This window comes from Pseudomonas sp. PI1, from assembly GCF_000812405.1.
In the GTDB taxonomy this organism is placed as follows: Bacteria; Pseudomonadota; Gammaproteobacteria; order Pseudomonadales; family Pseudomonadaceae; genus Pseudomonas; species Pseudomonas citronellolis.
The window spans coordinates 1-54,934 of record NZ_JWMC01000047.1 but is presented as its reverse complement, the minus strand read 5'-3'; the positions used below and the strand labels follow the sequence as shown (position 1 = coordinate 54,934).

Annotated in this window: 53 protein-coding genes (1 of these 53 cut by a window edge); 33 read left to right on the top strand and 20 right to left on the bottom strand. The window is 68.4% G+C overall.

Features of this window, described 5'->3' with window-relative positions:
* From RN02_RS16700 to RN02_RS16665, 8 genes are all read left to right on the top strand, one after another.
* A protein-coding gene (locus RN02_RS16700) for an MFS transporter (protein WP_043315386.1) crosses the window boundary here: on the top strand, nucleotides 1-1,182 show its 3' portion. It extends 162 nt beyond the left edge of the window; 1,182 of the gene's 1,344 nt are visible here — the last part of the coding sequence; the start codon falls outside the window, past its left edge; its stop codon occupies nucleotides 1,180-1,182.
* Nucleotides 1,183-1,219: 37 nt separating this feature from the next.
* On the top strand, nucleotides 1,220-1,663 hold the full coding sequence (locus RN02_RS16695; RefSeq protein ID WP_052267757.1) for a PaaI family thioesterase: 444 nt from the start codon (nucleotides 1,220-1,222) through the stop codon (nucleotides 1,661-1,663).
* A complete protein-coding gene (locus RN02_RS16690) occupies nucleotides 1,660-2,718 on the top strand; it encodes an acyl-CoA dehydrogenase family protein (RefSeq protein ID WP_043315384.1) in 1,059 nt (352 codons plus the stop codon). Before RN02_RS16695 ends, RN02_RS16690 begins: the two co-directional genes overlap by 4 nt.
* Entirely contained in the window at nucleotides 2,718-3,482 is a 765-nt protein-coding gene (locus RN02_RS16685; protein WP_043315383.1) for an enoyl-CoA hydratase/isomerase family protein, read from the top strand. Before RN02_RS16690 ends, RN02_RS16685 begins: the two co-directional genes overlap by 1 nt.
* A gap of 15 nt (nucleotides 3,483-3,497) precedes the next feature.
* Entirely contained in the window at nucleotides 3,498-4,643 is a 1,146-nt protein-coding gene (locus RN02_RS16680) for an acyl-CoA dehydrogenase family protein (RefSeq protein ID WP_043315382.1), read from the top strand.
* A gap of 35 nt (nucleotides 4,644-4,678) precedes the next feature.
* Nucleotides 4,679-5,596, top strand: coding sequence for an SDR family NAD(P)-dependent oxidoreductase (locus RN02_RS16675; RefSeq protein ID WP_043315381.1), 918 nt, complete (start codon nucleotides 4,679-4,681; stop codon nucleotides 5,594-5,596).
* 13 nt (nucleotides 5,597-5,609) lie between these two features.
* A complete protein-coding gene (locus RN02_RS16670) occupies nucleotides 5,610-6,593 on the top strand; it encodes an NADH:ubiquinone reductase (RefSeq protein WP_043315380.1) in 984 nt (327 codons plus the stop codon).
* A 67-nt stretch (nucleotides 6,594-6,660) separates the two neighbouring features.
* Entirely contained in the window at nucleotides 6,661-7,911 is a 1,251-nt protein-coding gene (locus tag RN02_RS16665) for an OprD family porin (protein WP_043315379.1), read from the top strand.
* Between the two features lie 49 nt (nucleotides 7,912-7,960).
* Here the strand turns inward: RN02_RS16665 and RN02_RS16660 are convergent, their stop codons facing one another.
* The 3 genes from RN02_RS16660 to RN02_RS16650 all read right to left on the bottom strand — a co-directional run bounded on the left by RN02_RS16660 (nucleotide 7,961) and on the right by RN02_RS16650 (nucleotide 9,629).
* A complete protein-coding gene (locus tag RN02_RS16660; RefSeq protein WP_009619150.1) occupies nucleotides 7,961-8,224 on the bottom strand; it encodes a DUF4404 family protein in 264 nt (87 codons plus the stop codon).
* 77 nt (nucleotides 8,225-8,301) lie between these two features.
* Nucleotides 8,302-8,883, bottom strand: a complete 582-nt coding sequence (locus RN02_RS16655; RefSeq protein ID WP_043315378.1) for a phosphonate degradation HD-domain oxygenase — start codon at nucleotides 8,881-8,883, stop codon at nucleotides 8,302-8,304.
* On the bottom strand, nucleotides 8,880-9,629 hold the full coding sequence (locus RN02_RS16650) for a phosphatase (RefSeq protein ID WP_043315377.1): 750 nt from the start codon (nucleotides 9,627-9,629) through the stop codon (nucleotides 8,880-8,882). Before RN02_RS16650 ends, RN02_RS16655 begins: the two co-directional genes overlap by 4 nt.
* 1,019 nt (nucleotides 9,630-10,648) lie before the next feature.
* Here RN02_RS16650 and RN02_RS16645 point away from each other — a divergent pair.
* The 3 genes from RN02_RS16645 to rssC all read left to right on the top strand — a co-directional run bounded on the left by RN02_RS16645 (nucleotide 10,649) and on the right by rssC (nucleotide 13,187).
* Entirely contained in the window at nucleotides 10,649-11,353 is a 705-nt protein-coding gene (locus tag RN02_RS16645) for an MlaA family lipoprotein (protein ID WP_043266912.1), read from the top strand.
* Between the two features lie 170 nt (nucleotides 11,354-11,523).
* Nucleotides 11,524-12,708, top strand: coding sequence for a two-component system response regulator RssB (rssB, locus tag RN02_RS16640; protein WP_043266910.1), 1,185 nt, complete (start codon nucleotides 11,524-11,526; stop codon nucleotides 12,706-12,708).
* Entirely contained in the window at nucleotides 12,705-13,187 is a 483-nt protein-coding gene (gene rssC, locus RN02_RS16635) for an anti-sigma factor antagonist RssC (RefSeq protein ID WP_043266908.1), read from the top strand. Before rssB ends, rssC begins: the two co-directional genes overlap by 4 nt.
* A 75-nt stretch (nucleotides 13,188-13,262) precedes the next feature.
* Here the strand turns inward: rssC and tal are convergent, their stop codons facing one another.
* Together tal and dusA are read right to left on the bottom strand one after the other, a co-directional pair.
* Entirely contained in the window at nucleotides 13,263-14,183 is a 921-nt protein-coding gene (gene tal, locus RN02_RS16630; RefSeq protein ID WP_009619159.1) for a transaldolase, read from the bottom strand.
* A 63-nt stretch (nucleotides 14,184-14,246) separates the two neighbouring features.
* Nucleotides 14,247-15,218, bottom strand: coding sequence for a tRNA dihydrouridine(20/20a) synthase DusA (dusA, locus tag RN02_RS16625; protein ID WP_051878354.1), 972 nt, complete (start codon nucleotides 15,216-15,218; stop codon nucleotides 14,247-14,249).
* A 284-nt stretch (nucleotides 15,219-15,502) separates the two neighbouring features.
* Between dusA and RN02_RS16620 the strand changes: the two genes are divergently transcribed.
* Nucleotides 15,503-15,763 (top strand): hypothetical protein, encoded by a 261-nt coding sequence (locus RN02_RS16620; RefSeq protein ID WP_043315376.1) that lies wholly within the window; start codon nucleotides 15,503-15,505, stop codon nucleotides 15,761-15,763.
* A gap of 59 nt (nucleotides 15,764-15,822) precedes the next feature.
* Here the strand turns inward: RN02_RS16620 and RN02_RS33760 are convergent, their stop codons facing one another.
* On the bottom strand, nucleotides 15,823-16,446 hold the full coding sequence (locus RN02_RS33760) for a hypothetical protein (RefSeq protein WP_161796251.1): 624 nt from the start codon (nucleotides 16,444-16,446) through the stop codon (nucleotides 15,823-15,825).
* An 854-nt stretch (nucleotides 16,447-17,300) separates the two neighbouring features.
* Between RN02_RS33760 and RN02_RS16610 the strand changes: the two genes are divergently transcribed.
* Nucleotides 17,301-18,359 (top strand): OmpA family protein, encoded by a 1,059-nt coding sequence (locus RN02_RS16610; protein WP_043315374.1) that lies wholly within the window; start codon nucleotides 17,301-17,303, stop codon nucleotides 18,357-18,359.
* A 334-nt stretch (nucleotides 18,360-18,693) separates the two neighbouring features.
* On the opposite strand, the gene RN02_RS16605 is transcribed toward RN02_RS16610, so the two are convergent.
* Nucleotides 18,694-19,230, bottom strand: coding sequence for a C40 family peptidase (locus RN02_RS16605; protein WP_043315373.1), 537 nt, complete (start codon nucleotides 19,228-19,230; stop codon nucleotides 18,694-18,696).
* A gap of 343 nt (nucleotides 19,231-19,573) precedes the next feature.
* On the opposite strand from RN02_RS16605, the gene RN02_RS16600 reads away from it, so the two are divergent.
* Entirely contained in the window at nucleotides 19,574-20,140 is a 567-nt protein-coding gene (locus RN02_RS16600) for a DUF4124 domain-containing protein (RefSeq protein WP_043266898.1), read from the top strand.
* Nucleotides 20,141-20,147: 7 nt separating this feature from the next.
* Here RN02_RS16600 and RN02_RS33290 read toward each other — a convergent pair whose 3' ends face one another.
* Nucleotides 20,148-20,522: a hypothetical protein gene (locus RN02_RS33290; RefSeq protein WP_152623773.1), complete on the bottom strand. Its 375-nt coding sequence runs from the start codon at nucleotides 20,520-20,522 to the stop codon at nucleotides 20,148-20,150.
* A gap of 11 nt (nucleotides 20,523-20,533) precedes the next feature.
* Nucleotides 20,534-20,821 (bottom strand): colicin Z C-terminal domain-related protein, encoded by a 288-nt coding sequence (locus RN02_RS16595; protein WP_043266896.1) that lies wholly within the window; start codon nucleotides 20,819-20,821, stop codon nucleotides 20,534-20,536.
* 385 nt (nucleotides 20,822-21,206) lie between these two features.
* On the opposite strand from RN02_RS16595, the gene RN02_RS16590 reads away from it, so the two are divergent.
* The gene (locus RN02_RS16590) at nucleotides 21,207-22,829 is read left to right on the top strand and encodes a methyl-accepting chemotaxis protein (protein WP_043315372.1); all 1,623 of its coding nucleotides are present in this window, start codon (nucleotides 21,207-21,209) and stop codon (nucleotides 22,827-22,829) included.
* A gap of 391 nt (nucleotides 22,830-23,220) precedes the next feature.
* Here the strand turns inward: RN02_RS16590 and RN02_RS16585 are convergent, their stop codons facing one another.
* Together RN02_RS16585 and RN02_RS16580 are read right to left on the bottom strand one after the other, a co-directional pair.
* Nucleotides 23,221-23,964, bottom strand: a complete 744-nt coding sequence (locus RN02_RS16585; protein WP_043315371.1) for a TorF family putative porin — start codon at nucleotides 23,962-23,964, stop codon at nucleotides 23,221-23,223.
* Between the two features lie 149 nt (nucleotides 23,965-24,113).
* Nucleotides 24,114-25,871 carry an amidohydrolase gene (locus RN02_RS16580; protein WP_043315370.1) on the bottom strand — a complete coding sequence of 586 codons (1,758 nt, stop codon included), beginning with the start codon at nucleotides 25,869-25,871 and terminating at the stop codon, nucleotides 24,114-24,116.
* Between the two features lie 115 nt (nucleotides 25,872-25,986).
* Between RN02_RS16580 and RN02_RS16575 the strand changes: the two genes are divergently transcribed.
* A complete protein-coding gene (locus RN02_RS16575; protein WP_043315369.1) occupies nucleotides 25,987-26,898 on the top strand; it encodes a LysR family transcriptional regulator in 912 nt (303 codons plus the stop codon).
* On the opposite strand, the gene RN02_RS16570 is transcribed toward RN02_RS16575, so the two are convergent.
* The gene (locus RN02_RS16570; protein WP_043315368.1) at nucleotides 26,895-27,902 is read right to left on the bottom strand and encodes an AraC family transcriptional regulator; all 1,008 of its coding nucleotides are present in this window, start codon (nucleotides 27,900-27,902) and stop codon (nucleotides 26,895-26,897) included. The genes RN02_RS16575 and RN02_RS16570 overlap by 4 nt on opposite strands.
* A 153-nt stretch (nucleotides 27,903-28,055) precedes the next feature.
* Between RN02_RS16570 and RN02_RS16565 the strand changes: the two genes are divergently transcribed.
* The 8 genes from RN02_RS16565 (at nucleotide 28,056) to RN02_RS16530 (ending at nucleotide 35,618) form a co-directional block, all read left to right on the top strand.
* Nucleotides 28,056-29,531 carry a flavin-containing monooxygenase gene (locus tag RN02_RS16565; protein WP_043315367.1) on the top strand — a complete coding sequence of 492 codons (1,476 nt, stop codon included), beginning with the start codon at nucleotides 28,056-28,058 and terminating at the stop codon, nucleotides 29,529-29,531.
* Nucleotides 29,515-30,456, top strand: a complete 942-nt coding sequence (locus RN02_RS16560) for an alpha/beta hydrolase (protein WP_043315366.1) — start codon at nucleotides 29,515-29,517, stop codon at nucleotides 30,454-30,456. Before RN02_RS16565 ends, RN02_RS16560 begins: the two co-directional genes overlap by 17 nt.
* Nucleotides 30,456-31,217 (top strand): SDR family oxidoreductase, encoded by a 762-nt coding sequence (locus RN02_RS16555; RefSeq protein ID WP_043315365.1) that lies wholly within the window; start codon nucleotides 30,456-30,458, stop codon nucleotides 31,215-31,217. Before RN02_RS16560 ends, RN02_RS16555 begins: the two co-directional genes overlap by 1 nt.
* 106 nt (nucleotides 31,218-31,323) lie before the next feature.
* The gene (locus RN02_RS16550; RefSeq protein WP_043315364.1) at nucleotides 31,324-32,223 is read left to right on the top strand and encodes a DMT family transporter; all 900 of its coding nucleotides are present in this window, start codon (nucleotides 31,324-31,326) and stop codon (nucleotides 32,221-32,223) included.
* Nucleotides 32,224-32,458: 235 nt separating this feature from the next.
* The gene (locus RN02_RS16545; RefSeq protein ID WP_009619201.1) at nucleotides 32,459-32,800 is read left to right on the top strand and encodes a ribonuclease E inhibitor RraB; all 342 of its coding nucleotides are present in this window, start codon (nucleotides 32,459-32,461) and stop codon (nucleotides 32,798-32,800) included.
* Between the two features lie 163 nt (nucleotides 32,801-32,963).
* A complete protein-coding gene (locus RN02_RS16540) occupies nucleotides 32,964-33,668 on the top strand; it encodes a type 1 glutamine amidotransferase (protein WP_043315363.1) in 705 nt (234 codons plus the stop codon).
* A gap of 102 nt (nucleotides 33,669-33,770) precedes the next feature.
* Nucleotides 33,771-34,850 (top strand): PAS domain-containing protein, encoded by a 1,080-nt coding sequence (locus RN02_RS16535; protein ID WP_043315361.1) that lies wholly within the window; start codon nucleotides 33,771-33,773, stop codon nucleotides 34,848-34,850.
* A 267-nt stretch (nucleotides 34,851-35,117) separates the two neighbouring features.
* Entirely contained in the window at nucleotides 35,118-35,618 is a 501-nt protein-coding gene (locus RN02_RS16530) for a MurR/RpiR family transcriptional regulator (protein WP_236695194.1), read from the top strand.
* A 7-nt stretch (nucleotides 35,619-35,625) separates the two neighbouring features.
* On the opposite strand, the gene glpD is transcribed toward RN02_RS16530, so the two are convergent.
* Nucleotides 35,626-37,164 carry a glycerol-3-phosphate dehydrogenase gene (gene glpD, locus RN02_RS16525; protein WP_043315359.1) on the bottom strand — a complete coding sequence of 513 codons (1,539 nt, stop codon included), beginning with the start codon at nucleotides 37,162-37,164 and terminating at the stop codon, nucleotides 35,626-35,628.
* Nucleotides 37,165-37,305: 141 nt separating this feature from the next.
* The gene (locus RN02_RS16520; protein WP_043315357.1) at nucleotides 37,306-38,061 is read right to left on the bottom strand and encodes a DeoR/GlpR family transcriptional regulator; all 756 of its coding nucleotides are present in this window, start codon (nucleotides 38,059-38,061) and stop codon (nucleotides 37,306-37,308) included.
* 397 nt (nucleotides 38,062-38,458) lie between these two features.
* Between RN02_RS16520 and RN02_RS16515 the strand changes: the two genes are divergently transcribed.
* From RN02_RS16515 to nudC, 5 genes are all read left to right on the top strand, one after another.
* A complete protein-coding gene (locus tag RN02_RS16515) occupies nucleotides 38,459-40,726 on the top strand; it encodes an Orn/Lys/Arg decarboxylase N-terminal domain-containing protein (protein ID WP_009619217.1) in 2,268 nt (755 codons plus the stop codon).
* 37 nt (nucleotides 40,727-40,763) lie between these two features.
* On the top strand, nucleotides 40,764-42,116 hold the full coding sequence (locus RN02_RS16510; protein WP_043315356.1) for an amino acid permease: 1,353 nt from the start codon (nucleotides 40,764-40,766) through the stop codon (nucleotides 42,114-42,116).
* 137 nt (nucleotides 42,117-42,253) lie between these two features.
* Nucleotides 42,254-43,066, top strand: coding sequence for a crotonase/enoyl-CoA hydratase family protein (locus RN02_RS16505; protein WP_043315355.1), 813 nt, complete (start codon nucleotides 42,254-42,256; stop codon nucleotides 43,064-43,066).
* A 39-nt stretch (nucleotides 43,067-43,105) separates the two neighbouring features.
* The gene (locus RN02_RS16500) at nucleotides 43,106-44,785 is read left to right on the top strand and encodes a hypothetical protein (RefSeq protein ID WP_043315352.1); all 1,680 of its coding nucleotides are present in this window, start codon (nucleotides 43,106-43,108) and stop codon (nucleotides 44,783-44,785) included.
* Nucleotides 44,785-45,627, top strand: coding sequence for an NAD(+) diphosphatase (gene nudC, locus RN02_RS16495; protein WP_043315351.1), 843 nt, complete (start codon nucleotides 44,785-44,787; stop codon nucleotides 45,625-45,627). Before RN02_RS16500 ends, nudC begins: the two co-directional genes overlap by 1 nt.
* 22 nt (nucleotides 45,628-45,649) lie before the next feature.
* Here nudC and RN02_RS16490 read toward each other — a convergent pair whose 3' ends face one another.
* Nucleotides 45,650-46,441, bottom strand: coding sequence for a TSUP family transporter (locus RN02_RS16490; RefSeq protein ID WP_043315350.1), 792 nt, complete (start codon nucleotides 46,439-46,441; stop codon nucleotides 45,650-45,652).
* Nucleotides 46,442-46,541: 100 nt separating this feature from the next.
* Here RN02_RS16490 and RN02_RS16485 point away from each other — a divergent pair, with 100 nt between their 5' ends.
* A complete protein-coding gene (locus RN02_RS16485; RefSeq protein WP_043315348.1) occupies nucleotides 46,542-47,189 on the top strand; it encodes a hypothetical protein in 648 nt (215 codons plus the stop codon).
* A 491-nt stretch (nucleotides 47,190-47,680) separates the two neighbouring features.
* Here the strand turns inward: RN02_RS16485 and RN02_RS16480 are convergent, their stop codons facing one another.
* The 4 genes from RN02_RS16480 to RN02_RS16465 form a co-directional block, all read right to left on the bottom strand.
* Nucleotides 47,681-48,448, bottom strand: coding sequence for an SDR family oxidoreductase (locus RN02_RS16480; RefSeq protein ID WP_043315347.1), 768 nt, complete (start codon nucleotides 48,446-48,448; stop codon nucleotides 47,681-47,683).
* 25 nt (nucleotides 48,449-48,473) lie between these two features.
* Complete coding sequence (locus tag RN02_RS16475; RefSeq protein WP_043315346.1) at nucleotides 48,474-49,544, bottom strand: phosphotransferase family protein; 1,071 nt, start codon at nucleotides 49,542-49,544, stop codon at nucleotides 48,474-48,476.
* Between the two features lie 257 nt (nucleotides 49,545-49,801).
* Nucleotides 49,802-50,113, bottom strand: coding sequence for an SCP2 sterol-binding domain-containing protein (locus RN02_RS16470; protein WP_009619228.1), 312 nt, complete (start codon nucleotides 50,111-50,113; stop codon nucleotides 49,802-49,804).
* Between the two features lie 56 nt (nucleotides 50,114-50,169).
* Complete coding sequence (locus tag RN02_RS16465; RefSeq protein ID WP_043315345.1) at nucleotides 50,170-50,880, bottom strand: histidine phosphatase family protein; 711 nt, start codon at nucleotides 50,878-50,880, stop codon at nucleotides 50,170-50,172.
* A gap of 205 nt (nucleotides 50,881-51,085) precedes the next feature.
* Here RN02_RS16465 and sohB point away from each other — a divergent pair, with 205 nt between their 5' ends.
* Entirely contained in the window at nucleotides 51,086-52,108 is a 1,023-nt protein-coding gene (gene sohB / locus RN02_RS16460; protein ID WP_009619232.1) for a protease SohB, read from the top strand.
* Between the two features lie 55 nt (nucleotides 52,109-52,163).
* Nucleotides 52,164-53,156: a YhdH/YhfP family quinone oxidoreductase gene (locus tag RN02_RS16455; protein WP_043315344.1), complete on the top strand. Its 993-nt coding sequence runs from the start codon at nucleotides 52,164-52,166 to the stop codon at nucleotides 53,154-53,156.
* Nucleotides 53,157-53,178: 22 nt separating this feature from the next.
* On the opposite strand, the gene RN02_RS16450 is transcribed toward RN02_RS16455, so the two are convergent.
* On the bottom strand, nucleotides 53,179-54,030 hold the full coding sequence (locus tag RN02_RS16450) for an alpha/beta hydrolase family protein (RefSeq protein WP_043315343.1): 852 nt from the start codon (nucleotides 54,028-54,030) through the stop codon (nucleotides 53,179-53,181).
* 135 nt (nucleotides 54,031-54,165) lie between these two features.
* On the opposite strand from RN02_RS16450, the gene RN02_RS16445 reads away from it, so the two are divergent.
* On the top strand, nucleotides 54,166-54,744 hold the full coding sequence (locus RN02_RS16445) for a TetR/AcrR family transcriptional regulator (protein ID WP_043315342.1): 579 nt from the start codon (nucleotides 54,166-54,168) through the stop codon (nucleotides 54,742-54,744).
* The last annotated feature ends 190 nt before the right edge of the window (nucleotides 54,745-54,934 follow it).

Genomic DNA, 54,934 nt, shown 5'->3' with positions numbered 1-54,934 from the left:
TTCGAGGCCGGCTCGCTGGGCAGCATCACCCTGGCCGGCATGGCCATCGGCGGCATCTACGGCGGCTGGTGCTGCGACCGCTTCGGCCGGGTGCGGGTGGTGACCTGGACCATCGTGATCTTCTCGCTCGGCACCGCGCTGCTGGGGCTCACCCACAACTACTGGCAGTTCGCGCTGATCCGCTTCCTGTCCTCGCTGGGCCTGGGCTCGCTGTTCGTCGCCTGCAACATCCTGATGTCCGAGTTCGTTACCACCAAGTACCGCACCACCATCCTGGCGACCATGCAGGCTGGCTGGACCGTGGGCTACCTGGTGGCGACCATCCTCGCCGGGCAGATCATCCCCGAATTCGGCTGGCGCACGCTGTTCTTCACCGCCCTGGCGCCGGCGCTGATCTGCCTGGCGCTGCGCCCCTGGGTGCCGGAGTCGCCGTCGTGGCTGGCGGCCCGCGCCCAGCGCCGCCAGCAACCGGCCGGCGTGCGTGCCGCGCCCGCCGCCCGTGGCGGCGTGCAGGGCCTGCTGGCCGATGCGGGCACGCGGCGCATGTTCCTGCTGTGGACGCTGACCTCGTGCTTCCTGCTGTTCGGCTACTACGGCACCAACAACTGGATGCCCTCGTACCTGGAAAGCGAGCTGGGCATGAACTTCAAGTCCATGACCGGCTACATGGTCGGCACCTACACCGCGATGATCCTCGGCAAGGTGGCCGCCGGGGTCGCCTCGGACCGCTTCGGCCGCCGCGCCACCTTCGCCGCCGGCGCCATCGGCAGCGCCATCTTCATGCCGCTGATCGTGTTCTGGCACACGCCGGAGAACATCGTCTGGATTCTCACCCTGTTCGGCTTCATCTACGGCGTGCCGGTGGGCGTGCTGGCCACCTACATGACCGAGAGCTTCTCCACCCGGGTGCGCGGCGCCGCGGTGGGCACCGCCTACAACCTCGGCCGCGTCGGCGCGGCGGTGGCGCCGGCGGCCATCGGCCTCTTGGCCTCGCACATCTCCATCGGCGCCGGCTTCCTGGTGATGGGCATCACCTACGTGATCACCGGCCTGATCCCGGCGCTGTTCATCCCCGACCGCCTGTACGACCCGAACCGCGCATCGAGCGATGCCGATGCCAGCGCCGAGCCGGTCGCCCCGGCGCGCGCCGACGCCGCCGAGCCCCGGCCGCTGAAGGCCTGAGCCCATGACGGAGCCCCTTGCGATGAACGATTCAACCATGGCGGCCAGCCTGGCCGAGCCCGCGACGGTGTTTCCCACCGGCCGCTTCACCTTCCAGGAGTTCATCGGCCTGGAACGCTGGGCCGAGGGCGAGCTGGCGCGCATCCGCCTGCAGCACCGCGCGGAGCTGATGAACTACCTCGGCCACTTCCACGGCGGGGTGCTGATGACCGTGCTCGACGCCGCCATGGCCGGAGCCATCCGCATCTGCTCGCCGGGCTGCTCGATGGTCACCATCGACATGGCCACGCACTTCATGGGCACCGCCCGCGGCGAGCTCAACGCCGTCGGCCGGGTGCTGCGGCGCACGCGCAACCTGTGCTTCTGCACAGCCGAGATCCACAACGAGGACGGCGAACTGGTCGCCAGCGCCTCGGGCAGCTTCAAGTACCGGGCCGCCGAGGCCGGGAGCCGTTCCACCGACACGAGTACGACGACATGACCGACACCGCCGAACTGGCCCGCGAGCGCGAGGAGCGCTTGCGCATGATCCGTGACAGCGCCGCCTCCCTGGTTCCGCCCGACGGCGACCTGGGCCGGGTGCGCCGCCTGCGCTTCAGCGAGCCGGGCGTGGACCGCGCAGCCTGGGCCGAAGTCTGCGCCATGGGCTGGCCGGGCCTGCGCCTGGGAGAAGAGTTGGGCGGCAGCGGCCTGGGCATGGCCGAATACGCCGCGCTGCTGGAGGAACTGGGGCGCGGCCTGCTGCCGGAACCGCTGATCGAAGCGAGCCTGGTGGCGCCGCTGCTGCCGGACGCGGAGCGCGAAGCGCTGCTGGCCGGTGAAAAGCTGGTGTTGCCGGCGGGCATCGCCTACGACGAAGGCGCCACGCTGCCGCAACTGCGCGACGGCAAGCTGCATGGCGAGGTCGGCCATGTCGCCCTGGGCGCCGCCGCCGACGCCTGGCTGGTGGTCTGCGACGGCGGCTTGGCGCTGGTGGAGCGCGGCGCCGAAGGACTGCACCTGAGCCAGGAGCCGACCCAGGACGGCGGCCACCTGGCGCGTCTGCGTTTCGACGCCACTCCGGCCAGCGTGCTGGCGGCACCGCCCGCCGCGCTGGACGAAGCAGCGCTGGCCTGCGCCGCCTACCTGGTGGGGCTGATGGATGCCGCCTTCGAGCGCACCCGCGACTACCTCGGCGTGCGCAGCCAGTTCGGCCGCGCCATCGGCAGCTTCCAGGCCCTGCAGCACCGCATGGTCGACCTGAAGATCCAGATCGAGCTGGCGCGCGCCGTGGTCGCCCGGGCCGCCGACGCCATCGACGCCCGGGCGCCGCTGGCCGAGGTCCGGCGCCTGGTGTCCACCGCCAAGGTGCGCGCTGCCGAGGCCGCGCTGCTGGTCACCCGCCAGGCGATCCAACTGCATGGCGGCATCGGCTTCACCGACGAGGCCGACATCGGCCTGTTCCTGCGCCGCGCCATGGTGCTGCTCAACGCCCAGGGTTCGCTGGCCTTCCACAAGGCGCGCTACATCGCGCTGTTGCAGCGGGAGGTGGCCTGATGAGCGGGATGCTGCTGCAAGAGACGCACGGCAGCGTGCGCCTGCTGCGCTTCAACAACCCGGCGCGGCGCAACGCGCTGGCCCCGGCGCTGCGCCAGGAACTGCTGCAGGCCCTGCGCGAGGCTGACGCCGATCCGCAGGTGCGCAGCGTGGTGATCACCGGCAGCGCGGAGGTGTTCTGCGCCGGCGGCGACCTCAGCGACATGAACGTCGACGGGCTCGGCGCCGGCCGCGCGCGCATGCACAACAACGCCGCCCTGGTGCGGCAGATGGTGCGCATGGGCAAGCCGCTGATCGCCGCTATAGAAGGTTGGGCGGTGGGCGCCGGGCTGTCCGTGGCGCTGGCCTGCGACAGCCTGGTGTGCGGCGGCACGGCGCGCTTCGCCGCCGGCTTCGGCAAGGTCGGCCTGCTCGCCGACCTCGGCCTGCTGCATACCCTGCCGGCGCGCATCGGCGTGGGCCGTGCGCGACAGGTGCTGATGTTCGGCCAGGTGCTGGAAGCCGAGGAGGCGCTGCGCATCGGCCTGGTGGACCAGCTTTGCGCGCCTGGCGCGGCTTTGGACGCGGCCATGGCCCGCGCCGCCCTGGTCGAGCAGCAGGCGCCGCTGCCGCTGGCGATGACCAAGGCCCTGCTCGCCGATGGCCTCGACCTGCTGCTGGAGCGCGAGGGCGAGCTGCAGAGCCAGTTGTTCCTCAGCGCCGACCATGCCGAAGGCAAGGCGGCCTTCCTGGCCAAGCGCACCCCCGCATTCACCGGACAATGAGCCGAGGGCACTGAAATGACCGACTACAACGCCATGGGCGACGGCGAGTTCCGCCTGATGGTGCGCGAGTGGATCGCCGCCAACTACCCGCAACGCATCCGCAACCCGGCTCACCGCCTGGGCCGCGACGACACCTGGGAGTGGTACCAGGCGCTGTCGCGCCAGGGCTGGCTGTGCCCCGGCTGGCCGGTGCGCTACGGCGGCATGGGCCTCTCCGCCGGCAAGCAACTGATCATGATCGAGGAGATGGAAGGCTACGGCTGCGCGCGCCTGCCCGACAGCGGCATCACCATGCTCGGCCCGCTGCTGATCCGCTACGGCAGCGACGCCCAGCGCGAGCGCTTCCTGCCGCGCATCCTCAGCGGCGAGGACATCTGGTGCCAGGGCTACAGCGAGCCCAACGCCGGCTCCGACCTGGCCAGCCTGCGCACCGAGGCGGTACTGCGCGAGGGCCAGTGGGTGATCAACGGCCAGAAGACCTGGACCACCATGGGCAGCGAGGCCAACTGGATCTTCGTGCTGGCGCGCACCGAGCGCGGCGGCAAGCCGCAGCAGGGCATCAGCTTCCTGCTGGTGCCGATGGACAGCCCCGGCGTCGAGGTGCGGCCGATCCTCAACCTGGAGCTGCAGGGCGAGTTCTGCGAGGTGTTCTTCAATGACGTGCGGGTGCCGGCCGAGCACCTGGTGGGCGAGGTCAACCAGGGCTGGAGCATGGCCAAGGCGCTGCTGGGCTTCGAGCGCATCTTCCTCGGTTCGCCCAAGCAGGCCACCTTCGCCTTCGAGCGCCTGGCGCGCCTGGCCCGGCGCCAGGGCCTGTGGGACGACCCGGCGTTCGCCCAGCGCTTCGCCGCGCTGAGCATGGACCTGGACTGCCACAAGGCGCTCTACGGGCACTTCGCCGAGCGCCTGCGGCGCGGCGAGAACCTGGGCCCGGAGGTGTCGATGCTGAAGGTCCACCAGTCCGAGCTGTACCAGCGCATCAGCGAACTGGGCCTGGAGATCGCCGGCCCCGACTCGGCGCTGCTGCAACCCTTGGCCGACGACCCCGAGCTGCACCCGGCGGGCATCTTCATCCAGTCGCGGCCCACCACCATCTACGGCGGCACCAACGAAATCCAGCGCAACATCCTGGCCAAGAGCCTGCTCGGCCTGCCGGGTTGAAGGCCGCAGCCGAATCCATACGAGAGGAAAGAGTGATGAGTGAACGACTGAACGAAGGCAAGGTAGCGATCGTCACCGGCGCCGGTGGCGGCATCGGCCGCGAGATCGCCCTGGCCCTGGCCGACAGCGGGGCGAAGGTGCTGATCAACGACATCGGCGTGTCGCTGGGCGGCGAGGGCGGCTCGGCCTCGCCGGCCGAGGAAACCCTCGGGCTGATCCGCCAGCGCGGCGGCGAAGGGGCGATCAACACCGACAGCGTGTCGGACTGGGACAGCGCTCGGCGCATCGTCGCCAGCGCCCTGGACGCCTTCGGCCGGCTGGACATAGTGGTGAACAACGCCGGCATCCTGCGCGACGCCATCTTCCACAAGATGAGCGCCGAGGACTGGCTGTCGGTGATCAACGTGCACCTCAACGGCAGCTTCTTCGTCAGCCGCGCCGCCGCCGAGCGCTTCCGCGAACAGGGCAGCGGCGCCTTCGTGCATATGACCAGCACCTCGGGGCTGATCGGCAACTTCGGCCAGGCCAACTATTCGGCGGCCAAGCTGGGCATAGTCGCGCTGTCCAAGTCCATCGCCCTCGACATGCAGCGCTACAACGTGCGTTCCAACTGCATCGCGCCCTTCGCCTGGAGCCGCATGACCGACTCCATCCCGGCCGATACCCCGGAACAGAAGGCGCGGGTGGAGAAGCTGCAGCGCATGACCCCCGACAAGAACGCGCCGCTGGCCGTGTACCTGGCCTCCGACGCCGCCCGCGAGGTCAACGGTCAGGTGTTCGCCGCGCGCAACCACGAGCTGTTCCTGATGAGCCAGAGTCGCCCGCTGCGCAGCGTGCACAGCGAGCACGGCTGGACCCCGCAGAGCATCGCCGGGCACGGCATGCCGGCGCTGCGCGGCAGCTTCATGGACCTGGCGCGCAGCCCGGACGTGTTCTCCTGGGACCCGATCTGACCACGGAGGCGTCATGGGCATCTTCAACACCCGTTTCACCGAGACCTTCGGCGTCGAGCACCCGATCATGCAGGGCGGCATGCAGTGGGTGGGGCGCGCCGAGCTGGCCGCGGCGGTGGCCAACGCCGGCGGCCTGGCGACGCTGTCGGCGCTGACGCAGCCGAGCCCGGAGGCGCTGGCCGGGGAGATCGCGCGCTGCCGCGAGCTGACCGACAAGCCCTTCGGCGTCAACCTGACGCTGCTGCCGACGCAGAAGCCGGTGCCCTATGCCGAGTACCGCGCGGCGATCATCGAGGCCGGCATCGGCGTCGTCGAGACCGCCGGCAACAACCCCGGCGAGCACATCGCCGAGCTGCGCCGGCATGGCGTCAAGGTGATCCACAAGTGCACCTCGCTGCGCCATGCGCTCAAGGCCGAGCAACTGGGCGTGGATGCGGTGTCCATCGACGGCTTCGAGTGCGCCGGCCACCCGGGCGAGGACGACATCCCTGCTCTGGTGCTGATCCCGGTCGCGGCCAACCGCCTGCGGGTGCCGATCATCGCTTCCGGCGGTTTCGCCGACGGCCGCGGGCTGGTGGCGGCGCTGGCGCTGGGGGCGGACGCGATCAACATGGGCACGCGCTTCCTCAGCACCCGCGAATGCCCGATCCACCCGCAGGTGAAGGCGGCCATCCGCGCCGCCGACGAGCGTTCCACCGACCTGATCATGCGCAGCCTGCGCAACACCGCGCGGGTGGCGCGCAACGCGGTGAGCCAGGAAGTGCGGGCGATCGAGGCGCGCGGCGGCGCCACCTACGCCGATATCGCCGCGCTGGTCAGCGGCCAGCGCGGGCGCGGCGTCTACGAGCAGGGCGACACCGACCTGGGCATCTGGTCGGCCGGCATGGTCCAGGGCCTGATCGATGACGAGCCAAGTTGCGCCGAGCTGCTGCGCGGCATCGTCGAACAGGCCCGCACCCTGGTGCGCCAGCGCCTGGAGGGCATGCTCGCCGACTGATCGCCATCCCCCACGCGGCGCCGCAGGAGGGCGCCGCCTCACCTCACCGAACGAAGAGACAACAACAATGAAAAATCTTCCCGCACGGGCGCTGGCCTCGGTCGCCGCCTGCCTGCCGTTCTGCGCCCAGGCCGATTTCATCGGCGACAGCAAGGCCAGCCTGGAATTGCGCAACTTCTACTTCAACCGCGACTATCGCCAGAGCGGCGCCAGCCAGTCCTACTCGGAGGAGTGGGCCCAGGGCTTCCTGCTGCGCTACGAGTCCGGTTATACCGAGGGCAGCATCGGCGTGGGCCTGGACGCCCTGGGCCTGCTCGGGCTCAAGCTCGACTCCAGCCCGGACCGCTCCGGCTCCGGCCTGCTGCCGTATTCGGCCAGCGACCGCCGCGCCGCCGACGACTATTCCGACCTGGGCCTGACCGCCAAGCTGCGCGCCGCCAACAGCACGCTGAAGATCGGCACCCTGACGCCCAAGCTGCCGGTGGTGCAGTACAACGACACCCGCCTGCACCCGCAGACCTTCCAGGGCGGCCTGGCGGAAATCAACGAGATCGACGGCCTGGCCGTGCAGCTTGGCCAGTTGCGCCAGGTGAAGCAGCGCGACTCGACCAACGCCGAGGACCTGAGCATCACCCGCGGCAACAAGCGCAATATCCTGCCCGGGCGCCACGCCAGCAGCGACCGCTTCAACCTGGCCGGCGGCAGCTACCGCTGGAGCGAGAACCTGAGCACCAGCTATCACTACGGCAACCTTGAGGACTTCTACCGCCAGCATTACCTGGGCCTGGTGCATGTCCTGCCGATCGCCAGGGACCAGTCGCTGAAGTCCGACATCCGCTGGGCGCGCTCCACCGACGAGGGCGGCAGCAACGTCGACAACCGCGCGCTCAACGCCCTGTTCACCTACCGCCTGGGCGGCCATGGCTTCGGCCTGGGCTACCAGCGCATGTCCGGCGACACCGGCTACGCCTACCTGGCCGGCACCGACCCGTACCTGACCAACTTCGTGCAGATCGGCGACTTCGCCAACAAGGACGAGCGTTCCTGGCAGCTGCGCTACGACTTCGACTTCGCCGCCGTCGGCCTGCCCGGGCTGACCTTCATGACGCGCTACCTGCGCGGCGACAACATCGACTTGCTCAACGGCCAGGGCAACGGCAAGGAATGGGAACGTGACACCGACATCGGCTACGTGGTGCAGAGCGGGGCGCTGAAGAACCTGGGCCTGAAGGTGCGCAACGGCAGTTTCCGCAGCGACTTCGGCAACGACGTGGACGAAACCCGCGTCATCATCAGTTACACATTGCCGCTCTGGTAAAGGCGATGCGGCCCGCGCCAAGAGGGGGCGGGCCGCCGGGGGGAAGGGTTCAGATGCCCATGTTGGCCAGGCTCTGCATGATCGAGCGCAGGGTGCCGGCGAGGGTCGGGTGGCTGACCTCGAAGCGCTCCACCGCCAGGTTGACGCCATCCAGCAGGCTGTCGTCGGCGAGAGCTTCCTCGTTGGCCAGTTGCAGTTCGATGTCTTCTATCAGCGTCTCCAGCTCCCCGCGCTGCTCTTCGCTCAGCGGCGGCTGCTGTTCCAGCTGGTCGCGCAGTCGCTGCAGTTCTTCACGCAGTTGACGTGTCGGCATGGTGGTTTCCTTCTGCGGTGGCTACCCAGGATGGACCGCCGCGCGGCGGCGAAAAATCCATCTCCATGCCACACAGCTTAACCCGCCGAACGCAACCGTGTCTGATGCCCGTCAATGCGCAGCAGGCGTTCCAGCAGCGGGAAGAAGTGCGCAAGCTCCGGGGTGCGCATGGCCGGGTCCTTGCCCAGGTCGTCCAGGCGCCGCAGGGTGACGGCGTCCTGGGCGTAGGGGGCGCTGAGGAAGGCGCTGGCGCCGCGCTCGTCGAAGGGCCCGCCCTGCAGCGCCAGGCTGTGCCGCGAGGCTGGCGACAGGCCGGCGTGGTAGGCGGCGTCCACCGCGCACAGGTAGCGCTTGGCGGCCACGTGCAGGCGGACCGGCTGCCACACCGATTCGGGCAGCAGCTCGCGCAGCAGGTTGGCGCCGACTTCCTCGTGGCGCAGGTCGCGGGCCTCGATCTCGTCGGGGTTCTCGTAGAGGTGGCCGATGTCGTGCAGCAGCGCGGCGATCACCAGGGCGTCGGAGCAGCCGGCGCGCTCGGCCAGGGTGGCGCATTGCAGGGCGTGCTCGGCCTGGCTCACCGATTCGCCGTAGGGCTCGGCGCCGTGGCTGGCGAAGCGTTCGGCCAGCTCGTCGAGGAAGGCGTGGCGGGCGCGGTTCATGGCTTTTCTCCTTTGGCGCGGCGGCTGGCGATGTCCAGCAGGCAGGAATCCAGCTCGCCCAGGTGGTCGATGACCGAGTGCACACCCAGGCGGTACAGGCCGAAGGTCGCCTGGGCGCGGCGCAGGTCGCGTTGGGGGCCGTCCAGCGCCTCCCAGTCGCGCATCGACAGGCCGCACAGCGGGCCGCTGGCGGCCAGGCCGATGGTCCACAGCCCGGCATTGAGGCCGGCCTGGAGCAGCCGTGGCTGGCTGCTCACCAGCACGCAGCCGTCCAGTTGCGGGGTGCCCAGCTCCATCAGCGCGCGCCAGCAGGCGTCCGGCGCCGGCCAAGGCCGCCCGGCATGGGCGATGCCGCTGTCCAGGGCGCCGTCGAGGGCGGCGGCCAGGCGTTCGCTGGCCGGCTCCGGCAGTTCCTCCAGCCAGGCGCAGGGCACGCCCTGGCGGTTCAACTGGTGCAGGGCGGGCAGGGCCTCGGCGATGGGCTCGGCATGGGCGTCGGCGGCTTCGGCCAGGCGTTTGCGGAAGCGCGCGACCTCCTCGGCGCTGGGCAGGCGGCCGAGCACATGGCCCAGGGCCTGCTGCGGAGCCAGGGTGGCGGCCTCGGCGAGGCGCTCCTGCGGGCAGTCCGGGCAGCTCTGCTGCAGCGCGCGGGGCAGGGTGCGGGCGCCGAAGTCCACCAGGTCGCCGGCGAGTCCGAAGAGCAGGGAGGTGAAGCGGGGCAGGTCGGCGGCGGTCGAGGCGGGCATGGCAGGGTGTCTGGACAATGGTCTAGGCCAGACTAGACGCGCATTGTGACGATCCGGTGAAGCCGGCCTGCGCGCGGGCCCGCTGCCTTTATCCCGCTGCCTTTATAATGTGGCGCCTTTCGCTGGAGAGCCCGCCATGGCGGCCTGGCCGCGAAGCTGCCGGGCGAGCCGGGGCTGTTCCTCGAACGCCCGTGCCTCCCTGTAACCGTAGGAGCGGACTCTGCCCGCGATTCGGGCTTCCAGTAGCGTAGGGCGAATAACCGTTCGCGGTTATCCGCCGCCTCACCTTTCTCATCGACCCTGCCTCGGTCGGTCCGGGGGAATGCGTGACCCGCGCCAGGCTCGACACCGAGCGGGCCGGTAACCAAGGTCAAACGGCGGATAACGCCATAGGCGTTATGCGCCCTACGGATTTCCGGAAAACTTTGGGTGCTGGGCTCAAGAGCGCCCTCACCCCAGCCCTCTCCCGGAGGGAGAGGGGGCCATTCGTGCCACCGGGGCATCCGGCGTGGCCGGTGAGCCAATCGCGGACGAAGTCCGCTCCTACGCCGGTGCTTCCAGTAGCGTAGGGCGAATAACCGTTCGCGGTTATCCGCCGCCTCACCTTTCTCATCGACTCTGCCTCGGTCGGTCCGGGGGAATGCGCGACCAGCGCCAGGCTCGACACCGAGCGGGCCGGTAACCAAGGTCAAACGGCGGATAACGCCGTAGGCGTTATGCGCCCTACGGATTTCCAGGGAGCTTTGGGTGCTGGCCCAGCACCGCAGCCCCTGGCAAACACCGTTCGCGAGCAAGCTCGCTCCTACGAAGAGCCTTCCAACCCGGTCGGCAAGAGCGTCGCATCGGCACAAAAGCTGGCTCTTGGCTATCGTGAGGGGAGGGCGGCGCTTCCGGCCGCGCGCCGGGTGCGAAGGCGTTAGAAACAATCCGATGTCTGCAAATCGAACTTGGAACTATATACTGCGCAGCGGTTCGAGGCCGCGGCGGCGGCCTCATGAGACTTTCAAAGGAGAAACCCGATGCGCCCACACGGCGTCAACTGGATGCAGCGCACCGCTCGCCTGCTGGCCGGAGCCAGCCTGGTCATGCTCCCCTTCCTGGCCCAGGCCGCGAGCGAGGACGACCCCTGGGAGAGCGTCAACCGCCCGATCTTCGTGTTCAACGACACCCTCGACACCTATGCGCTCAAGCCCCTGGCGCAGGGTTACCAGAAGGTAACGCCGAATTTCGTGCAGGACGGCATCCACAACTTCTTCAGCAACATCGGCGACGTGCGCAACCTGGCCAACGACCTGCTGCAAGGCAAGCTCGAGCACGCCGGCGTCGACACCAGCCGCCTGCTGTTCAATACCACCTTCGGCCTGGCCGGCTTCATCGACGTGGCCACCCGCATGGGTCTGCAGCGCAACGACGAGGACTTCGGCCAGACCCTCGGCTACTGGGGCGTGGGCAGTGGCCCCTACGTGATGCTGCCGCTGCTGGGGCCGAGCACCCTGCGCGACGCGCCGTCGAAGATCCCGGACGCCTATACCGGCATGTACCCGTACATCGACGACGTGTCCGTGCGCAACAGCCTCCGCGCCGTGGACGTGGTCGACACCCGCGCCGACCTGCTCAGGTCCGAGAAGCTGATTTCCGGCGACAAGTACACCTTCATCCGCAACGCCTACCTGCAGAACCGCGAGTTCAAGGTCAAGGACGGCCAGGTCGAAGACGACTTCTGACACACCCGCCACCCATCCGCCCCGGGGCTGCCGCAAGCGCGCCGTGCCGCCGTCTTGAACCCTGGGGCGGATGGGAGTAGTGTCTGCGCCTTGTCGCACCCGACCCGCGCCGTTTTCATAGCCATGCGCGCCCACTTCACCACCTCCGGCGCCGTTTGCCTGGATAACCCATGCACAAACCCAGTGCCACGCTGCTGATCATCGATGACGACGAGGCCGTTCGCGAAAGCCTCGCGGCCTACCTGGAAGACAGTGGTTTCAAAGTCCTGCAGGCGACCAACGGCCAGCAGGGCCTGCAGGTCTTCCAGCACGAACTGCCCGACCTGGTCATCTGTGACCTGCGCATGCCGCAGATGGACGGCCTGGAGCTGATCCGCCGGGTCAGCGCGATGGCGGTGGAAACGCCGGTCATCGTGCTTTCCGGGGCCGGGGTGATGAGCGACGTGGTCGAGGCCCTGCGCCTGGGCGCCGCGGACTACCTGATCAAGCCCCTGGAAGACCTGGCCGTGCTGGAGCACTCGGTGCGCCGCGCCCTGGACCGCGCCTACCTGCGTTCGGAGAACCGCCGCTACCGCGAGAAGCTGGAAGCCGCCAACCGCGAGTTGCAGGCCAGCCTGAACCTGCTGCAGGAAGACCAGAACGCCGGGCGCCAGGTGCAGATGAACATGCTGCCGGTGACGCCCTGGGAAGCCGAGGGGCTGAAGTTCGCCCACCAGATCATCCCGTCGCTGTACCTGTCCGGCGACTTCGTCGACTACTTCCGCGTCGACGAGCGGCGCATCGGCTTCTACCTGGCCGACGTCTCCGGCCATGGCGCCTCATCGGCGTTCGTGACCGTGCTGCTGAAGTTCATGACCACCCGCCTGCTGTACGAGTCGCGGCGGGCGGGCACGCTGCCCGAGTTCAAGCCCTCCGAGGTGCTCGGGCACATCAACCGCGGGTTGATCAACACCAAGCTGGGCAAGCACGTGACCATGCTCGGCGGGGTGATCGACCTGGAAACCGATCGCCTGACCTACAGCATTGGTGGCCACCTGCCGCTGCCGGTACTCTACGTCGACGGCGAAGCACGCTACCTCGAAGGCCGCGGCCTGCCCGTGGGCCTGTTCGAGGACGCCACCTACGACGACCGGACCATGGACCTGCCCAGGTCCTTCAGCCTGTCGTTGTTCTCCGACGGCATACTGGATGTGCTGCCCGGGGCTACATTGAAAGAAAAGGAGACGGCCCTGCCCGAGCAGGTCGTCGCCGCCGGCGGGACGCTGGACGGCCTGCGCCAGGTCTTCGGGCTGGCCAAGTTGTCCGAGATGCCGGATGATATCGCCTTGCTGGTGTTGAGCAGGAACCTTGCATGAGTACCGGTAAAATCCAGTTCGCCGAGCAGGATGGCTCATTCGTCCTGAAGTTCGTGGGCGAAGTCCGACTGACCCTGTGTTCGGCGCTGGATGCCACCATTGAAAAAATCTTCGCCGCGTTGAATTTCACGGCGATCATCATCGATCTCACGGAAACCCAGAGCATCGACAGCACCACCCTGGGCCTGCTGGCCAAGCTGTCGATCCTCTCGCGGCAGAAGGTGGGGCTGTTGCCGACCCTGGTGACCACCAACCCGGACATCACCCGGTTGCTGCAGTCCATGGGCTTCGACCAGGTGTTCAACATCGTCGACCGGCCCATCCCCTGCACGGACTGCCTCACCGACCTGCCGCCCCAGGACCAGTCCGAGGAAGTGGTGCGCAGCAAGGTGCTGGAGGCCCACCGCATCCTCATGGGCCTGAACGAGTCCAACCGTGAAGCCTTCCACGACCTGGTGAGTGCTCTCGAGCACCACTGATCCGCCGGAGCCCGTCGATAGATAGAACGCAAACCGGCGCCCTGGGGCGCCGGTTCGTTTTGCTGCGCGTGGGTTTCAGCGGCCGCCGAGCAGGGCTTCCAGCTTCTCCTGGTCGCGGGCGAACAGGCGGATGCCCTCGGCCAGCTTTTCGGTGGCCATGGCGTCCTCGTTCATCTGCCAGCGGAAGGCGCTCTCGTCCAGCACCTGGCGCGCCTCGCCGCCGCCGGGCTGCAGGGTGCGCGGCAGCTCGCCCTGGGCGTCGGCCAGTTGCTGCAGCAGGTCCGGGCTGATGGTCAGGCGGTCGCAGCCGGCCAGTTGCTCGATCTGCCCGAGGTTGCGGAAGCTCGCGCCCATCACCACGGTGCGGTAGCCGTTGGCCTTGTAATAGCGGTAGATGCGCGACACCGACTGCACGCCCGGGTCCTCGGCGCCGACGTAGTCGCGGGCGTTGGCCTTCTTGTACCAGTCGTAGATGCGGCCGACGAAGGGCGAGATGAGGAACACCCCGGCGTCGGCGCAGGCCGCGGCCTGGGCGAAGGAGAACAGCAGGGTGAGGTTGGTCTGGATGCCGTCGCGCTCCAGCTGTTCGGCGGCGCGGATGCCTTCCCAGGTGGAGGCGATCTTGATCAGCACGCGATCCTTGCCGACGCCTTGTTCGTCGTACAGCTCGACCAGCCGGCGGGCGCGGGCCAGGGTGTCCTCGGTGTCGAAGGACAGGCGAGCGTCCACTTCGGTGGAGACGCGCCCGGGGATGACCCCGAGGATGTCCTTGCCCACCGCCACGGCGAAGCGGTCGCAGGCCAGGCCCGCGTCGCCGCCGCTGGCCGCGGTGGCGCGGGCCAGGTGCTCGGCGTAGCGGGGCAGGGCGGCGGCCTTGAGCAGCAGCGAGGGGTTGGTGGTGGCATCCACCGGCTTCAGGCGGGCAATGGCGTCGAAATCGCCGGTATCGGCGACGACGGTGGTGTACTGCTTCAGTTGTTCCAGCTTGGAGGTCATGGCAGGTCTTCCGAGTGCGATCCCCATGACCTTACCCGAGCGCAACCCCGCGCTCAACGGGACCTAGCGGCCAGCGAGAAGTTCGATGGCCTGGTCGAGCACCCGCAGCGGATCGGCGGCCTTGTGCACGTCCACCGAAAGCAGCTGGCGGAAGCGCCGGGCGCCGGGGAAACCCTGGCCAAGGCCGAGCACGTGACGTGTCACATGGTGCATGGCGCCGCCCTCGGCGATGTGCCGCTGGATGTACGGGCGCATCCGCGCCAGGGCCTCGGCACGGCTGATCGTGGGGGACTCGGCGCCGTACAGCGCGGCGTCCACCTGGGCCAGCAGGTAGGGGTTGTGATAGGCCTCGCGGCCGAGCATCACGCCGTCGAAGGTGCGCAGGTGCTCCTGGCATTCGGCCAGGGTCTTGATGCCGCCGTTGAGGACGATCTCCAGGTCCGGGAAGTCGCGCTTGAGCTGCGCCGCCACCTCGTAGCGCAGCGGCGGAACCTCGCGGTTCTCCTTGGGCGAGAGGCCTTCGAGGATGGCGATGCGCGCATGCACGGTGAAACTGCGGCAGCCGGCCTCGCGCACCTGGCCGACGAAGTCGCACAGCTCGGCATAGCTGTCGCGCCCGTTGATGCCGATGCGGTGCTTGACCGTGACCGGAATGGAAACCGCCTCGCGCATGGCCAGGACGCACTCGGCCACCAGCGCCGGATGGGCCATCAGGCAGGCGCCGATCATATTGTGCTGCACCCGGTCGCTGGGGCAGCCGACGTTCAGGTTGACCTCGTCGTAACCCGCAGCCTCCGCCAGCTTCGCCGCCGCCGCCAGCTCGGCCGGCACGCTGCCGCCCAACTGCAGCGCCAGCGGGTGCTCGCACTCGTCATGGCGCAGGAAGCGCGCGGCATCGCCATGCAGCAAGGCCCCGGTGGTGACCATCTCGGTGTAGAGCAGGGCATGGCTCGACAGCTGGCGCAGGAAGAACCGGCAGTGGCGGTCGGTCCAGTCCATCATCGGTGCCACGGAAAATCTATGGGAAAAATTCATTTAAAATCAGTATTCGGCATGAAAAAACGCCCGATAAAGGGCGTTTGGGGACGTCGCGGGCAACCGGTGTCGCCAGATGGCGCCTAGTATACCTCGGTTGGTTGAGCCCTATAGGCATTGCCATTCGCCGAAGCCGGGGCCGACGTAATGTCGGACGCTGCAGCGTCGGCTGTCGTAGTCGTCGAACACTTCCACCTCGATGGCCGGGGTTCCGGTCTTGGCGAAGAACGTGTAGATGCGCCCTGGCGTACCTGCCCAACGCGCTGGTCTACAGATGGGTGCCGGTGTACCTGCAGAAGGGCCTGGGCATGACGCCGCTGCAATCGGGCTGCACGGCGATGGCGGCGACCCTCGGCGTGATCGTGTTCAACCTCGGCGTTTCGGCCTGGTCGCGGCGCCTGCTCAAGCGCGGCGTGCCGATGCAGACAGCGCAGGTGCGCCTGCCGGTGGTCTGCGCGCTGCTCGGCCTGCGCCTGATCGCCCCCGAGCGCACCCGCCAGGTGCTGCACGGCAGCGCCGCCACGGACCTGCCCGCCACGGCATGAGCCGCGGCGGCCGGCCGCCGCCCCCTGACCACCCGCTGCCCGGGCGCGATGGCGAGCCGCTAGCCCTCGACGTGGCCCGCGACGGCACGGAAGATGCCGGAGGCGAGCGAGCCCTGGCGGGCGCCGATCTGGTCGATGGCATGGGTGATCTGCGGCGGCTCGGCGGACAGCGGAGCGACGTTCAGTGCCGCAAGTTGTACGGGGGCCGCGGCGTCGCCGGTTTGGGGCTCCAGCTCCGCGGCGGGGGCGATTTCGGCGGAAGGCAGCAGCAGGCCCAGAACCGGGCTGACCACCTGCTGTTCAGTGGCGCTCGCTGCCTGCAGGTCGAAGGCGACCGGGCCTTGCTGCGGGTCGTCCTGGCCCATCACGGCGCGCAGGAGTTCGCCGTCGTGCTTGAGGACATGCAGGCGGCCGTCGTGGCTGAAGAACTGCTCGAACTTCAGCGCCGGGCGGGCTTGCTCCTGGGATCGGAAAGCCAACAGCAGGTCTTCTCCGGAGCGTTCGGCAACCAGCGCATCGCTCAGGGAAGCATGCTGGGGCTCCTGCAATACGTACAGATTGCCAGGTTTGCTCATCAGGACTTGTTCAGGCGCGGCCTGGCTTGCATCCAGGGTATATGCCTGTATGAGGGAGTCTTCGGTCACGACCGAGAAATTTATTTTGCTATCGATCAGATTTTTCATTTAGGTACGGATAGTCAGATAGTTACAGGGTCAACCCTCTTCCCGCATCCTGCAGCAGGCGCGAACCCACAAGCGTCTCGAAAAGTGCCAATGCCCGCGGGGCGGGCGACATGAGTTTTCGGGGTCGCTTTCGGCGCTTGAGAAACAGTTCTCCGGTGGATTTCCGAAGGAGAAATTCAGCGCTGATCTGTTTAGAAGAAGTTGCGTCGTCTTGCGCTGAGAAGAGTAGGGCGCGGCCTTCGGGGCAGGTATCTGACGAGTTCTAAAATGCCCTGGATCGGCGCCTTACTTTTCGTCAATTCGATATGCCGGGATCGCGCAGCCTGCGGGATGGCCGCCTCGGAAAAGGCCGTTCCATGCGCCTCCGCTGGCGGTGATATCGGGATCGGCTTGATGGCCGCCGCTACTGGGTCGATGCACTTCCTGCGCGCTTTCTGAAGTCAATGTCCGCTGATAGGCCTGGAAGATAATCCGCGTTCTTCCAGTCAGAGCTGTTGGGGGCCGGGTTCAAGATGATCGCGGTGTGTAGTGGCAGGGAGGGTTGGCCGCTGGGGTGGTCGTACTTGGCGGAATCGTGGAGCGAAGAATTCAGACGGCGTCGCATGGTGTTGCCGGAGTTCACCTGGATACCATCCTGGCTGCCCGGAACCGGTTCGGGACCTGCCGATAGCATTTGCTTGGCTTGAAACGAGTTGAATAGCGCCGGTCTTGCCTCGTGGATATTTCGAGAAAAAGACTCCAGGAAATGGAACTTCGCCCCTGTCGTGGATGAGAGATTCACACTCGTTCATCGGGTGTGGGTCTTCGGCTGTTGCTTGAACCTGTGCCCTGTATTTATTGAAAGGATCGCGTGAATGAAATCGAGAAACACCTTAGGCGTCGTTGTGGGTGCCGTGGTCGCCTTGTCTGCCATGGATGGCTTCGCCCAAGGCCGGAATTCGGTCGAGGTCGAGGCTTTCGGCAAGCGCTACTTCACCGACAGCAATCGCAACATGCAGAACGGCGACCTGTACGGCGGCTCCCTCGGCTACTTCCTGACCGACGACGTCGAGCTGGCGCTGTCCTACGGTGAATACCACGACCTGCGCGGCACCTCCGCCAGCGGCAATGCCAAGGTGCATGGCAGCCTGGCCTCGCTGGACGCCATCTACCACTTCGGCGCTCCCGGCGCGGGCCTGCGCCCGTACCTGTCCGCCGGCATCGGCCACCAGAGCCTGACCAACGTCAACAGCGAGAACGGCGGCCGTCAGAACCTGACCATGGCCAACATCGGCGCCGGCCTGAAGTACTACTTCACCGAGAACTTCTATGCCAGGGCCGGCCTCGACGGCCAGTACGGCCTGGAGAAGCGCGACAACGGCCACCAGGGCGAATGGATGGCCGGCGTCGGCGTCGGCCTGAACTTCGGCGGCGGTTCCAAGCCGGCCCCGGCGACCGGCTCGGTCGCCGAAGTCTGCTCCGACGAAGACCACGACGGCGTCTGCGACAACGTCGACAAGTGCCCGAACACTCCGGCCAACGTCACCGTCGACGCCAGCGGCTGCCCGGTCGTGGCCGAGGCCGTGCGCGTCCAGCTGGACGTCAAGTTCGACTTCGACAAGTCCAAGGTCAAGCAGAACAGCTACGCGGACATCAAGAACCTGGCCGACTTCATGAAGCAGTACCCGTCCACCTCCACCACCGTTGAAGGCCACACCGACTCCGTCGGCACCGACGCCTACAACCAGAGGCTGTCCGAGCGTCGCGCCAACGCCGTTCGTGACGTGCTGGTCAACGAGTACGGCGTGGAAGGCGGCCGCGTGAGCGCCGTGGGTTATGGTGAGAGCCGTCCGGTTGCTGACAACGGCACCGCCGAAGGCCGCGCCGTCAACCGTCGCGTGGAAGCCGAAGTGGAAGCCCAGGCCAAGCCGTGATCGGCCGGAGCTGACGAGTCAGCCCGATCTAGGCTGCAATGCCGTTCACTCAAGCGGAGCAGCCTTTCCGTCCACTGGATCGGAACCTTCACCGCCCAGGGCCTCGATGGCCCTGGGCGGTGATCCAGCAGCAAACCCCCGATACCAGCCCTCAACGCAGGCAAACGCCTTTCCATCGCCAAACGCATCCCGCCACGTCGGCAGGGGCTCGGTTGGGTATCCGAAGACGGTCGGCAACCCAGGCCTGCGCCCTCGACTCCGCGGGCTATTCCGTTGGTCTCACTGCGTCTACGCCCGCACCTGGGCGGTGATATTCCTGATGGCGCCGATTCCGTCAGCCGCTGAAATTGCGCGCGGTGACGTAGGCACGCTTCCAGTAGGGGGAGGCGAGGGAGTCGATGCGGATCTTCTTGCCCGTGCTGGGGGCGTGAATGAAGCGGTTGTCGCCGATGTAGAGGCCGACGTGGCTGACTCTATCGCTGCCGTTGTGGCTGAAGAACACGGCGTCGCCGGGTTGCAGTTCGTGGCGGGCGATAGTCGCGTCGCGCCGTGCAATCATCGACCGGGTGGTGCGTGGCAGGCGCTGGTCGGCGACGCTGCGATACAGGTAGACCAGCAGGCCGCTGCAATCGAACCCGGTTTCCTCCGATTCGCCGCCCCAGCGGTAGCGCTGGCCGACGAGCTGGTGCGCGCGGGCGACGATGAGCTGGCGCGTGTCCGGATTGACGGCGCTATACCAGTCCGCTGGTACTGGTTGGGCCGATGCGGGCGAGTAGCGGCGCCACTGCCGGGCATCGAAGTCGTCGGCGTGGGCGAGGGGAACGATCAGCACAAGAAGTAAAAGAGCGATAAACCAATGAAGAGCACGCATTTCGGAACACTACGGGGTGAAGGTTGGGTCGTGGCGCAATCCTTCTGCTGGCAAGCCTGCACCGGGCCCTGCTCCGCGCGGACGAGGGAGGCATGGGTGATGCAGGGCTGGCCGCTACTTCCCTGGTAGCTGCTGGGGCTCTCCAGTATTCGTGCCGGCCAGGGCAGGCCGTGGCGGCGGGGCAGGCTCAGGATCGGTGAAGGGACGCTGGCAGAAAGCACGAAGACCCCGGGCGTGGGTTATTCCTGGCGATGCGGTTAGGATTTCGTGTATCGGCCTTGGAACTTTCGCCGGCGCGGCGGTCTGAGGTGTCAATCTGCCATTGATCAGCCAGGGAGGCTGTATGAAGGGTGTTCTCGTTGCTGTTCCGCTGCTGTTCTGCGCCGCCTGGGCGCAGGCGGATACGATCTACAAATGCGTCGATGCGCAGGGCAAGGTGACCTTCACCAAGCAGGCCTGCCCCAACGGCGGCAACGCCGGCGTCGAGCTGAACGTGGAGAACCGCCGGCCCAGTGGCGGTGGCGAGGGGGCGGTGATGGCGCAGCCGGCGCTTCAGGCGCCGACTGCGGATTACGCTCCGGCGGGGGCCTATCCGGCGCAGCAGCCGGCGGCCCCGGCTCCGGCCGGTGGCACGCGGGTGACCGTGGTGGGCGGCTCGGAGGAGCGGCCGGGCTGCTCCACCGGGCTTTCCGAGCGCGACCTGCGGACCGCCATGGTGCGCAAGGAAATCGTCCCGGGCATGAGCCGCAAGGAAATCGAGAGCATGTTCGGCACCCCGAGCAAGCAGGCCAGCGCCCACGGCGCCGGCAGCAGCACCTACTGGAACGACAAGTACCTGAACTTCTTCAGCATCAACTACGACGCCAATGGCTGCGTGGTGAACAGCTACCAGTCCGGTTCATCTCAATAAGTCGGGTTTATCGAAGTGGAGACAGCAAGCGCTCGACCTCGATTGCCAGCTTTGTATCCGGACTGGAGATTCTCAGGCTTCTGGCCTGAAACTCGCCAAGGATCGGCAATGATCTCGACAGATATTGTCCTTTGACCGAAACGGAAAGCAGGGCACCTCGCTCTGCATTCAGGAAACCGGCCAGTGAAGTTGCACAAGGATCGGTCAGTTCGACCTGTACATAGGCATGCCGCTCAAGGTCGTGTGATACCTCGGAGCGTTTGACGCATTCTCGTGTCAGCAGATAGCTGCGATTCTCGACACTGAACAGGACCCCTTCCTCAGCTGTGCTGGCGCAGGCCGCAACCAGAAACATTGCGGGAAGCAGGATGGTCTTTTTCATCTCGGTATTCCCTAACGAACGGTAATGGCAATCACTTGCCCGACGCTGTGGCTTCTGAACCTGATCCGAGATACACAGACGCAGATGCCGCTGGTGAAATTGTGTGTTCCCGGGCCAACGACGATATCGCTCATTTCAGTGCCTCCCTGGAAATAACGAATCTCGGCGTCGAAGGTCGAGCTGCCTGAAATAGTTTCGAATTCGACTTTGTAAGAGAGTGGGCCCCCCATCTGTTCGCCGATGACTATCCAGGGTCCCCAGGCCCGCGCCGGCGGAGCCCAGCCTTCCAATTGGTTCATGGACGTCTCCTTTTGCTGTTCTGAAGCCAAGGAGCCGAAAATGACATGTCGTTTGCTTTTGTCATGTCTTGCAGCATTGCATCCGATTATTCGCTTTTTATCTCGGATGGCCGGGACTAGGCGCTGTAGGAATTGCTGTCGGGAACGCTAATTCCTCCGCCGGCTCTCCACTCCCTTGGTCGGCAGTGTCCTGTGCTCAGGGGCTCGGTAAGGCTGTGGATCGAAGCGCAACAGTGCACCGCCCCGCAATGACGGTCACACTACCGACTAAGGGACGATAGCCGCGGCCGGCAAATGGTCGCCTAATGGCCCTGACAACAATAATTCAGGGCCTGCGCCAACCCGGGTGTTCCACGGGGCGGGCGATGGCTGGAGAGGTGCCCTCATGGACCCGACGCGTTCGCGTATCTTCCTCGTTCTTTCCCTGCAGACCACCGGCCTTCTCGCGCTGTTCATCGCCCAGTCGCTGGGCGGCTGGCCGCTGTCGCTGTGCCTGCTGCTCGGTTTCGCGCTGCTCTGGCTGCCGTGGTTCGTCGGCCAGCGGCGCAGTCTGCCCGGCGTATCCGCCGCCGCGCCGGAACTGGCCGCGCTGACCCGCGACCTGTCCCGCAGCACCAGCCACAATGCGCTGTCCGCCGCCGGCGTGTCCTACTCGGTGCAGCGCCTGGTTGAGCGCCTGGAGTCGCAACTGGCGGCGGCGGAGCAGATCGTCGGCAGCGCCGAGGTGATGATCCACACCGAGCGCGCCACTTCTTCCCTGGCGCGCCAGGCCATGGACGCCGCCACCCAGGCCCGCGCCGGCAGCGACGCCGGGCGCAGCGAGCTGCAGCAGGCCATTGCCCGCATGCACCAGCTCAGTGGTCGCGCCGGTGAAAGCCGTGCGCTGATCGAGGCGCTGAGCCAGCGCAGCGAGGACATCCAGCGCGTCACCCAGGTGATCCAGTCGATCGCCAGCCAGACCAACCTGCTGGCGCTGAACGCCGCCATCGAGGCGGCCCGCGCCGGCGAGCACGGCCGCGGCTTCGCGGTGGTCGCCGACGAGGTGCGCGGGCTGGCCGCGCGCACCGCCGAGGCCACCGAGGAGGTGGGGCAGATGGTCGAGGACATCCAGCAGCGCACCGCCCAGGTCGCCGAGCAGATTCTCCAGTTGGCCGCCGACCTCGACGAAGGCGTGGCCCAGGTGGAGCGCACCGGCGGGCAACTGGAAGGCATCGCCGGGCTGGCCGCCGGCGTCGAGCGGCAGATCACCGAGATCGCCGAAGGCGCGGAGATCAACCGCCACCAACTGGACAACCTGTTCGCCGCGGTGGAGCGCATGCGCGCCGACATCCGCGTCAGCGACGAGCAGACCCACCGCCTGGCCGACGCCGCCGTGCACCTGGAGGCCCAGGCCGAGGCCATCAGCGAGCGCCTGGCCGAAGTGGGCCTGGACGACTATCACCAGCGTGTCTACGACCTGGCCCGCGAAGGCGCATCGAGCATAGGCGCGCGCTTCGCCGCCGACCTGGAGGACGGGCGGATTTCCGCCGAGGACCTGTTCGACCGCCACTACCAGCCGATTCCGGGCACCGAGCCGCAGAAGTACAGCACGCGCTTCGACCGCTACACCGACGAGGTGCTGCCGAAGATCCAGGAAGACCTGCTGCAGCGCCACGAGGGCCTGGTGTTTGCCATCGCCTGCACCGCCGAGGGCTACGTGCCGACGCACAACCGCGCCTTCGCCCAGGCACCAACCGGCGACCCCGAGGTGGATCGCCTGAAGAGCCGTAGCAAGCGCCTGTTCGACGACCGCACCGGCATCCGCTGCGGCAGCCACCAGCAGGCGCTGCTGTTGCAGACCTACTGCCGTGACACCGGCGAGCAGATGCACGACCTGTCGGTGCCGATCTTCGTCAACGGCCGCCATTGGGGCGGCCTGCGCCTGGGCTACCGGCCCGAGAGCATGCCGCTGAGCGAGACGCCGGCGCTGCGCAGCCCAGGCCGGCGCGAGGCCGCCTCGGCCCGTTGAGAGCCGGGGGAAGCAAAAAAGGCCGTACATCCGAGGATGTGCGGCCTTTTCGTTTGAGTCAGGGCGGAGCGGATCTCATCCGCGAATCGCGCCGGGATGTCCGGCTATCGCGGACAGAGTCCTACGAAGAGCAGCTTGGCGCACGCAGGGGAATGGAATGGGGCACCGTAGGGCGCATAACCGTTCGCGGTTATCCGCCGTCGGCGTTATGCGCCCCACACATTGTAGGAGCAATTGCCTTGCCGGCTACGCCGAGGTGCTTTTCGTAGGATGGGTTGAGCTTGCGAAACCCATGCAGTCGGGGGGGATGGGTATCGCTTCGCTCAACGCCATCCTACGACGGTTCGCGAATGGGGGCCGCTCGTGCCACCGGGCGCGATCCGCCGCGACCTCAGAACCGCTTCGTCGCCCGCGCCACCACGGTTGCCGTGCAGATGTCCTTGAAGCCCTGCCAGTTGAAGCATTCGCTCTGCGACAGGTCGGTGTCGATGTAGCTCAGCGACCAGTCGATGCCGGCGAACTCCCTGTCCAGCCTTGCCTCCCATTCGCGATAGGTGCTGCGCGTGCCGCCGTCGCCGGCGAGGTACAGCGGGTCCTTGGCGTCGTTGCGGCCGTAGCGCAGCTTGGCCTGGAAGCCGGCCGGCAGTTCGAAGCCGTAGCCGACGTAGCTGTAGAGCTGGCTCTGGTCCTTGCCGACGTAGGTGGTGATGTCCTTGGAGTAATAGCTGGCCAGCTCGAAGCCGTAGGCGTTGAGGACGGCGTAGACCTCGCTCTGGTTGAACTGGCCTTCCTTCGGGTAGCGGTACTGGATGTAGCCCAGGTCCAGGCTCACCGCGTCGGTGGCCTGCCAGTACCAGCCGGCGTAGTAGTCCAGCTCCTGGCGCGTCTTCAGGCCGTAGCCGAAGTCGACGTTGGAGCTCCACACGCCCAGGTACAGGCCGCTGCTGTGCTGCAGGGTGGCGGCGGCCTGGATGGCCGGGTCGTTCTGCGTCTGCGAGATGCCGCGGGTGCGGTAGTCGCTGGCCAGGGTGGCCTCCAGCTGGACCGAGAGGTCCTCGGTCAGCTCCAGCGCATGGCTGCTGGCGAAAGGCGCGCAGGCGAGCGCTGCGCCTAGGACGAGTGTTTTGTACTTCATGGACTTACCCTTTGTTGTGCTTGTGTGGGCTGTGCTTGTGTGGGCAGGAAAAAAGCCCGCGCAGCCCCCTCCCGCCGGCGAGCCGGGAAGCGAAGGGGAAGGGGCGGCGGGAAGGGCCGGGCTTCAGCCCGGCAGTGGAGCGAACGGCGTCAGAGCGCTTCCTGGCCGTCGGCGCGGTAGACCTCGCGGCCGCCGAACAGGGTGTGCAGCACCGTGGCCTCGCCCAGTTCGGCGTCGGGGACGCTGAACAGGTCGCGGTCGAGCACCACCAGGTCGGCTTGCTTGCCGGGGGCCAGGCTGCCGATCTTCTCGCCCAGGCCTATGGCCTTCGCGGCATTGGCGGTGTACGCGTAGAACATGGCCTGGCGGTCGATGCGCTGCTCGGGGTTGAGCACGCCCTTCGGGCCCTGGCGCGTCACCGCCTGGTACATGGCCTTCAGCGGGTCGGGGGTGGACACCGGCCAGTCGCTGGCCCCGGCTATGGTGGCGCCGGCGTCCAGCAGCGATTTCGCCGGGTACATGTAGCGGAAGGCGTCGTCGGCGATGTAGGGCTTGACCAGGTCGAGGGTGTAGTCCTCGGCGGTGGCCCAGTCCAGCTGCATCGAGGCGATCACGCCCAACTGCCTGAAGCGCGGGAAGTCCGCCGGGTTGACCAGTTGCAGGTGGGTGATGGAGTGGGCGACGCCGCTTTGCCGGTCCTTGCGCGCCTGGGCGATGCCGTTGAGCGACTCGCGCACCGCGCGGTCGCCGATGGCGTGGATGTGCACCAGCCAGCCGCGGGCGTCGGCGGCGCTGACCAGCTCGCCGAAGTGCCGCGGATCGAGCAGCAGCTCGCCGGGCTTGTGCAGGTTGCTGTAGTTCTCCAGCAGCGCGGCGGACTGCGCCGGGTATTCCAGCACGCCGTCGGCGAATACCTTGATGCCCGGCAGGCTCAGGTTGGGGATGCCCTGGAACTGCTGGCGCACCTTGTCGATCACCGCCAGGTCCGCCGGGCGGCTCTTCGGGTTGACCACCAGCAGCGCGGCGACATGGGCGCTGAGTTGGCCCTGTTGCGCCAGGTCGCGGTACACCGGCAGCACGCCGACGGTGTGCTCCGTGGGCTTGATGTCGAACAGCGCCTGGCCCGGGCTGCCGTTGGCCGCCGGGTCCATCCAGGCGGTGATGCCCAGGCTGTTGTTGTACCGCACGGCGGCCAGGCCGGCGCGGTCGAGGGTCTGCTGGTCGGCGGCGGGCATGGCCGCGGCGACGCGGTCGAAGCCGGAGTCGACGACGAAGCCGCTGGGGGTGAAGTCCGGCGCGTGGCCGATGTTCTGCTGCTCGGTGCCCGGCAGCGAGCGCACCAGCGCCGCGTCCAGCTTGGCGCAGCGCAGCATGGCGGCATTGGCCCAGGCGGTGTGGTGGTCGCTGCCGATGAGCACGATGGGCACCTGGGCCCATTCGCCGGCATTGAAAATCTTCGCCAGCCCCTCGGCCTGGGACCAGTAGCTGGAGTGCATGCCGTTCAGCACCAGGATGTCGCCGATCCGGGCCTTGCCGTTGTCGCGGGCCTCGCGCAGGCGTTGCGCCAGCTCGTCGAGGCCGACCTGCTCGTCCTCCATGCTCGCGGCGATCAGCTCCAGGCCGCCGAAGATGGCGTGCGAGTGGCTGTCGATGAAACCGGGCATCAGCAGCTTGCCGCCCAGGTCCACCTGGCGGCTGTGGGCGTCGGCGAGGGCGCGCACTTCCTGGTCGCTGCCGACCTTCAGCACCTTGTCGCCGGCGATGGCCAGCGCCTGTTGCAGCGGCTGCCCGGGCTCGGCGGTGAAGACCTTGGCGTTGTACAGGATCAGGTCGGCGGTTTGTGCGTGGGCTTCCAAAGTGCCCAGTGCGATTGCGACAGCGAGTGCGCCCTTGATGAGACTTCGCATGCTTCCCCCTTGCTTGGTGGTTGATTTTTATTGGTCTGGGCAAGAGGCTAATGGCCCGGGGCTATTTCCCGAAAGCCAGTCGCTGGCACAAGACTTGTGAAAATCTGGAAAGAATATGGACAGGTTCAGTAGCCTCGCCCTTTTCGTCGCCTGCGCCGAGACCGGCAGTTTCAGCCGCGCCGCCGAGCAACTGGGCAAGACGCCCTCGGCGGTGACCAAGGCCATCGGCCAGTTGGAGGCCAGCCTCGGCGCCCGCCTGTTCGAGCGCACCACCCGCAGCATGGCCCTGACCGAGGCCGGGCAGCTGTACCTGGACAGCGCCCGCGAGGTGCTGGCGCGCATGCACGAGACCGCCGAGGAAATCGGCCAGCTGCAGCACAGCCTGCGCGGCAGCCTGCGGATCACCGCGCCGCTGGCCTTTGGCGCGGCCTTCCTCAACGACGTCTGCGCCGACTTCCTCATCCAGCACCCGCAACTGCGCCTGCAGGTGGACCTGAGCGACAGCTACGTCGACCTGCTCGACGGCCGCTACGACCTGGCCCTGCGCCTGGGCCACAGCAACCTGCCGGGGCTGATCGTGCGGCCGCTGGTGGAGAACCGCCTGGTGCTCTGCGCCAGCCCCGAATACCTGGCGCGCCGCGGCGAGCCCCGGCACCCGCTGGAGCTGGCCGAGCACGACCGCCTGACCTACTGGCACCCGGCGCTGGACACCCGCTGGTGGCTGGAGCGCGACGGCGAGCGCTTCTCCATCCTGCGCGAGGGGCGCCTGAGCAGCGACAACCACGAACTGCTGCTGGCCGCCTGCCTCAAGGGCAGGGGCCTGATGCCCTGCCCGCTGTGGAGCGTCCAGCCCTACCTGCGCGACGGGCGCCTGCGCAGCGTGCTGGAGGACTACCACTTCGACCCCGACGCCTTCGGCCAGCGCATCCTCGCCGTCTACCCCAGCCACAGGCGCGCCACGCGCAAGATCCTCACCTTCATCGAGCACCTGGAAGAGGCCCTGCGCCAACTGGGCATCGAGGCCTAGCGCCCGCGGAAACGCCCCGGCGGCACGCCCTTCCAGCGCTTGAAGGCGTGGATGAAGTTGGACACCTCGCCATAGCCCAGGCGCTCGGCGATCTCTTCCAGGCGGATGGCGCCGGTGCCCAGCAGTTCCTCGGCCAGGGCCTGGCGCACCTCGTCGAGCAGGGCGCGGTAGCTGCTGCCCTCGTCCTGCAGGCGGCGGCGCAGGGTGCGCGAGGTCATGTGCAGTTCCGCCGCCACCTGCTCCATGTCCGGCAGGCGCCCGGGCGTGCGCAGCAGGCGGTCGCGGATGCGTCCGGCCAGGCCGCCCAGTTCCTGGCGGCGGGCCAGCAGCGCGCGGCACTCTTCCTCGCAGTGCCGCGCCACCTGCGGGTTGGCGCCGGGCAGCGGCAGGTCGAGGGCGGCGCTGGTGAAGACGATGCGGTTGGCGGGCTGGCCGAACGCCGGTTCCACGCCCAGTTCGGCCAGGTACAGGCTGCCGTCGGCAGGTTGGGGGCGGCGGAATTCGGCGCACAGGATCGGCAGCGGGCGCCCGGTGAGGTCGCGCTGGATGCGCAGCACGCCGCCCAGGTCGCGTTCGCAGGCGAAGGCGCGGACGTCCTTCGGCACGCCGCTGTCGTCCAGCAGCAGGTGGGCCTCGGCGCCGTCCTCCAGCAATTCCAGGCGGGTGAACACGTAGGTCAGCCCCAGGTAGCGCAGGCCGAGCAGGGCGGCGCTGCGGAAGGTCGGGCTGCTGAGCAGGGCGAAGCCCCAGATGCCGTAGGTGTTCAGGTGGTAGCGCAGGCCGGCCTGCAGGCCGCTGCCGGCGGGCAGCCGCTGCGCCAGGTTGCGCAGCACCTGCAACTCGCAGGCGGCGTCGATCTCGCGGGCCGGGTCGGCGAGCACCGCCAGGTCCAGGCCGCTGCCGTGCAGGCAGTCCTCCAGCGCCAGGCCGTGGTCGAGGCCGAACTGGGTGAGCAGTTGCACGCTCAGGGCGCTGCGGCGGCTGGGCCGGGGCTGGTCGGGCATCGCGGGCTCCGTCTTGTCCGGAAATCACAATTTAATGTCCGACTATGCCATAAACCGGCGCCGCCGGCGGCACTAGCCTATGCTCATCCGCCAGCGCGGCGGATGACGGCAGGCCCCGCGCGGCCGCCGTCCAGCCAAACCGGGAGCACAACAATGCACAATACTTCCCGTGATCCGGCACCCTTGCGCGTGCTGATCATCGGCGCCGGCTTCGGCGGCCTGGGCCTGGCCGTCCGCTTGCAACAGGCCGGCATCCACGACTACCTGATCCTCGAAAAGGCCGCCGACGTCGGCGGCGTGTGGCGCGAGAACGGCTACCCCGGCGCCGCCTGCGACGTGCCTTCGCACCTGTATTCCTTCTCCTTCGAACCCAAGGCCGACTGGAGCCGCAAGTTTGCCCCGCAGGGGGAAATCCTCGACTACCTGCGCCACTGCGCCGACAAGTACGGCCTGCGCGAACGCATCCGCTTCGGCTGCGAGGCGGTGGATGCCCGCTTCGACGAGGCCGCCGGAGAATGGCAGGTGCGCTGCGCCGACGGCCAGACGCTGCGCGCCCGCGCCCTGGTCTGCGCCACCGGCCAGCTGAGCCGGCCGCTGTACCCGCGCATCGCCGGGCTCGACGACTTCAAGGGCGTGGCCTTCCACTCGGCGCGCTGGGACCACCGCGCCGACCTGCGCGGCAAGCGCGTGGCGGTGATCGGCACCGGCGCCAGCGCCATCCAGTTCGTCCCGCGCATCGCCCCGCAGGTGGCCGAGCTGCTGCTGTTCCAGCGCAGCGCGCCCTACGTGATCGCCAAGCCGGACCGCCCCTACGCCGCCTGGGAACGCCGCCTGAAGGCGCGCCTGCCCTGGCTGCAGCGCCTGGACCGCGGCCTCAAGTACCTGCAGCACGAGGCGCGGGTGCTGGCCTTTTCCACCTTCCCGCCGCTGATGAAGTTCATGCAGCTGAGCTTCCGCCTGAACCTGCGCCGCGGCATCGCCGACGCGCAGCTGCGCCGGCGGCTGATCCCGGACTACCCGCTGGGTTGCAAGCGCATCCTCATCAGCAACGACTACTACCCGGCGCTGGCGCGGGACAACGTGCGGGTGATCGACAGCGGCATCGAGCGGGTGACCGGGGACGCCGTCGTCACCCGCGACGGCCAGCGCCACCCGGTGGATGCCATCGTCTTCGGCACCGGCTTCGCCGCCACCGAGTTCCTCGCCCCGCTGCGCGTCCAGGGCCTGGGCGGGAGCTGGCTGGAACAGGCCTGGGCCGGGGGCGCCGAGGCCTACAAGGGCATCAGCGTCGCCGGTTTCCCCAACCTGTTCATCCTCTACGGGCCGAACACCAACCTGGGGCACAACTCCATCGTCTACATGCTGGAGAGCCAGTTCCCCTACGTGCTGGCCTGCCTGCGCCACCTGGACCGCCAGGGCCTGCGCTACCTGGACGTGAAGCCCGAGGTGCAGCGCGCCTACAACCAGGCCCTGCAGCACGGCCTGCAGCACACTGTGTGGGAGAGCGGTTGCGACAGCTGGTACAAGACCGCCGCCGGCCGCAACACCAACAATTGGCCGGGCTTCACCTTCCGCTACCGCCAACAGACCCGCCAGCCGGAGTTCGCCGACTATGAAGGCGCCCGTTGAGTTCGTACCGCCCGTTTCCACCTCGCAGCGCCTGCTCGCCGGCCTGCTGCGCGGCACCCTGCGCCTGCTGTTCCGCGGGCTGATGCGCCCGTCGATCCCGGTGCCGATGCAGCGCCGGGTGCTCAATGCGCTCACCGCCGCGACCCTGACCCCGCGCGGCGTGCAGCGCAGCGCGGAAGTCATCGCCGGGGTGCCCTGCGAATGGCAGCGCGCGGGCCAGGGCGAAGGCCGCACGCTGCTCTACCTGCACGGCGGCGCCTACCTGGTAGGCTCGCCGGCCACGCACCGGGCGATCACCGCCAACCTGGCGCGCCTGGGCCGCCTCGACGTGTGCGCGGCGGATTACCGCCTGGCGCCGGAGCACCGCTTCCCGGCGCCGCTGGAGGATGCCCTGGCGGTGTACCAGGCGCTGCTGGCGCGCGGCCAGGACCCGGCGCGGCTGGCCGTGGCCGGGGATTCGGCCGGCGGCCACCTGACCCTGCAGCTGGCCGTGGCGCTGAAGGAGCGCGGCCTGCCGTTGCCCGGCGCGCTGGTGGTGTTCTCGCCGGTCACCGACGTCAGCTGCACCCAATGGCACCAGCCAAAGGCCGGCGACCCGCTGATCAGCCGCGCCTGGGTGGACAGCGCCATCGCGATGTTCTGCCCGCCCGGCGTGGCGCGCGACTCGGCGCAGCTGTCGCCGCTGTTCGCCGACCTGGCCGGGTTGCCGCCGCTGCTGATCCAGGTCGGCGAGGACGAGGTGCTGCGCAACGACAGCCTGCGTCTGGCCGGCGCGGCGCGTAAGCGGGGAGTGGACGTCACCCTGCAGCGCTACCGCGACTGCTGGCACGTGTTCCAGGCCCACGCCGGGGTGCTGCGCATCGCCGACCAGGCCCTGGGCGAGGTGGCGGGCTTCCTCGGCCGGCACCTCGGGGGAGGGCGCTGATGCACGGCATCCTCATCACCGGGGCGGCTTCGGGCATAGGCGCGGCCAGCGCGCGACTGTTCCACGCCCGCGGCTGGCGCGTCGGCCTGCTGGACCTGAACGCCGAGGCATTGGCCGGGCTCGCCGCCGAACTGGGTGGCGCCTGGCAGCGGGCGCTGGACGTGACCGATGCGGCGGCGGCGCGCGCGGCCGTGGCGGACTTCGTCGGCGCCGGCGACGGCCGCCTGCGCCTGCTGTTCAACTGCGCCGGCATCCTGCGCTTCGGCCGCTTCGAGGAAATCCCCGCGCAGGACCACGCCCGCCTGCTGGCGATCAACGTGCAGGGCCTGCTCAACTGCTGCCATGCCGCCTTCGAGCACCTCAAGGCCACCCCCGGCGCCCAGGTGCTGAACATGGGCTCGGCCTCGGGGCTGTACGGGGTGCCGGAGATGGCCACCTACTCGGCCTCGAAGTTCGCCGTGCGCGGCTTCACCGAGGCGCTGGAACTGGAATGGCGGCGCCATGGCATCCGCGTCGCCGACCTGATGCCGCCCTTCGTGCGTACGCCCATGGTCACCAGCCAGGGCTACGAGCCGCCGGTGCTGCGCCGCCTGGGCGTGCGCCTGAAGGCCGAGGACATCGCCGCGGCGGCCTGGCGCCAGGCCCACAGCGACAAGGTGCACCGGCCCATTGGCGCGCTGTTCCGGGCGATGTACTGGTCCGGCCAGCTGTCGCCGCCGGCACTCAACCGCTGGGTGATGGGTTGGCTCAGCCGCGACTGACGGAAAGGGGCTTGCACCCATGGGGCGCAGCCCGGATGCTGTAGGGCTGGTCTGCAGCTGTAGGAAGTCGGCTGCCTTTCCCTTCGCCTGTCGCAAGGAAGCCGCCATGCCTTTCGCCTATTTCTGCCTGGCCCTGTCGATGCTGCTGGTCGGCGGCAACATCGCCATCGGCAAGCTGGTGCTGGAAGAACTGCCCGTCTACCTGTTCGCCCTGCTGCGCTTCCTTATCGCCAGCCTGGTGCTGCTGCCCGGCCTGGCCCTGCCGCGGGTGCGCGCGGGGCTGGATGGCGGCGCCTGCCGCGGGCTGTTCCTGCAGGCCTTCTTCGGCTGCTTCCTGTTCAGCCTGTGCATGCTGCACGGCGTGCAGCTGACCTCCGCCACCAGCGCCGGCATCATCACCAGCGCCACGCCCAGCGTCATCGCCCTGCTGGCCTGGCTGTGGCTGCGCGAGCGCCTGGAGCCGCGCGGCCTGCTGGCCATCGCCCTGGCGGTGCTGGGCATCGCCGCGCTGAACCTGCTGGAGCGCCCGGCGGGCGGCCGCAGCGGCGTGCTGGGCAACGCCCTGGTGCTGGGCGCGGTGCTCGCCGAGGCGCTGTTCGCCATCTACTCGCGGCGCCTGTCGCTGCACCTGCACCCCTGGACCATGGCCCTGGGCGTCAACCTCGCCGGGCTGCTGCTGTTCCTGCCGCTGGCGCTGCCCGAGGCGCGGGCGCTGGACTGGCGCGCGGTGCCGGCGGCGACCTGGGGCTGGACGCTGTTCTACGCCCTGAGCGCCAGCGTGCTGTCGTTCCTGCTGTGGTACCGCGGCATTTCCCGGGTGCCGGCCAGCACCGCCGGGCTGTTCACCGGGCTGATGCCGGTGGGCTCGGCGCTGGTCGGCGTGAGCCTGCTGGGCGAGCGTTTCGGCGCCGGCCACGCCCTGGGCATGGCCCTGGTGCTGGCGGCCCTGCTGCTGGCGACGCGCCCCGCGGCGCTGCCGCCCGTCGCCGCCGAACGTACCGACTGACCGGTAGGGCGGCATTCGGCCTGCATAGACGCTACTCTGAAACTGTTGGTTGCCGGCAGACAGGCCTTCCTGCCTGCCAGTTCAAGACCTTTGGCGACCAATTGGGGGACGTTGAAGCATTTTTGGCGTTTCCTGTGGCACAGCGAGTGCCCGCCGCGGGCCCGGTCGCAAGCCAGGCCCGCATCGGCTGGGAAACTAGGTGAAACCCTGAACGTCTCGAAAGGAGGTGCGTACCATGGAAAAGCCCCTCTCGGAGGATATCAGTGTCAATGTGCTGCGCCGGATGAAGGAAGGGGGCTTCGATTTCGCCCGCATTCATCCCATCGACTTCTTCGCCATCTTTCCCGATGAACAGAACGCCCGCCAGGCCGCCCGGCAATTCCGTGGCGAATCCCTGAGGGCCCAGGTCGAAGCCCGCTCCGACGGTGGCTGGAACCTGCAGATCAGCAAGGTGATGTTCGCCACCCACGCGGCGATCGGCGCATTCGAACACGACCTGGAGGAAGTCGTGGCGCCGCTCGGAGGTGTGCTCGACGGCTGGGGCGTTACCCAGGAAGTGAGCAGCCTGCGTCCCTGATCCAACACCTTCGTCTCGCCGCCAGGCCGCGTCGGCCGGCGGCTTCCCACTCCCATGAACCCCATGCGCCCGCGCCGCCGGAAGGCGGTGCGGGCCTGCCCGCGGGCGCGCTGGGGGTTATGGTCGCGCGCCTTTTGCGGCAGACTGCCGCGCGGAGGTAAGCATGACCGATATCCTGATCCTGACCCACGCCGACTTCTGCCCGCCGGGCCACCTGGCCCGCGTGCTCGACCGCGCCGGCCTGGGCTTCGAAGTGCGCCGCGCCGACCACGGCGAGCTGGACGGCTACGACCTGGAGCGCCCGAAGGCCGTGGCCATCATGGGCGGCCCCATGAGCGTGAACGACGACCTGCCCTGGCTGCGCACCGAGGTGGCGGCGCTGCGCCGCTTCATCGAGCGCCGGGTGCCGCTGATCGGCCACTGCCTGGGCGGCCAGTTGCTGGCCAAGGCCCTGGGCGCATCCATCCGCCAGCAGGGCTACACCGAGATGGGCTGGCAGCCGATGCGCCGCCTGGAGGCCGAGAGCCCGTGGCTGGCGCACCTGCCCGAGGAATTCCCGATCTACCAGTGGCACGGCGATACCTTCGAGCTGCCTGAGGGCGCCGAGCACCTGCTGTCCAGCCCCTGGTGCGCCAACCAGGGCTTCTCCTGGGGCGGCTTCGTCCTCGGCCTGCAGGGCCACCCGGAGATGACCGAGGAACTGGTCAGCGGCTGGATCAACGGCTGGCCGCAGTACCTGGACCCCAGCCAGCCGAGCCAGGAAAGCGCCGAGGTGATGCTCGCCGACCTGCCGCGCAAGGTGGCCGAACTGAACCGCGTGGCCGAGGGCTTCTACGCCCATTGGCTGAAGCTGGCCGGCCTGGCGTGAGCGAACGGGGCGCACGGCCGTGCGCCCCGGGGTTTGCTGTAATCCGGCGGTTTACAGCTGTGTATACTGCGGCTCCAGGCTTCTTCCAGCACAGGACCGCGTATGACGGAAAACAGCTTCGCCTTCCGCCTCAAGGAATTGCTCGAGCTCAACAAGCTGACCCTGCAGGCCGTGGCCACCGCGCTGGGCATCTCGCGTACCGCGGTGCACAAGTGGACGCGCGGCGGCGAGATCGACTACGACAACCTGCGCAAGCTGGCCGCCTTCCTCAAGGTCAACTGGATCTGGCTGCGCTACGGCGAGGAAGCCGTGCGCGACCTGCAGGCGCTGGAGCCCATCGAACTGCCGATGACCGACGTGCGCCGCCGCTACACCGCCGAGATCATGGAGAGCGAGGCGCGCATGAAGCTGGCCCAGGAAAGCGCGCGCATCGTCACCTGGGAGTGGAACCTGATCAGCGACGAGGTGACCTATTCGCCCAACGTCGAGGAGGTCTACGGCTGGCCGGTGAGCCACAACCAGGACTTCTGGCCGCACCTGCCGGCCGAGGACGTGGCCGCCATGCGCGCCATGTACGACCAGGCCATCGCCGAGGGCAGCGGCTGCGAGTGCGACTTCCGCATCTACCGCCCGGACGGCGAGCTGCGCTGGATCGCCTCCCGCGCCCGGGTGATCAAGGACAGCGCCGGGCGCTCGGTGAAGATAGTCGGCATCAGCATGGACAACACCGCGCGCATGGCCGCCGAGGAAGAGCTGCGCAACAGCGAGGAGCGCTTGCGCGCCATCTTCGAGCTGACCTGGGGCGCGCTGGCCTACATCGGCCTGGACGGCACCTGGCAGCGCGTCAACGGCAGCCTCTGCGAACTGCTCGGCTATAGCGCCGAGGAGCTCTACGGCATGACCTTCCAGCAACTCACCCACCCCGACGACCTGGAGCGCACCCTGCAGCTGCTGCGCAGCATGCTGGCCGGCGAGATCGACCGCTACGTGGTGGAAAAGCGCTGCCGGCGCAAGGACGGCCGCTACGTCTGGGTGCGCGCCCGCACCTCGCTGCAGCGCCGCCGCCAGGACGGCCTGCCGGAGCACCTGATCAGCGTCTACGAAGACATAGGCCCGGCCCGCGCCGAACGCGAACGCCTGCAGGCGCGCATCGCCGAGCTGGAGGCGCAGCTGGCCGGGTAGGCGCGGGCTGCGCCCGCGATATCGCGCGCAGGGCGCGCTCCTACAGGGGAATGGTGTGGGTGGGGCAGCGTAGGAGCGGATCTCATCCGCGAATCGCGCCAGAATGTCCGGCTATCGCGGACAAGGTCCGCTCCTACGGGAGAGGGCAAGAGCTTCTACAGCGACCAGGCCTCGCGCCTGCTGCTGACCCCCGCCGACAGCACCCTGTCGCGCCTGACGCGCCTGGGCCGGCAGGAAAGCGCCAACATCGCCAGCCTGATCGAGCAGGTGGAGCCGGAAGCGTTCGCCCGCGTGGTGGAGCTGCTGGCCGGCGCGCGCCGCGTGCGCATCCACGGCATGCGCCAGTTCACCTCGCTGGCGTTGTTCATGTCCTATGGCCTGGGGATGTTGCGCCCCGATGTGGCGGCGCTGGACTCCAACCGCCAGGGCGTGGCCGATGCCCTGGCGCAGCTGGATGCCGGCGACGTGCTGGTGGTCGCCAGTTGCTTCCCCTATACGCCCAGCGTGCTGGCCACCGCCGAAGTGGCGGCGCGCCACGGCATCGAGGTGGTGGCCCTGACCGATTCTTCGAGTTCGCCGTTGGCGCGGGTGGCGGCGCACAGCTTCTACGTGCCCAACCACAGCCTGTTCTACAGCAACAGCATGTGCGCCTTCATGCTCCTGGCCCAGGGGCTGCTCAGCGAAGTGGCCGGACGGCTGGGCGAGAGTGCACTGGCCTCGCTCAAGCACCGCGAAGCGCTGATCAGCGAGTTGAACGCCTCGCTCTGAGCCTGCCTCAGGCTACCTGCACGCTGGCCTTGCGCGGATGTTCGCGCGCCAGGTATTCGGCCAGGCGCAGTTTCTGCGCGGCATCGAGGAACAGCCCCAGCTTGCTGCGGCGCCAGAGGATGTCATCGGCGTTCTCGGCCCATTCCTCGCGGCACAGGTAGTCCACTTCGCGGGCGTAGAGCCCGGCGCCCAGGTGTTCGCCCAGGTCGGTTTCGCCCTTCACCCCGTCGAGCAGGCGCCAGCTGCGCGTGCCGTAGCTGGTGGCCCAGCGCCGCGCCAGGCCGGCCGGCAGCCAGGGATGCCTGGCCAGCAGCTCGACGGCCAGGTCCTTGGGGCTGCTCATGTTTTCGCCGCCGGGCAGCGGGGCATCGGCGGTCCAGGCCGGGCCCAGGCGCGGGAAGGTCGGCGCCAGCTCGGCCAGGGCGGCCTCGGCCAGCTTGCGGTAGGTGGTCAGCTTGCCGCCGAACACCGACAGCAGCGGCGCCTCGCCTGGCGCACCCTGCAGCGCCAGGGTGTAGTCGCGGGTGACGGCGGACGGCTCGTCCGACTCGTCGTCGCACAGCGGGCGCACCCCGGAGAAGCTCCAGAGGATGTCTTCGCGATGCAGCTGGCGCTTGAAGTGGGCGTTGACCACCGCCAGCAGGTAGCCGGTTTCCTCGTCGCTGATCTGCACCTTCGCCGGGTCGCCCAGGTATTCGCGGTCGGTGGTGCCGATCAGGGTGAAGCGCCCCAGGTAGGGAATGACGAAGACGATGCGGCGGTCCTCGTTCTGCAGGATGTACGCCTGCTCGCCCTCGTACAGCCGCGGCACCACCAGGTGGCTGCCCTGGATCAGGCGGATGCCGTAGGGCGGCCGCTGGCGCAGGTCGTCGCGGAGGAACTGCGCCACCCAGGGCCCGGCGGCGTTGACCAGGGCGCGGGCGCGGATCGAGTAGAGGCTGCCGTCGTCGCGCTCCAGGTGCAGGTGCCACAGGCCCTTGCTGCGCCGCGCGCTGACGCAGCGGGTGCGCGGGTGCACGTGGGCGCCGCGCTCGCGGGCGGCCATGGCGTTGAGCACCACCAGGCGGGCGTCGTCGACGGAACAGTCGGCATACTCGAAGCCGCGGCGCAGGTGCTCCTGCAGCGGGCTGTCGGCGCCGAAGCGCAGGCCGCGCGAGGCCGGCAGCTTCTCGCGCCGGCCCAGGTGGTCGTAGAAGAACAGCCCGGTGCGGATCATCCAGGCCGGGCGCAGGTGCGGCTGGTGCGGCAGGACGAAACGCAGCGGGTGGACGATGTGCGGCGCCTTGGCCAGCAGCACCTCGCGCTCGGCCAGAGCCTCGCGCACCAGGCGGAATTCGCCGTGCTCCAGGTAGCGCAGGCCGCCGTGGACCAGCTTGCTGCTGGCCGAGGAGGTGTGGCTGGCCAGGTCGTGCTGTTCGCAAAGGAAGGTGAGCAGGCCGCGCCCGGCGGCGTCCGCCGCGATGCCCGCGCCATTGATGCCGCCGCCGACCACCGCCAGGTCGTAGACCTCAGCCAGGGGAGCGGAGCGCTTGTGGGAATGGCTCATGGGGCGTCCTCTTGGCTGTAAATGAACATAAATTCGTTCGAATTCGAAAATATGATAGGCGAGCGAACGCCGAATGGCCAGGCTGAAGCCCAGCCATTCGGCTGATTTACCGGGGATTTTCGGATTCGAACGTAAAGCGCGTCAGACCAGCTCCAGCTGCACCTTGTGCTGGGCCAGCAGGCGCGCCACGGCGGGCGGTGGCGCGGCGTCGGTGAACAGGCGGTCGACCAGGCCGATCGGCCCCAGGCGCACCAGGGCGTTGCGCCCGAACTTGCTGGAGTCGGCGGCGAGGAACACCTGCCGGGCGTTGTCGATGATGGCGCGGGAGACGCGCACTTCCTGGTAGTCGAAGTCCAGCAGGCTGCCGTCGTCGTCGATGCCGCTGATGCCCACCAGGGCGAAGTCGGCGCGGAACTGCTCGATGAAGTCCACCGCCGCCTGGCCGACCACGCCGCCGTCGCTGCGCACGGTGCCGCCGGCCACCAGCACTTCGAAGTCGTCCTTGGCGCTGAGGGTGGCGGCGACGTGCAGGTTGTTGGTGATGATCTTCAGGTGGCGATGCCCGAGCAGGGCGCGGGCGATGGCCTCGGTGGTGGTGCCGATGTTGATGAACAGCGAGGCGTCGTCGGGAATCTGCGCCGCCACCGCCTCGGCGATGCGCTGCTTCTCGTCGCGCATCTGGTCGGCGCGGGTGTTGTAGGCGGTGTTCTCGATGCTCGAGTCCCAGGCTGCGCCGCCGTGGTAGCGGCGCAGCAGGCTGCGCTCGGCGAGCTGGTTGATGTCGCGGCGGATGGTCTGCGGGGTGACGGCGAACTGCTGGGCCAGCTCCTCGATGCTCAGGTAGCCGCGTTCGCGGACCAGGTCGAGGATGTCTTGCTGTCGGGGGGGCAGGTTCATCTGCGCTCTCGTGGGGGCGGGGCGGAGGGTCAAGGATGCCGGAGTGGGGCGGGGCTGTCATGTGGGGCTGTTCGTGCCGCCGGTGAATCCGATCGCGGACGGAGTCCGCTCCTGCGGGCGCAGGTCTCCTCGTAGGATGGGTTGAGCGAAGCGATACCCATCACCCTGGCCCGATGGGTTTCGCAGGCTCAACCCATCCTGCGAAAAGCACCTCGGCGCAGTCGGTGACCTCCGCGCACTGGCGAGAGGGCGCTCTTGAAGCCGACCTCCCCAGCCCCGCCTTTCGCCCGTGCGACCTATTCTTATAGCCAACAGCCGACCCTATTCCCCCGCGGAATGTAAGCCCATACGCTGCAGGGGATCGACGGAAAGCCTCCGTCAGCATTCGGGGCTCACAATGTATAAAGATCTGAAATTCCCCATCCTCATCGTCCACCGCGACATCAAGGCCGACACCGTCGCCGGCGACCGCGTCCGCGGCATCGCCCGCGAACTGGAGCTGGACGGCTTCAGCATCCTTTCCACCGCCAGCGCCACCGAGGGGCGCATCGTCGCCTCCACCCACCATGGCCTGGCCTGCATCCTGGTCGCCGCCGAGGGGGCGGGGGAGAACCAGCGCCTGTTGCAGGACGTGGTCGAGCTGATCCGCGTGGCGCGGGTGCGGGCGCCGCAACTGCCGATCTTCGCCCTCGGCGAGCAGATGACCATCGAGAACGCGCCGGCCGAGTCCATGGCCGACCTGCACCAGCTGCGCGGCATCCTCTACCTGTTCGAGGACACCGTGCCCTTCCTCGCCCGCCAGGTCTCGCGGGCCGCGCGCAAGTACCTGGAGGGCCTGCTGCCGCCGTTCTTCCGCGCCCTGGTGGAGCACACCGCGCAATCCAACTACTCCTGGCACACGCCCGGCCACGGCGGCGGCGTGGCCTACCGCAAGAGCCCGGTGGGGCAGGCCTTCCACCAGTTCTTCGGGGAGAACACGCTGCGCTCGGACCTGTCCGTCTCGGTGCCCGAACTGGGCTCGCTGCTGGACCACACCGGCCCGCTCGCCGAAGCCGAGGCCCGCGCCGCGCGCAATTTCGGCGCCGATCACACCTTCTTCGTCATCAACGGCACCTCCACGGCGAACAAGATCGTCTGGCATTCCATGGTCAGCCGCGACGACCTGGTGCTGGTGGACCGCAACTGCCACAAGTCGGTGCTGCACTCGATCATCATGACCGGCGCCATCCCGCTGTACCTGTGCCCGGAGCGCAACGAGCTGGGCATCATCGGGCCCATCCCGCTGTCTGAGTTCAGCCGCGAGTCGATCGCCGCGAAGATCGCCGCCAACCCCCTGGCCCGCGGCCGCGAGCCGAAGGTGCGGCTGGCGGTGGTGACCAACTCCACCTACGACGGCCTGTGCTACAACGCCGAGCTGATCAAGCAGGCCCTGGACGGCAGCGTCGAGGTGCTGCACTTCGACGAGGCCTGGTACGCCTACGCCGCCTTCCACGAGTTCTACGACCGCCGCTACGGCATGGCCACCAGCCGCGGCGAGGACGGCCCGCTGGTGTTCACCACGCATTCCACCCACAAGATGCTGGCGGCCTTCAGCCAGGCCTCGATGATCCACGTGCAGGACGGCGGCAAGCGGCGCCTGGACCGCGCGCGCTTCAACGAAGCCTTCATGATGCACATCTCCACCTCGCCGCAGTACGGCATCATCGCCTCGCTGGACGTGGCCTCGGCGATGATGGAGGGCCCGGCCGGGCGTTCGCTGATCCAGGAGACCTTCGACGAGGCCCTGAGCTTCCGCCGCGCCCTGGCCAACGTGCAGCAGAACCTGGCGGCCGGCGACTGGTGGTTCTGCGTGTGGCAGCCGCCGGGGGTGGAGGGCACCGACGAGGTGCGCACCCGCGACTGGCTGCTGGAGCCCGACGCCGAGTGGCACGGCTTCGGCGAGGTGGAAGACGACTACGTGCTGCTCGACCCGATCAAGGTCACCCTGGCCACCCCGGGCCTGAACGCCGCCGGGCGTCTCGAGGAGCACGGCATCCCCGCCGCGGTGGTCGGCCGCTTCCTCTGGGAGCGCGGCCTGGTAGTGGAGAAGACCGGCCTGTACTCCTTCCTGGTGCTGTTCTCCATGGGCGTGACCAAGGGCAAGTGGAGCACCCTGGTCACCGAGCTGCTGGAGTTCAAGCGCAGCTACGACGGCAACGCGCCGCTATCCGAGGCCCTGCCCAGCGTGCTCCAGGCCGCCCCGGCGCGCTACGCCGGCATGGGCCTGCGCGACCTCTGCGAGCAGTTGCACGCCTGCTACCGCGAGCACGCCACGGCCAAGGCCATGCGCCGCATGTACACCATCCTGCCGGAGCTGGCGCTGCGCCCGGCCGATGCCTACACCCAGCTGGTGCGCGGCGAGGTCGAGGCGGTGCCCATCGAGCGCCTCGAAGGGCGCATCGCCGCGGTCATGCTGGTGCCTTACCCGCCGGGCATCCCGCTGATCATGCCCGGTGAGCGCTTCACCGAGGCGACGCGCTCGATCCTCGACTACCTGGCCTTCGCCCGGACCTTCGAACACGACTTCCCCGGTTTCGATTCCGATGTGCATGGCCTGCAGGTGCAGGACGTGGACGGCCGGCGCTGCTATACAGTTGAGTGCATCGTGGAAAATGCCGACAGCTGATTCCGTCGTCCAGGGCGGCGGAACCTAAGGAGCGAGGATGAGCGGGGGAGAGGCTGCCAAGAAAGGCAGCATGGGGTTCTGGAGCTGTACCGCGCTGGTGATCGGCAACATGGTCGGCTCGGGCGTCTTCCTGCTGCCCTCCAGCCTCGCCGCCTATGGCGGGCTCAGCCTGTTCGGCTGGCTGGTCTCCAGCACCGGCGCGGTGCTGCTGGCCTTCACCTTCGCCCGCCTGGCGCGGCTCAACCCCGGCGCCGGCGGGCCCTACGCCTACACCCGCGAGGGCTTCGGCAGCTTCGCCGGCTACCTGTGCGCCTGGACCTACTGGAAGGCCGCGTGGATCGGCAACGCCGCCATCGCCGTGACCCTGGTGGGCTACCTGCGGGTGTTCATCCCGGCGCTGGCCGACCCGCTGCTGATGGTGGCCACCGCCATCGGCGCCATCTGGCTGTGCACTTTCATCAACCTGCGCGGCATCGCCACCTTCGCCGTGGTGCAGAACCTGCTCACCGCGCTCAAGCTCATTCCGCTGCTGCTGGTCGGGGTGCTCGGCTGGCTGCACTTCAACCCCGACTACCTGGCCATCCCGCCGCGCGAGCAACTGCCGAACATGGGCTACGCCCAGGCCATCGCCACCACCGCGGCGCTGACGCTCTGGTCGTTCATCGGCCTGGAATCGGCGACGGTGCCGGCCGACGACGTGCGCGACCCCAAGCGCACCATCCCGCGCGCCACGCTGTTCGGCACCCTGGCCGCGGCCGGGGTGTACGTGTTGTCGATCACCTCGGTGCAGGGCCTGATGCCGCCGGAGGTGCTGGCCAGGTCGACCTCGCCCTTCGCCGACGCCGCGCGTGTGCTGATGGGCGACTGGGGCTACTACCTGGTGGCCGCCGGCGCGGTGATCGCCTGCCTCGGCGCGCTCAACGGCTGGGTGCTGCTGCAGGGGCAGATCCCGGTGGCGCCGGCGCGCGACGGGCTGTTCCCCGAATCCCTCGGCAGGCTCAACAAGCACGGCGCCCCGGCCAACGGCCTGTGGGCCTCGGGGCTGCTGGTGACGGTGCTGGTGCTGATCGACGGCCAGGGCGACCTGGTGGACGTGTTCAACGTCATCATCCTGCTCGGCACCATGACCGGCGTGGTGCCCTACGCCTTCTGCACCGCGGCGCTGCTGCAACTGCTGGCGGTGCGCACCAGCGAGTTCTCGCCGCGCTCGCGGCCGCAGCTGATCGCCGTCGGCTCGCTGGGCTTCCTCTACTCGCTGTGGGCCCTCTACGGCACCGGCGAGCAGGCCATCTTCTGGGGCTTCCTGGTGTTCATGGCGGGCATCCCGATGTACACCTGGCGGCAATGGCGCAACCGCCAGCAGGGCCTGCCGGTGGCGGAAATCGACTAGCGCCCGTTCGCAGCTGGAGCGTGCCCTGTGTCACATAGGCCGGCATCGACTTTTGCCCTTGCCTTGTTATAGTGGCACGCCATCACTACAAGAACTGCCGCGCACAGCAGAGCAGGGCATTCCCGAGGGTTTCCCCCGTGACCGAGTACAAAGCATTTCGCGTCGAACTGGCCGACAAGATCGCGCATGTGATCATCAATCGCCCGGAAAAAGTCAACGCGATGAACGCCGATTTCTGGCGCGAGATCGTCGATATCTTCCGTTGGGCCGATGAAACGGATGAAGTCCGCGTGGTGGTGATTTCCGGCGCCGGCAAGCATTTCTCCGCCGGCATCGACCTGATGCTGCTGGCCCAGGCCGGCAGCCAGCTGGGCAAGGACGTCGGCCGCAACGCCCGCGCCCTGCGCCGCAAGATTCTCGAACTGCAGGCCTCGTTCAACGCCATCGACGCCTGCAGCAAGCCGGTGCTCGCCGCCGTGCAGGGCTATTGCCTGGGCGGCGCCATCGACCTGATCTCGGCCTGCGACATGCGCTACTGCAGCGAAGACGCGCAGTTCTCCATCAAGGAAATCGACATGGGCATGGCCGCCGACGTCGGCACCCTGCAGCGCCTGCCGCGGCTGATTGGCGACGGCATCATGCGCGAGCTGGCCTACACCGGGCGCATGGTCGACGCCGCCGAGGCGGTGCGCATCGGCCTGGTCAACCGCAGCTACGCCGACAGCGCGGCGCTGCTCGACGGCGTGTTCGAGCTGGCCCGGCAGATCGCCGGCAAGTCGCCGATCGCCATCCGCGGCACCAAGGAGATGATCCGCTACGCCCGCGACCACAGCGTCGAGGACGGCCTGGAATACATCGCCACCTGGAACGCCGCCATGCTGCAATCGGCCGACCTGCAGAGGGCCATGGCCGCCCACATGAGCAAGCAGCAGCCGGAGTTCGCCGACTGATGCCCCATTACTCCCTCGCGCAGGAGGCGCGTTAGCCCGATGGTCACTGGAGCCACCTCCCTCAGTCTGGTGCGCGATGAACTCTTCGCCACCATGGAGCAGGCCGAGCAGAACCTCGAGCAATTCATCGCCGAGCGCCAGAACGGCAGCCTGCTGCAACATGCGGTCGAATGCCTGGCGCAGATCCGCGGCACCCTCAACCTGATCGAACTGGCCGGCGCCGAGCTGCTGGCCCAGGAAGCCCTGCAGCTGGCCACCGACATCCCCACCGGTGTCGGCGAGGAGCGCGACGGCCAGCTGGCCGCCCTGGGCAACGCCCTGTACGTGCTGCGCCGCTACCTGGAGAACCTGGAGGCCAACCGCCAGGAAATCCCCGAGCTGCTGCTGCCGGCGATCAACGACGTGCGCCTGGCCGCCGGCCAGCCGGTGCTGCCGGAGAGCTTCTTCTTCAGCGCGCGCCTGGACCTGCCGCGCCCGGCGGCGCCCCGCGCGGTGCCCACGGTGGCCGACCGCGCCCAGGAAGTGCGCCGCCTGCGGCACATGTACCAGGTCGGCCTGCTCGCCCTGGTGCGCGAACAGGACCATTACTCCGGCCTCAAGCTGATGGGGCGCGCCCTGGCGCGCCTCGACGCGCTGCTCGGCTACGGCCAGCGCAGCCGCCTGTGCTGGATAGGCGCGGGCGCCCTGGAAGCCCTGGTGGGTGCGCAGATGCTGCCGCGCAAGGCGCGCAAGCAGCTGTTCTCGCGCCTGGACCGGGAACTTAAGCAACTGCTGGCCAACGCCAACTACGAGGCGCCGCGCCAGCTGCTCAAGGAACTGCTCTACCTCACCGCCCTGGCCGACACCCGCGGCCCGCGGGCCAGCGAGCTGCGCGAGGTGTTCGGCCTGGCGCCGCTGCCGTTCACCGACCACCTGCTGGAAGACGAGTCGCAGCGCCTGTCCGGTCCCGGCCAGGCGGTGATGCGCTCGCTGTCGGCGGCGATCCGCGAGGAACTCACCACGGTCAAGGACCAGCTCGACCTGATCGAGCGCGGCGTGTCCCCGGCCGATGCCCTGGGCACCCTGCACACCCAGCTGGGCAAGCTGGCCAAGACCCTCGGCATGGTCGGCCTGAACTCCGCGGCCAACGTGCTGCAGGGCCAGGTCTCGGTGGTGTCCGGCTGGGTGGCCAGGGGCGCGGTGGAGTCGCCGGTGGCGCTGAACGCCCTGGCCGACGCGCTGCTCTACGTGGAAAGCCTGGTCGGCAGCCTGGAACGCGGCGAGCGCATGGCCGCCCCCGCCATCATCGACCTCGAGCCCACCGCCGAGTCCTTCGCCGTGCACCAGCTGGCCGAGGCGCGCATCGTGGTCATAGACGAAGCCCAGGGCGGCCTGGCCCTGGCCAAGCGGGCGATCACCGCCTACCTGGAATCCAACGGCGACAAGCTGCACCTGGCCAACGTCCCCGGCAGCCTGCAGGCCGTGCGCGGCGGGCTCTGGTTCCTCGGCCAGGAACGCGCCGCCCGGCTGGTCGGGGCTTGCGCCGACTACATCCAGCGGCAGATGATCGAAACCACGCAGATGCCGTCCGAGCAGATGCTGGAAACCCTGGCCGATGCCCTGACCGGCCTCGAATACTACCTGGAGGGCGGCGCCGTGCTGCGTCCCGAAGGCCAGCCCGATGTGCTGGACGTGGCCAGCGAGAGCGTGCGTGCCCTCGGCCTGGAGGTGGCTGCCTGATGCGTACCGGACGTTGGGAGTCCGCCTGGCTCGACCCGGCGGAGAAAGGTGGCTGGGCCGTGGCCCACTATCGCCAGCAGTTCCTCGGCGATGCCAATGGCGTGCTCTTCCCCCGCGACTGGCTCAAGCGCCAGGACCTGCCGGTGCTCTCCGAGCAGGGCGTCGGCCACTTCGATGGCGATGCCGTGTACCTGCTGGAGCTGGAGTCTCCCGCCAGCGTCGAGGGTTGCAGCTGGGTAGGCCTGCGCCACGTCATGCTGGAAGCCGAGGAAGACCAGTTCGCCATGCTCGGCTTCGCCAGCCAGGTCGGCACCTGGGCCCGCGAGAACCGTTTCTGCGGCGGCTGCGGCCAGCCGATGCGCGCCGTGCCGCGCGAGCGCGCCATGCGCTGCGACGCCTGCGACATCCAGCGCTACCCGCTGCTGTCGCCGAGCATGATCGTCCTGGTCACCCGCGGCGACGAACTGCTGCTGGCGCGCTCGCCGCGCTTCGTGCCGGGCATGTACAGCACCCTGGCCGGCTTCGTCGAGCCGGGCGAGTCGGTGGAGCACTGCGTGGCCCGCGAGGTGAAGGAAGAAGTGGGGCTGCAGGTCGGCAACATCCGCTACCTGGGCAGCCAGAACTGGCCGTTCCCACATTCGCTGATGCTCGGCTTCCACGCCGAGTACGTCAGCGGCGAAATCGTCTGCCAGCCGGACGAGATCGAGGACGCCCAGTGGTTCCCCTACGACTCGCTGCCGCGCCTGCCGGCCGGGCGTTCCATCGCCCGCTACCTGATCGAGAGCTGGCTGGCGCGCCGCGCCGGGCGGCCCGATCCCATCCTGCCGGGCGGCGGCTACTGACGCCCGGCGCTTTCCCCGCGCTTCAGGCTGCGCTGAACCAGTGCTGCCAGACCAGGCGCGCGGTCAGCGCCAGCACCACCAGGATGAACACCGGGCGGATGAACTTGGCGCCGCCGCCGATGGCGGTGCGCGCACCCAGGTAGGCGCCGACCATCAGCGCGCTGCCCATGCACAGCCCGAGCAACCAGACCACCTGGCCGGAAGCGACGAACACCGCCAGCGCCACAATGTTGCTGACGAAGTTCATGGTGCGCGCCACGCCGCTGGCGCGGACCAGGTCCAGCGGGTACATCAGCAGGCTGCTGACGGTCCAGAAGGCGCCGGTGCCGGGGCCGGCCACGCCGTCGTAGAAGCCCAGGCCCAGGCCTTGCGGCCATTGGCGCCTGCGCCCGACCGGGGCGTCGGCGTCCAGCGGCGCCTTGGGCGTGCCGCCGAAGAGCATGTAGATCCCGCAGGAGAACACCACCACCGGCAACATGCGGTTCAGCCATTCCGCCGGCAGCAGGTGCGCGGCCCAGGCGCCGACGGCCGCGCCTATGGCGGTGGCCAGCAGGCCGTTGCGCCACTTCGCCGGGTGGAACAGCTTGCGCTTGTAGAAGGTGTAGCTGGCGGTGGCCGAGCCGAAGGTGGAACTCAGCTTGTTGGTGCCCAGCGCCAGGTGCGGCGGCACGCCGGCGGTGAGCAGGGCGGGGATGGTCAGCAGGCCGCCGCCGCCGGCGATGGCGTCGATGAAGCCGGCGAGGAAGGCCACGACAGCGAGGATCAGCAGGGTGAGCGGGTCGATGGCCAACTCGAAGGGGAGGGTGAAGGGCATGAAAAGTACGACCTGGGTTCAAGGCTGCGACGCCACGGCTGGCCGTCGCGTCGAGGGGTGCGCATAATGCCGGCAATTCTACCCGCAAGGAACTGATTCAATGCAGTACGACGGCCTGGCCTGGACGTTCGCGCTGATCGCCCTGCTGGCGCTGCTGGTCGCCGCACGCATCCTCTTCGACCGCCACTGGTTCCTCGGCTGGCTGCGCGGCTGCGCCGGCCTGGCCTTCATCGCCGCCGCGCTGGCGCTGGGCCTGGCGGCCTGGGACCTGCGCAGCTACGACGCGCTGCCCGCCGAGCGGCCGCTGGCGACCCTGAGCTTCCAGCGCCTGGCGCCGCAGCGCTACGAGGTGAAAATCCTCGAAGGCGACCGCGAACGCCGCGTCGAGCTGGGCGGCGACCTCTGGCAACTGGACGTGCGCATCATGCAGTGGCGTGGTTTGGCCGCACTGATCGGCCTGGACCCCGGCTACCGCCTGCAGGGCCTGGCCGGCCGCTACCTGGCCATCGAGCAGCAACAGGCCCAGGCCCGGCAGCAGGTGCTGGCGCAAAGCCCCTACGGCTTCGACCTGTGGCGCTGGCTGCGCGACGGCCAGCACGACCTGCTGACCTTCCGGCCGTTGGCGGCGCGGGTGAACTTCCTGCCCATGGCGGACCAGGCGGTCTACAGCGTCCGCCTGGGCCCCGCGGGCCTGGAGGCGGAACCGGTCAACGCCGCGGCGCAGCAGGCGTTGCGGGAGTGGCGGTAGGCGGGCCGCACCGGAGCAACTGTCTTGCCGGTTGCGCCGAGAGGCTTTTCGTAGGATGGGTTGAGTTTACGAAACCCATGCGGCCGTGGTGATGGGTATCGCTCCGCTCAACGCCATCCTACGTCGCCCCACCCGCCGGGAGGCACGGTATTCCTTCCCCCGTAGGAGCGGACCTTGTCCGTGATAGCCGGACGCCCCGGCGCGATTCGCGGATAAGATCCGCTCTTACGCTGCCCCACCCGCGCCATTCCCTTGTAGGAGCGCGCCCTGCGCGCGAAATCGCGGGCAGGGCCCGCTCCTACAGATCGCCGGGAGGCACGGTATTCCTTCCCTCGTAGGAGCGGACCTTGTCCGCGATAGCCGGACGTCCCGGCGCGATTCGCGGATAAGATTCGCTCCTACGCCGCCCCACCCGCGCGCATCCGTGCATCGACGGATCGTCCAACGAAAAAGGGAGCCCGAAGGCTCCCTTGTTCATTGCGCTTGCGCGATCAGGCGAGGAACCCGCCGTCGACGTTCAGCGCCACGCCGGTGGTGTAGCTGGAGGCGCTGCTGGCCAGGTACAGCACGGCGCCGGCCATTTCGCTCGGCTCGGCCACGCGCTTGAGCGGGATGCGCTGCAGGGCGGCGTTGCGGATGGCGTCGTTCTTCACCAGGGCCGAGGCGAACTTGGTGTCGGTCAGGCCCGGCAGCAGGGCGTTGCAGCGGATGCCGAACTGCGCGCATTCCTTGGCGAAGACCTTGGTCATGCTGATCACCGCAGCCTTGGTCACCGAGTAGATGCCCTGGAACTCGCCGGGGCTGACGCCGTTGATCGAGGCGACGTTGATGATGCTGCCGCCGCCGTTCTCCTTCATCAGCTTGCCGCCTTCGATGGACATGAAGTAGTAGCCGCGGATGTTCACGTCCACGGTCTTCTGGAAGGCGCCCAGGTCGGTGTCCAGCACGTTGCAGAACTGCGGGTTGGTGGCGGCGTTGTTGACCAGGATGTCCAGGCGGCCGAACTGCTCGCGGATCTGCGCGAAGACGCTCTGGATCTGCTCCATCTCGCCGATGTGGCAGGCGATGGCGGTGGCCTTGCCGCCGGCGGCATTGATGGCCTCGGCCACTTCCTGGCAGCCCTCGATCTTGCGGCTGGAGACGATCACGTGGGCGCCTTGCTGGGCCAGCAGCTTGGCGATGGCCTCGCCGATGCCGCGGCTGGCGCCGGAAACGAAGGCGATCTTGCCGTCGAGGTCGAACAGGTTGGTCTTGGACATGGGGTTCCCCTTGTTGTGATCGTCGTTACAGGCGCGATTTGCCGATGACCTGCAGGCTCATCTGCTCCAGCAGCTTGTTCATGTGGATGAACTGGGCGAAGCGCTTGTCCTGGGTCTGGCCGTGGAAGTAGCGGTAGTAGATCTGCTGCACGATGCCGGCCAGGCGGAACAGGCCGTAGGTGTAGTAGAAGTCGAGGTTGTCGATGCGCGGCAGGCCGGCGCGTTCGGCGTAGTAGTCGGCGAATTCCCGGCGCGTCAGCATGCCCGGCAGGTGGCTCGGCTGGCGGCGCATGAGCTGCACCGGCGCCGGGTCGTCGGCTTCGATCCAGTAGGCGAGGGTGTTGCCCAGGTCCATCAGCGGATCGCCGATGGTGGTCAGCTCCCAGTCCAGCACGCCGATGATGCGCATCGGGTCCTTGGGGTCGAGGATGACGTTGTCGAAGCGGTAGTCGTTGTGCACGATGCCCGGCTTGGGGTGGTCGGCCGGCATCTTCTCGCGCAGCCAGGCCTTGACCGGTTCCCAGCTCGGCGCGTCGGGGGTCAGGGCCTTCTCGTAGCGGTCGATCCAGCCTTCGATCTGGCGCTGCACGTAGCCTTCGGGCTTGCCCAGGTCGCCCAGGCCGCAGGCCTGGTAGTCGACGTTGTGCAGTTCCACGAAGCGGTCGATGAAGTTCTTGCACAGGGTGTTGGCCTGCTGCGCGTCGAGCTTGAGCTCCGGCGGCAGGTCGGCGCGCAGGATGATGCCGTTGACGCGCTCCATCACGTAGAACTCGGCGCCGATCACCGACTCGTCGATGCAGTGCACGTAGGCCTTCGGGCAGTACGGGAAGCCGGCGTTGAGCTGGTTGAGGATGCGGTACTCGCGGCCCATGTCGTGGGCCGACTTGGCCTTGCGGCCGAACGGCGGGCGGCGCAGCACCAGCTCGTGGCTGGGGTATTCCAGCAGGTAGGTCAGGTTCGAGGCGCCGCCAGGGAACTGGCTGATCTTCGGCTCGCCCTGCAGGCCGGGAATGTGGGCCTTCAGGTAGGGATCGATGACCGCGGCGTCGAGCTCTTCGCCTTGGCGGATGCGGGTGGACTGGTCAGTCAGCGACATGCTTATCCCTTTCTTGTAGTCGGTAGCTGCCGGGGCAGCGGCGCCCGGGATCCATCATGCAGGGCAATAATGGTGTCCCGAGATAATTGGCTAATCTAATGCTCGCCTGCTACCCCCACAAGCGCCGCAGGGCGTTATTGGCGAGCGTGTTGGACCCCGATCAGGCTGCCTGATACGCCTTTGCCAGAGCGGCGCGGGCGAAAAAAAACCGGAGCCGCGGGGCCCCGGTTTCTCGTGCCGGCAGGCAGCGCTCCAGGTCAGACCGGGAACAGCTCGCCCAGCTTCATGGCCAGCATCATGTCGCCTTCGGCGCGCAGCTTGCCGGCCATGAAGGCCTGCATGCCGTCGGTTTCGCCGCTGGTGATGCCCTTGAGGGTCTCGCTGTCCATGATCAGGGTGACGTTGGGGTTCGGCGCATCGCCCTGCACGACTTCGCAGGTGCCATCCTTGACCACCAGGTAGTGGTTGTCGCCGTCCTCGATGTTGAACTGGAAGACCAGGTCCAGGCCGGCGGCGGCGCCAGCGTTGAATTTGCTCTTCATGGTGGAGACGATGTCAGCAACGCTCATGGTTCTATCCCTTTTCTAGGTTTTCTCGCGCGCCCGGCGGGCGCAATGGGCCGGGCTCATCTGTAGGTAATGAGCTCCGGCGCCCTCAACAGTTCCAGGTGCACGTGACTGTTGAAGGAAGCCAGGGACACTTCGTCGCCGCGGAACTTCAGGCGGCTGAGCGAAGTGTTGACGATCTGCCAGTTCAGCTCGAAGGCCTTGATCGCCGGCATGCCGACGATCTGCTGGAGCACGGCGGTGATGGTCCCGCCGGAGGTGAACACGGCGATGTTGTCCTTGCCGCTGGCCTGGCGCAGCAGGCGCTGCAGGCCGTCGTGCACGGTGTCGAGGAATTCCTGCCAGCTGACCAGGCCTTCCTTGTGGTGCTCGCCGGAAACCCAGCGGGCGATCACGTAGGAGAACAGGCGCTGGAACTCGCCGCGGTGCTGCGCGGCGTTGCGCAGGATGTGCAGGGCCTGGGGCTCGTGCTGCAGCAGGTCGTCGAGGTGGGCGCGGATCACCGCGTCGGCCTCGAACTCGTTGAAGGCGGCGTCGATCTCCAGCTCCGGCACGTCGAGCCCGGCTTCGCGCATGCGCCCCAGGGCTTCGCTGGCGGTGTGGCGCTGGCGCTGCAGGTCGCCGGCCAGGCAGCGGTCCAGGCGCAGGCCCAGGCCGGCCAGGTGTTCGCCCAGGACCTGGGCCTGGCGCACGCCGGTCGCCGAGAGCACGTCGTAGTCGTCGGCGCCGAACGAAGCCTGGCCATGTCGAATCAGATAGATGCTGCCCACGCACGGACCTCGGCAGGGGGAAAGTTCCGGCGAGGGTATGAGGAAGGCTTTGGGCTGTCAACGAAAAAACATACGCTTGTTTGAATGCTATTCCCGACGCTGATGAAGGCGTTCGCCAGCGCTGGCTGCGGCCCGGCGGGCTGGGTATGCTTGCGGGATTCCCCGGCCCGGTCGGCGGGCGGGGCACAGGTTGATAGGGGGAAGTGTGGAGTTTCTTCTGGATTACGCGGGTTTCCTGGCCAGGACCTTCACCGTGCTGGTGGCGGTGCTGGTGGTGCTGGTGGTGGTCGCCGCCCTGCGCGGCCGCGGGCGGCGCAGCTCGGGCCATCTGGAAGTGCGCAAGCTCAACGACTTCTACAAGGACCTGCGTGAGCGCCTGCAGGGCAGCGTGCTCGACAAGGACAAGCTCAAGGCCCTGCGCAAGTCCGAGCACAAGGCGGCCAAGCAGGCGAAGAAGGCCGGCGCGCAGAAGAGCCGCGTCTACGTGCTGGACTTCGATGGCGACATCAAGGCCTCGGCCACCGAGCACCTGCGCAACGAGATCACCGCGCTGCTCAGCCTGGCCACGCCCAAGGACGAAGTGGTGCTGCGCCTGGAGAGCGGCGGCGGCATGGTCCACAGCTACGGCCTGGCCGCCTCGCAGCTGGCGCGCATCCGCCAGGCCGGTGTGCCGCTGACCGTGTGCGTCGACAAGATCGCCGCCAGCGGCGGCTACATGATGGCCTGCATCGGCGAGCGCATCCTGTCCGCGCCCTTCGCCATCCTCGGTTCCATCGGCGTGGTGGCGCAACTGCCCAACGTGCACCGCCTGCTGAAGAAGCACGACATCGATTTCGAGGTGCTCACCGCCGGCGAGTACAAGCGCACCCTGACGGTGTTCGGCGAGAACACCGACAAGGGCCGCGAGAAGTTCCAGGAGGACCTGGAGTCCACCCACGAGCTGTTCAAGGGCTTCGTCGCCCACTACCGGCCGAAGCTCGCCATCGAGGAAATCGCCACCGGCGAGGTCTGGCTGGGCCAGGCGGCGCTGGGGCGCAAGCTGGTGGACGAGCTGAAGACCAGCGACGAGTACCTGGCCGAACGCGCCCGCGAGGCTGACGTCTACCACTTGCAGTACGTGCAGAAGAAGAGCGTCCAGGAACGCCTGGGCGTGGGCGCCAGCACGGTGATCGACCGCGTGCTGCTGAGCTGGTGGGAGCGCCTGGGGCGCAGCCGTTACTGGCAATGATTCCGGCGCGGGCGCAGGGGCGCCCGCGCGGCAGGCTTTGCAGAAGGAGAGCGTGATGAGTGCATTCAAGGCCCTCTGGGTTACCGAGTCCCCGCATGGCATCTACGAGCAGCAGGTGGTCGAGCGCGACACCAGCCAGCTGCCGGCCGGCGAGGTGCTGATCCGGGTGCGGTATTCGTCGCTGAACTACAAGGATGCGTTGTCGGCCAGCGGCAACCGGGGCGTGACCCGCAAGTACCCGCACACCCCCGGCATCGACGCCGCCGGGGTGGTGGAGGAGTCCTCGGTGGGCGAGTTCGTCGCCGGCGACGAGGTGATAGTCACCGGCTACGACCTGGGGATGAACACCCCGGGCGGCTTCGGCCAGTACGTCCGCGTGCCGGCCGCCTGGGTGATCAAGCGCCCGCAGGGCCTGAGCCTGCGCGAGGCGATGATCCTCGGCACCGCCGGCCTGACCGCGGCGCTGTGCGTCGACAAGCTGGAGCGGGCCGGCGTGACCCCGGCCTCCGGCCCGGTGCTGGTCACCGGCGCCAGCGGCGGCGTCGGCAGCATCGCGGTGATGCTGCTGGCCCAGCTGGGCTACAGCGTGGCGGCCTCCACCGGCAAGCTGGAGCAGGCCGAGTTCCTCAACGGCCTGGGCGCGCGGCAGATCATCGACCGCGCCACCGTCGCCGACGGCGTCGACAAGCCGCTGCTCAAGGAGCAGTGGGCCGGCGCCGTGGACACGGTCGGCGGCGACATCCTGTTCAACGTGGTCAAGTCGCTGCAGTACGGCGGCAGCGTGGCCTGCTGCGGGCTGACCGCCGGCGCCGCGTTCAAGGCCACGGTGCTGCCGTTCATCCTGCGCGGGGTGAACCTGCTGGGCGTGGACTCGGTGGAGCTGCCGCTGGTGGTCAAGGCGTCCATGTGGGACAAGCTCTCGCTGCAGTGGAAGCTGCCGCGTCTGGAGGAGCTGGTGCGCGAAATCCGCCTCGACGACCTGCCCACCGCTATCCACCAGATCCTCGCCGGCAAGCTGGTCGGCCGGCTGCTGGTGAACCTCGACTGATGCCCGCGCCGGGGCTGGGCGCTCAGCCCAGCTCCGGCAGCAGGTAGCTCTCCCACAGCGTGTCGGCGAACTGCTCGCGGAAGAACCCGAAGTGGCCGATGCGCTTCACCCCCAGCTGTTCCGGGGCGATGCGCCGGCTCACCTTGGGCGCGCTGCGGTAGAAGCCGAGCAGGGCCTCGGTGCTGCGCTGGGACATCATCTCGTCGTCGGTGAAGGACAGCGAAACGATAGGCGTGTGCACCGCCGAATAGCGGATGCGCATCTGCTCCCCTTCGCCCAGGGCGTACTGCGGGTGCAGGCACCAGCGCCGCCATTGCTCGATCACCCCGCGCGGCAGGTCGCCGACGATGCCCAGGCGGCGGCCCGGGAAGTAGCCCAGCAGCGGCGTGACGGTCGGCGCGATGAAGTGCCAGAGCAGCCAGGCGCGGCCGCGCAGGCCGGCGGTGTTGTCGCGCCAGTAGCCGCTGCCGCTGGCGATGCTGAAGGCCCGGGTGATGCGCCCGCGGCCGTCGACGAAGGGCAGGATCTGCCCGCCCAGGCTGTGGCCGATCCAGTACAGCGGCTTGTCCTGCGCGGCCTCGGCCACCGCCGCGAGCACGGCGCTGCAATCGTGGCGGCCCCAGTCGACGACGTTGGCCTTCACCTCGCGCAAGGGGCCGCTGCGCGACTGGCCCATGCCCTGGTAATCGAAGGTCACGACCAGATAGCCGCGCTCGGCCAGCCAGTTGGCGAAGGCGCCGTAGAAGCGCTGCTCGACGCCCATGGCCGGGACGATCAGAGCGGCGCCGAGCATCTCGCCCGGCGGCCGGTACCAGTGGCTGGCCAGGCGCTGGCCGTGGCCGTTGTCGATCTCGCGGGGCTGCGGGGTGGTCATGCTGCATGCTCCTGGGGCTGGCCGGTCAGGCTGCGTGGATTCGGGTTGAAGAATGGCGGCGCGTCAGGGCAGTATACGAAGGCTAGAAATTAATTCTAGAAAAATATTCTAGAAGCGATCCGCACAAGGAACCCCATGGGCCGAGCTTCCCGCAAAGACGACATCCTCCAGGCCGCGCTGGCCTGTTTCAGCGAATCCGGGGTGGACGCCACCACCATCGAGATGATCCGCGACCGCTCCGGCGCCAGCATCGGCAGCCTGTACCACCACTTCGGCAACCGCGAGCGGATCATCGGCGCGCTCTACCTGGAAGGCATCGGCCAGTACGCGGCCCTGCTCGACGCCGGGCTGCGCGAGGGCATGAGCGCCGAGGCCACGGTCAAGCTGTTCGTCACCTGCTACATCGACTGGGTGGTGGCGCACCCGGACTGGGCCCGCTTCATCCTGCACAACCGCGGCCGGGTGGAGGCGGGGGAGATGGGCGAGCAACTGCGCGAAGCCAACCGCCAGCAGGGCCGGCGCATCGCCGAGCTGCTGGCGGTGCACCGCCAGGCCGGCGCCTTCCGCGAAATGCCCTTCGAGCTGTTCAACTCGGTGGTGATAGGCCCCACCCACGACTACGTGCGCAACTGGCTGGCCGGGCGGACGCGGGTGGAGCTGGCGGATTGCCGGGACCTGCTGGCGCAGATTGCCTGGGAGAGCGTCAGGGCGTAGGGCGGATGACCGTTCGTGGTTATGCGCCGTTGGCCGTGCCTCCGGGGTGTGCGACGTGGCCGGTGAATCCAATCGCGGACAAAGTCCGCTCCTTGCGCCGAGGAGCTCTTCGTAGGATGGGTTGAGCTTGCGATACCCATGCTGCCGTGGTGATGGGTATCGCTTCGCTCAACGCCATCCTACGAAAAGC

Excerpts from the sequence above, each read along its gene's own strand:
- RN02_RS16695 (WP_052267757.1), top strand. The coding sequence starts at position 1,220 with ATGGCGGCCAGCCTGGCCGAGCCCGCGACGGTGTTTCCCACCGGCCGC.
- RN02_RS16690 (WP_043315384.1), top strand. The coding sequence starts at position 1,660 with ATGACCGACACCGCCGAACTGGCCCGCGAGCGCGAGGAGCGCTTGCGC.
- RN02_RS16685 (WP_043315383.1), top strand. The coding sequence starts at position 2,718 with ATGAGCGGGATGCTGCTGCAAGAGACGCACGGCAGCGTGCGCCTGCTG.
- RN02_RS16680 (WP_043315382.1), top strand. The coding sequence starts at position 3,498 with ATGACCGACTACAACGCCATGGGCGACGGCGAGTTCCGCCTGATGGTG.
- RN02_RS16675 (WP_043315381.1), top strand. The coding sequence starts at position 4,679 with ATGAGTGAACGACTGAACGAAGGCAAGGTAGCGATCGTCACCGGCGCC.
- RN02_RS16670 (WP_043315380.1), top strand. The coding sequence starts at position 5,610 with ATGGGCATCTTCAACACCCGTTTCACCGAGACCTTCGGCGTCGAGCAC.
- RN02_RS16665 (WP_043315379.1), top strand. The coding sequence starts at position 6,661 with ATGAAAAATCTTCCCGCACGGGCGCTGGCCTCGGTCGCCGCCTGCCTG.
- RN02_RS16660 (WP_009619150.1), bottom strand. The coding sequence starts at position 8,224 with ATGCCGACACGTCAACTGCGTGAAGAACTGCAGCGACTGCGCGACCAG.
- RN02_RS16655 (WP_043315378.1), bottom strand. The coding sequence starts at position 8,883 with ATGAACCGCGCCCGCCACGCCTTCCTCGACGAGCTGGCCGAACGCTTC.
- RN02_RS16650 (WP_043315377.1), bottom strand. The coding sequence starts at position 9,629 with ATGCCCGCCTCGACCGCCGCCGACCTGCCCCGCTTCACCTCCCTGCTC.
- RN02_RS16645 (WP_043266912.1), top strand. The coding sequence starts at position 10,649 with ATGCGCCCACACGGCGTCAACTGGATGCAGCGCACCGCTCGCCTGCTG.
- rssB (WP_043266910.1), top strand. The coding sequence starts at position 11,524 with ATGCACAAACCCAGTGCCACGCTGCTGATCATCGATGACGACGAGGCC.
- rssC (WP_043266908.1), top strand. The coding sequence starts at position 12,705 with ATGAGTACCGGTAAAATCCAGTTCGCCGAGCAGGATGGCTCATTCGTC.
- tal (WP_009619159.1), bottom strand. The coding sequence starts at position 14,183 with ATGACCTCCAAGCTGGAACAACTGAAGCAGTACACCACCGTCGTCGCC.
- dusA (WP_051878354.1), bottom strand. The coding sequence starts at position 15,218 with ATGAATTTTTCCCATAGATTTTCCGTGGCACCGATGATGGACTGGACC.
- RN02_RS33760 (WP_161796251.1), bottom strand. The coding sequence starts at position 16,446 with ATGAAAAATCTGATCGATAGCAAAATAAATTTCTCGGTCGTGACCGAA.
- RN02_RS16610 (WP_043315374.1), top strand. The coding sequence starts at position 17,301 with ATGAAATCGAGAAACACCTTAGGCGTCGTTGTGGGTGCCGTGGTCGCC.
- RN02_RS16605 (WP_043315373.1), bottom strand. The coding sequence starts at position 19,230 with ATGCGTGCTCTTCATTGGTTTATCGCTCTTTTACTTCTTGTGCTGATC.
- RN02_RS16600 (WP_043266898.1), top strand. The coding sequence starts at position 19,574 with ATGAAGGGTGTTCTCGTTGCTGTTCCGCTGCTGTTCTGCGCCGCCTGG.
- RN02_RS33290 (WP_152623773.1), bottom strand. The coding sequence starts at position 20,522 with ATGAAAAAGACCATCCTGCTTCCCGCAATGTTTCTGGTTGCGGCCTGC.
- RN02_RS16595 (WP_043266896.1), bottom strand. The coding sequence starts at position 20,821 with ATGAACCAATTGGAAGGCTGGGCTCCGCCGGCGCGGGCCTGGGGACCC.
- RN02_RS16590 (WP_043315372.1), top strand. The coding sequence starts at position 21,207 with ATGGACCCGACGCGTTCGCGTATCTTCCTCGTTCTTTCCCTGCAGACC.
- RN02_RS16585 (WP_043315371.1), bottom strand. The coding sequence starts at position 23,964 with ATGAAGTACAAAACACTCGTCCTAGGCGCAGCGCTCGCCTGCGCGCCT.
- RN02_RS16580 (WP_043315370.1), bottom strand. The coding sequence starts at position 25,871 with ATGCGAAGTCTCATCAAGGGCGCACTCGCTGTCGCAATCGCACTGGGC.
- RN02_RS16575 (WP_043315369.1), top strand. The coding sequence starts at position 25,987 with ATGGACAGGTTCAGTAGCCTCGCCCTTTTCGTCGCCTGCGCCGAGACC.
- RN02_RS16570 (WP_043315368.1), bottom strand. The coding sequence starts at position 27,902 with ATGCCCGACCAGCCCCGGCCCAGCCGCCGCAGCGCCCTGAGCGTGCAA.
- RN02_RS16565 (WP_043315367.1), top strand. The coding sequence starts at position 28,056 with ATGCACAATACTTCCCGTGATCCGGCACCCTTGCGCGTGCTGATCATC.
- RN02_RS16560 (WP_043315366.1), top strand. The coding sequence starts at position 29,515 with ATGAAGGCGCCCGTTGAGTTCGTACCGCCCGTTTCCACCTCGCAGCGC.
- RN02_RS16555 (WP_043315365.1), top strand. The coding sequence starts at position 30,456 with ATGCACGGCATCCTCATCACCGGGGCGGCTTCGGGCATAGGCGCGGCC.
- RN02_RS16550 (WP_043315364.1), top strand. The coding sequence starts at position 31,324 with ATGCCTTTCGCCTATTTCTGCCTGGCCCTGTCGATGCTGCTGGTCGGC.
- RN02_RS16545 (WP_009619201.1), top strand. The coding sequence starts at position 32,459 with ATGGAAAAGCCCCTCTCGGAGGATATCAGTGTCAATGTGCTGCGCCGG.
- RN02_RS16540 (WP_043315363.1), top strand. The coding sequence starts at position 32,964 with ATGACCGATATCCTGATCCTGACCCACGCCGACTTCTGCCCGCCGGGC.
- RN02_RS16535 (WP_043315361.1), top strand. The coding sequence starts at position 33,771 with ATGACGGAAAACAGCTTCGCCTTCCGCCTCAAGGAATTGCTCGAGCTC.
- glpD (WP_043315359.1), bottom strand. The coding sequence starts at position 37,164 with ATGAGCCATTCCCACAAGCGCTCCGCTCCCCTGGCTGAGGTCTACGAC.
- RN02_RS16520 (WP_043315357.1), bottom strand. The coding sequence starts at position 38,061 with ATGAACCTGCCCCCCCGACAGCAAGACATCCTCGACCTGGTCCGCGAA.
- RN02_RS16515 (WP_009619217.1), top strand. The coding sequence starts at position 38,459 with ATGTATAAAGATCTGAAATTCCCCATCCTCATCGTCCACCGCGACATC.
- RN02_RS16510 (WP_043315356.1), top strand. The coding sequence starts at position 40,764 with ATGAGCGGGGGAGAGGCTGCCAAGAAAGGCAGCATGGGGTTCTGGAGC.
- RN02_RS16500 (WP_043315352.1), top strand. The coding sequence starts at position 43,106 with ATGGTCACTGGAGCCACCTCCCTCAGTCTGGTGCGCGATGAACTCTTC.
- nudC (WP_043315351.1), top strand. The coding sequence starts at position 44,785 with ATGCGTACCGGACGTTGGGAGTCCGCCTGGCTCGACCCGGCGGAGAAA.
- RN02_RS16490 (WP_043315350.1), bottom strand. The coding sequence starts at position 46,441 with ATGCCCTTCACCCTCCCCTTCGAGTTGGCCATCGACCCGCTCACCCTG.
- RN02_RS16485 (WP_043315348.1), top strand. The coding sequence starts at position 46,542 with ATGCAGTACGACGGCCTGGCCTGGACGTTCGCGCTGATCGCCCTGCTG.
- RN02_RS16480 (WP_043315347.1), bottom strand. The coding sequence starts at position 48,448 with ATGTCCAAGACCAACCTGTTCGACCTCGACGGCAAGATCGCCTTCGTT.
- RN02_RS16475 (WP_043315346.1), bottom strand. The coding sequence starts at position 49,544 with ATGTCGCTGACTGACCAGTCCACCCGCATCCGCCAAGGCGAAGAGCTC.
- RN02_RS16470 (WP_009619228.1), bottom strand. The coding sequence starts at position 50,113 with ATGAGCGTTGCTGACATCGTCTCCACCATGAAGAGCAAATTCAACGCT.
- RN02_RS16455 (WP_043315344.1), top strand. The coding sequence starts at position 52,164 with ATGAGTGCATTCAAGGCCCTCTGGGTTACCGAGTCCCCGCATGGCATC.
- RN02_RS16450 (WP_043315343.1), bottom strand. The coding sequence starts at position 54,030 with ATGACCACCCCGCAGCCCCGCGAGATCGACAACGGCCACGGCCAGCGC.
- RN02_RS16445 (WP_043315342.1), top strand. The coding sequence starts at position 54,166 with ATGGGCCGAGCTTCCCGCAAAGACGACATCCTCCAGGCCGCGCTGGCC.